Raw genomic sequence first — 57,671 nt, forward strand, 5'->3', positions numbered from 1 at the left:
CACGCAGAACATCTCTGGAGTCCTTCTTACTTTGCTTGCTCTGTGGGAGGAGCGCCGATTGAAGTCTTGAAATCGTATATTAAGAATCAAAATTCGCCCTAGAAGGGTGAGGCTTGTATCCCCTTCTTTTGGTCATACTTCCTCGGCCATGCTGTACCCCTATATTTCCCACTAGGTAAGGGTAAGGAGGTCATCGACAGGCTTTATTTTTAGCTGGCAAAACCGAGTTCAATTTTCAGCACGAAGTGTCTCAAAATTTTTGAACCTATTTTTGGGTGTGAAAACTTGGGGTGATACTGGGAAAATTTCACAGTATGACTGCGATCGCCTATTTGACCGTATACTTTGTATGTTTTTGGCCCGTAAATCACTTTTGAGAACCGTAGTTCTCGATTGTAATCGAGGTTACGCCGAGCTAGGGCAACTTAGGTCAGAGTTGTCAAACGCGCTATGCCGGGAACCGATACCAGAACGGGATCTAGATCCACTAATCCTTACATTCAAAAATTACAAAACCTGCAAACTCGCTCAAGTCAAAGCGAAACTCCAGAGAGATTTTTGCAAACCAGATACGATCCCTCGCAATTGCTACGGATATCTCAGCAAGCAGCTAGAGATGATTCTTTGTCGCAGCAGGCTTCGGTTAATCAAAACCGCAATTCAGAATTATCGAGACAGAAAGAACTAACTGCTTTTAACAACAGCTTGCAAGAGCAAAGTAAGACCAATGATTTGTATCGTCAAGTATCACTACAGAAAAATACAGATGGGAATAAAAGTTATACCACTAGTGTCAGTTACAACGAAGATGGTGTCATATTTACGCCTCGCCAAGATGGAGTTATTTCTCAACAGCTAATTCCCAGCCAGAAAGACGCGGATTTTAACCGACAAAAAGAGTTGATGCAATTGCAAAATCAGCAAGATTTAGCCAATGCTGACCGCGCACGCTACAACCAGCAACTCATAAATCAACAAAATCAGGCTCACGAAAGAACTCAGCAAGCAGCCCAACTCGCAGCACAGCAAAGATTGGCGCAGATGCAGCAGGATACGGCAATCTTGATTGGCAATCCTGGCGAATCGACTTGGAGGTGGTTCTAATGACTGCGATGAGTGCTATTGGTGGATTTTCCACGCCGATAACTGTTGGCGGATCTAGTTTTGCTAGTACCCAACAATTTAATGCCCAACAACAGGCACAAGACAGAATCAACCAGCTAAAGGATCTCTGGAAGGTAGGCTTTGACCAACGCCAGCAAGAAGCAGAGACTAACGCATCCAGAGCCTTCAAATACCGTGACCTAGAATCACAGCGTGATTTTGGGCAAAATCGCACTCTACAAAAAGACACCCTAGACTCGGCTGAACGCCGGGATGCAGCACAGATAGCGGCGCGGGAACGGATGCAGCAGGCTGGCTTTGGTCAAGAACGCGATATGGCTGGGCTGCGTAGCCAAATAAAACAACGTGAAAAGTCTGAGGATCGGTCTGCCGCGATCGCGTCCTTCCGTGGTAGGCGTTAACTCTTACTATCTCTAAACATTTGTGACTAGAAACACCCCACAACACAAGGTAGATGAAATTCGCTCTAGGTTGAGTGCTGAACGGCTGCGGGAATTTGACGAGTTTTGTAAACACAATCGCAACACTACAGCCATTCGCCAGTTGCTTGAGGAGTGGGGTTACAAGGTTTCTCAATCGGCAGTCCAAAACTGGTATCGGGCATTTTTCCCAGTGGGGGATGAGGCGAGAAAATTTAATGCGATCGCAACGGCCTTCTCAGGTGTAGAGGTTGAGGATGCCTTGCAAAAGCTACTGGTGGTTAATGCCAACCTGATTGATGACTTGACGAAGGCACTTAATGAGCGTGGCGGTATGGGTGAGATGCGGCTTGAGCAGTTGCTTGTGGCTGTACCGCAGTTATCTCGAGAGGTTCGGGCGTGCGCGGAAGCTGTAAATAGTTTGAAGTATGTGCGCGATCGCAAAGCTTTGGAAACGGCAGGGGCATATCGAGCAATTCAAGAACTCAAGCTGATATTTACTGATACGCCCTTTGAAACAGCATTAGCAGAAGCAGCCAAGGGTGTTCTTACCCGGCTTGAGGAAGAGTAGCCATGACCTCGGTTTTAAACTGCTTACCAGGACTAAAGGCGGGGACGGTGGTAGCCGGGATAATCATCTTTTCGTTTGTCTTGGGGTTGCGTCCTTCCCGTTCTTTTCTTGCTCTGGCTTCAAACGAACCGAATCCAACGAGTATCACTTTCCCACCGTTGGCGACTGTCTCAACGATGGTGTCTGTTGTGGCGTTCAAGATTGTCTCAGCTTGCTTTTGGCTGACGTTTGCTTTGGCGGCAACTGCTTGTATCAATTCTGCTTTGTTCATAAGTAAAAACAATGGCGACACGAATCTATAAGCAGTATAGGGACAAAGCTCGTGAAGCCGCCAGATCAGCGACTATTGCGGCGCGATCGCCGGAAGCTTTACGGGCTTGGAATGATGTTATTTGCTTTGGTGAATATGTAGCGGGGAAGGTAGCTGCGAAGCATCACCGGGAATGGTTGGAAGAACTAGTTACTCTTAAAAATTCACAGACACTTGGTCTAGTGGCTGGTGATGATCTCAGCATTCTTGCACCAAGAGGAAGTGCTAAGAGTACCTGGATTGCGATTTGGGTAGCGTGGGTAATTGGTCACAATCCCGGCATTCAAATTATTTATGTTTCTTACTCTGAGTCTGTCGCCTTGTCGCGTAGCCGCATCATCAAGCGGATTATCAAAAGTGCCAAGTACCGCGAAGTTTTTCCCAACGTATTGCCTGGAACACGCTGGAGTGATACTGACTGGGAAATTAGAAAAGACTTTGCGGGAGTTGATGACTTAGATTCTGACTATACCTTTTATGCTACAGGTATCACTGGTTCAATCACTAGCCGCCGGAGTGATTTGGTGGTGTTTGATGATATCATCAAGTCTTCTGAAAGTATTGAAAACCCAGAAGTCAGAGAGAAAATTACTACTAATTATTCAGAAGTCATCGACCCCACCCTGAAGCCTGGGGGACGAAAGGTTAATATTGGTACTCGCTTTCGTGCCGATGATATTCACTGCACTGATTTCACTCCGGCTCAGGGTTGGAAAGTGATTGAGCAACAGGCAATCATCGACGATAAAAACGGAGAAGAGGCAAGTTACTGGCCTGAACGTTTCACCCTGGAAAGTTTACAAAAACGCCGAGAGCGCAAACCAATTATCTTCTCATTCCAATACCAGAACCGGGTGATGCGAAGTTCAGAAACTTCCATTGATCCAACCTGGATTAAACATGGTGAGTTCCCCGACAGATTTGATTCGCTGTGCATTGGTGCGGATTTGTCAGCCTCGCTCAAGGAACGCTCAGATTACACAGTGTTTGTTCTTGGCGGTAGGCTGGGCAATCAGTTCTATGTTCTCGATATCCGGCGGGGTCGGTGGAGTGGCAACATTGAGAAGCTCGACCAGATTATTGAGATGTGGGAAGACTGGGGGGAACTTTCGGTAATGTTGTGCGCGGAAACTGTGGCTTATCAAAGTTCACTCAAGGGGGATTTCACTCACTACTTGGTGAATGAGAAGCAGATTTTCAATATTCAGTACCAGCAGCCAACGACCAAGGGGGATAAGTTACAACGGCTGCGAGGTGTGTCGGGGTTGTTTCAGAACGGGTTGGTGACGTTTAACCAATACCGGATGATGGGGCGGTTGGTTGATGAATTGATTAACTTTGGTGCGATTGATAAGCTTACTCGTTCAACTCACTTCTTGCACCTGGAAATAGAGATGTCAAAACCACAACTACGTGTAAGGGTAGCGAGGCGTTCAATCTTAAGTAAAAGAAGAGACACAACTATTTGGGGAAAAATAGATTCAAGTGCTGTTTGTGCAGCCTGACCCCAATCAGGTGGTGATGTTGAGTGAGTATTTAGATAAGTCCAATGAGCGATGAGATAAGCGGTCAGAGAAAGAATCAACCAGCGATACATTCCCTTGAGAGTACCCTGTCCAAAACGGTGCAAACCAAAACGATGCTTTGCGGTTTTAAACCAGCCTTCAATTTGCCAACGGCGCTTACCCCACCACTTTAGGGTAGAAGCTTTGATGGGACGGGTAGACAAAACAAAGCGTTTTTCTAGCTTGCCATTATCACGTTTTAAATAATACCAAGAAACAGTGACTGGAAAATTTAAACCAAACAGATAAACCTGTTGCCCTTGTTTATGTAAACGTCTTAAAAGTCTACCATCAGCTAATTTGCGACTAATAGCTACACCTGTAACGGCATGATATTTAAGCTGACGTATACCTTCCAGAAATTCGACACTACCAAAAGCTGTATCAGCTAAAATAATTGTTTCAAAGCGTTGAGTTAATTCTTGAGGTAAACGTTTAACAAGTTTCAATCCTAGCTGTGCTGGTGAAGGTGTTCCCTTACCTCTCCAAACCCGAAAATTCCAAGGAATACGACATCTTCCAATTACTAAGCTCAGATATTGCTTGTCTAATTACCGATTCTGGCAATAGTTCTTTAAAAGGTAGCCCCAAACTCTGACTAAATTTGTCCTTGAGAATTTGTACTCTTAATGTCACAGTAGTAGTAATTTTGGTTTTGGCTTGCTCGTTTCAATTAAAGTATCTAATGAACGAGTAAGCTTTTTCTACCTCCAAAAGTTTTTTGAAACATCTCTGCTTTCTGGCACTTTCCTTTCCGCTGCTTCTTTAAACACATAAACGCGCTTGTTTGTGCTAACTAATGCTATTACTGTGGACTTAGGCATCCCAAGCCGTAGCTTTTATTCTGTAACACTTTGAGCTTTTCTTAGTGCCATTCAGTCATAATACACAAGAGCAAAAATCTGGTAGAGTAACTCGGACACGTAAGCTGAAAACTAATTTCGGCAAAATTTTTAGGTGTATAGGCAACTACTAACTAGGGAAAAAACATGAAAGCTTTTCTCTTTGTCACTGATTTAGATCACACTCTTGTAGGTAATGACAAAGCTTTAGTAGAACTCAGTGAAATTCTCAGCCAACATCGCCAAGAGTACGGTACAAAAATTGTATATTCTACAGGGCGATCGCCTTTACTTTACCGAGAATTGCAAGTTGAACAAAATTTGCTCCAACCAGACGCGCTTGTCTGTTCTGTAGGTACAGAGATTTACCTCAATCACAGCGATACCCCAGACGCAGAGTGGTCAGATATTCTTGCGTCTGGATGGAATCGAGAATTAATATTTTCAGTTACTCAGTCTTTTCCTGAGTTAGAACCACAACCAGACTCAGAACAACGTCCTTTTAAGGTCAGTTTTTTCTTAAAAGAAGAATTTGCAGATAAAATTTTACCACAGATTGAGACAAAATTACAAAAATATGGTTTAAATATAAAGTTAATCTATAGCAGTGGTATCGACCTCGATATTGTGCCGCATAAAAGTGATAAAGGTCAGGCAATGCAGTTTCTCCGGCAAAAATGGAAATTTGCAGCAGAACAAACAGTTGTCTGCGGTGATTCAGGTAATGATATTGCTTTGTTCGCTGTGGGCAATGAACGGGGAATCATAGTTGGTAATGCCAGACCAGAGTTACTCAAATGGCATACTGAGTATCCTGCTGACTATCGATACTTAGCACAAGATGATTGTGCTGGGGGAATTCTAGAAGGTTTAAAATATTTTGGATTCTTATGATTAGCTATCTCAAAGGTATTATTGCTGGTGTTCAGACAGTTAGTGGTAATCGCGTCATTTTGACTATCGAAGTCAATGGCATAGGTTACGATTTGCAAGTACCTCAGCGTTTAGCACAACAGTTACCAGAATCGGGAGGAGTAGCCCAAATTTTCACTCATTATCAAATTCGGGAGGAAGTGCCTTTACTTTATGGTTTTGCCTCGCCTGCAGAGCGCGATTTGTTTCGCCACTTGCTAACGGTTAGCGGGATTGGTGCGGCGTTGGCCATCGCACTTTTAGATACTTTAGAATTACCAGATTTAGTGCAAGCGATTATCGCTGGCAATACCCAAATCTTAATTCAAGCTCCTGGTGTGGGCAAAAAAACCGCAGAACGCATCTGTTTGGAACTCAAAAGCAAATTGATTGAGTGGCGTAAATCAGCTGGGTTCTTCGTGGCTACAGGCGGCCCAGCACCAGGGATTTTGGAAGAAGTGCAAATGACTTTGTTCGCCTTAGGGTACACAGCGCACGAAGTTAGCCACGCCTTACACGTCGTGAGTGAAGACATTGGACTACCCAAAGATGCTTACGTGGAAGATTGGATTAAACAAGCCATCGCCCACCTCAGCAGCGAACAAGTTCAATAGTTAGTGCTAAGTGCTGTGTGCTGAGGAGCCACTGCGTTGGGCGGGTTCCCCCACTTGAAGCAAGTGGCGTTGCTGAGTGATGAGTTTAAAAACGTCCACAACTGCAAATCGGTAAAATCTGGAATCACCATAAATGCACCGATTTCTTGCAGAATTTGTGGATTGTGGGTAGAAGCAATCCCAATGGTAGGAATATTAGCAGCAACAGCAGCGCGAATACCCGAAGGAGAATCTTCTAGGGCGATGGCTTGATGTGCATTAATCCCCAAATTGTCTAAAGCAACTTGATAAGGCGTAGGGTCAGGTTTACCAGCGGTGCAATCCTCTGCCAAAATTACTGTATTAAAAGCTTCTTTAATACCCAACACCTCTAGCATGAATTCTGCATTTAATCTCGGGGCATTTGTGACTAATGCACGTTTAAGTTGATGCGCCTCTGTCCAAGCGATGAGTTCAGCAAATCCACCTAAAGGTTGCAAATTGGGTGCTAGTTCCCGAAAAAGTGCTTCTTTGTCGTCGGCAAACTTTTGACCTTCTGCTGCTGATAATTGTGGCAAGATATCTTTGACAATTTCTGGGTTTAACCTACCACTAATCCGAGATTTATAAAATTTTTCGTCAATGTCTATGTTGTAACTTGCCAACATTTGCTGCCAAGCTTGGTAGTGAATTGGGTCAGTGTTAACGATAGTGCCGTCTAAATCAAAAAGGATGGCAGCCAGCATATTTTTTAACTGTAAATAAATGTAAACTTTATTTACCTATATTACCTTGTTTGATTCTCTTGAGAGTCAATGAAATCAAGAAATACGTGTATTATGGTCTGTCAATATTTATCATGGTGAATTGATTTGCGCCCTTGGTGACTAAAACGTATTTCCTTGAAGATTTCCTACTTCACACTTCATCCTTGAGACTTCAAAAATGGTAGCTGCTAAGAAATTTTTTCGTGTTGATGATTTACAGGTACAGATTTACAATTCTGAAGCAGAAATGGCTGAAGATGTTGCACAAATCACCAGCAAGTATTTAGAAGCTATCCTGCAAAAACAGGGTAAAGCTGCTGTTTTATTAGCGACAGGGAATTCGCAAATTAAATTTTTGGATGTTTTAATAGCCTTGGGTAGTGTAGATTGGTCAAAAGTTACTTTATTTCATTTAGACGAATATTTAGGAATTACGGCAGAACATCCTGCAAGTTTTCGGCGTTATCTGCGAGAACGGGTAGAAAATAAACTTGCTCCACAGCAATTTCACTATATAGAAGGTGATACATTAGAACCGATTAAAGAGTGCGATCGCTATACTCAACTATTGCAAGCACAACCAATTGATTTATGCTGTTTGGGCATTGGGGAAAATGGACATTTGGCTTTTAACGATCCTTCTGTAGCTAATTTTCAAGATGCTGATGGTGTTAAGTTGGTCAAATTAGACGATGTAAATCGTCAGCAACAAGTCAACACTGGTCAATTTCCCAATCTTGATAGCGTGCCGCAGTATGCTTTTACTGTGACTCTTCCTTTAATTTGTTCGGCTAAAAAAATTATCTGTTTAGCACCAGCACAACGCAAAGCCCAGATAGTTAAAAAAATGTTACAAGAATCTATTACTACTAGTTGTCCTGCTTCTATTCTCCGCCATCAACCACAAGCAACATTATTTTTGGATGATAACTCTGCTAGTTTGTTATCGGGAAAATAGACCCACAAACAAATCTGGTTATTGCGTCCGTTTTATGGTGGAGCATTAAAACCGCAGTTTTATAGAAAGGCTCAAAAACTTAAAACCCAGTCACAGAAATAAATACAGCCTATATTTAGGTTTTATTTATTATTCTGTTCCATAAAATGAACTGAAGAACCACAAATCTTGAGAACTAAAATTTCATTAGGGAATTTTCTTGTTCAGCCGCTAAACATTGATAATTAACTCTCGTTTCTGTTTAAGAATGGCTAAATATTCGCTACGAGTTCCATCTACGCGGTAATGATCGCAAATACGACAAAGTTTAAGAATATCTAATCGACTGAATACTTTCTGACGTTCAATTCCATTATCGTTTCGCCACCGCCAAAAGGTTGTACGATCAATACGGCGATCGCTCTCCGGCCATCTTCTACGTGATAAAAAATCTACTAACTCTTCTTCGTAAAATACGTAGCCTTTAGGTAGCTTGAGGAGTTCTTCTCTTAAATCATTTAGCGGTATGAGTGGATCTAGCTCAGATAGTCTCATGCCAGCAAGCCCTTATAATTACGTATACGTCCAATGAGATAGAACGTTTTATTCAACACAGAATCAACCATCTAAATATTTAGATAGCCGAGTTTATGGCTAAGAATAGATGGATGAGATAGGAGAGTGATTGTATACATCACCCTACCATCTTAAATGTCCACTTTTCTCAACAAACGGTAAAAATTTAGGTGATTTAATCACACACAATAAACTGATCAATATTGAATTGCAACCCATATGCAACAAAATCAAGGCTAAAAAATTGGTAATTTTATTTGGATCAGTTATAGCGTCTTTTTGAATTTTGGATGATGAAAGCCTTGTATATTAAGCTTTTCAGCCTTCTATCTCTGGATGTATTTTTTGCATTGGAGTTTATACAAGTATTCATGTAAATCTAATTACTCTTATAAGCTCTTTGTTGCTTGATATTATGCTAAAGTTAGCCCTAGCTTTGATGAGTAACTAGATACTTGATGGTTAAAAATATGAATACTTGAAATTTTGAAGTTTCCGTAAACTATAGAGAAAATCTACTTTTAGATAGATGTAATCTCTTTGTATCAATATAGTAATCGCCACAATGATGGAAGTAAATCAAGTAGCGATCGCTAAGATTATCCTACATTCACCCAAAAATCTGCTGTGTTAATTTTTCCATTGCGATTAAACTGCATCCAAAGTTTATATGTTCCAGGTTGGGGAAAATGGGTCAAAAATTCTATCTGACCATCTGGACTATTTTTGATAGCATGAGCATGAATATAATCAGCGATCGTCAAAGGTGAGGAACTTTTAATAATTACTAAATGACCTCTTTCACCTAAATAAGGTTTTAAATCTTTAATTGACTGATTATTTTCTGCATCTTGAATTGCAAATTTTAAAGATACCTCTTGACCTGCCCGAATATTTTTATCTGGGAGATTAAAATTAACCTTAACATTAGATATAACTTTGTTTTTTTCAAACTTTTCTAAATTTTTGGGGAGGGGAATTGCACCAGGAATTTTCACTTGCATTAATGAAACTGTTTCTTTTTGTCCAGCAGGTTGATAATCACTAAACAGATAATAATTACCGGAACTGGAAAAGTTTGGATTAATTTTAAAACTGCCATTACCTTGATAATCTGGATGTATGTGATCAAAAGTTGCTAAATCCTCCCTAACAATAATTAAATGCATTAATTTCTCTTGAAAAGTGTCAAATTTATCTATGGTTTTTCCAGTAGAATCTTGAATATTAATTACTAAATCAATAGGCTGATTCACAACCAACTTTTTTGGTGTAATTACCAGAGCTTGAGATTGCTCTGCTGTGTGTTCGTGATGTTCTGTGTGATTTGTATCACTGCTAGAAACTCGTGTTTCGTTTGATGGCGTTACTGAAGAGCAACTAGAAGCTAGCAATAAGCTAGTTGATACAATTATCTCCGTAATAAAACGCTTCATATTGCTTTTAACCTCTGTATAAACTCAGTACTGAAATAAAAAATCCACTGTACTGCGCTCAGAGTAATTAAGCAATGGTAAACTACTTAGATAAAAATAGATACTAAATATCATTTTGTTGCTCGTAGCATAACTAAGCAGCCTAAATGTTATTAAGGAAAAATTCATTTCATTGATACTCAGCTATGTAAATGTTGCATAGATGATTAGTTTGTATATCAAATCACCAGCCAAATAATTTGACGATTATGTTATATTTGTGATGTAAATATACATCAAGATCAGAATATGTACGGTCACTAAAAAGCTCAAGTTTGAGATAACTTAATTACAATCAATATTTATTAAATTTTTTAATTTAAAAAAGATTAATTTTCCAGTGTGAAAGATATCGATAATCGGTAGGAGTAAATATACGGATGAGAGAAAAAACTTGGGCTGGCATTGAATGTTTTAGTAAAAAACTTCACCCTATAATAGGTTTTGAGAATGTCATTATTAGATAATTTTTTTTTAATAACCAATTTATTCCCCACGGACATTGTTATCTCTGGCAGCCTGAATTAGTCCGGTTGCATGTTATATCCGATTTACTAATTGCTATAGCTTATTTTTCTATTCCAGTCATTCTCATTTATTTTGTCCGCAAGCGAAGAGATGTTCCCTTTGATTGGATATTTTTGATGTTTGGTGCATTTATCATTGCGTGCGGTACAACTCATGTAATGGAAGTGATTACATTATGGCATCCTATCTATTGGTTATCAGGGTTACTTAAAGCTATTACTGCTTTTGTTTCAGTAACTACAGCTATTCAGCTTTTTCCTTTATTACCGCAATTACTTGCTTTACCTAGTCCTGCACAATTAGAAGCGGAAATTGCCGAGCGCAAACGTACAGAAGAGATATTAAGAGAAAACGAACAACGCTGGCAGTTAGCATTAAATGGTAATAATGATGGCATCTGGGATTGGAATGTCAAAACTAATGAAGTATTTTTCTCAACTCGTTGGAAAACAATGCTCGGTTATGAAGAGCATGAAGTTGCTAATCAACTACAAGAAATCTGGCTGAAAATTCATCCTGAGGATATTGATTTTGTGATTAAAACAGTCCAAAATCATTTTGCTAAAATCACGCCGTTTTATACAGCAGAATTTCGTGTGCTTTGTAAAGACGGAACATATAAATGGATTTTAGACCGTGGTCAAGCATTGTGGGATGAAGATGGTAAAGTAGTGCGGATGGTAGGTTCACATACGGATATTACTGAGCGCAAACAAGCAGAAGTTACTATTAGTAAATTACTGACACAGCTAGAAATTAAAGTTGAAGAACGAACAGCAGAGTTAAAAAGAATTAATACCTCTTTACAAACAGAAATACAAAAGCGTCAAGAGACAGAAACAGCATTACGCGAAAGTGAAGAGCGATTTCGGACTGCTTTCCATCAAGCCGCCGTTGGAATTGCTCATATTGGCCTAGATGGCAAGTGGTTATTAGTCAATCAAAGATTGTGCGATATTGTTGGTTATACACCACAAGAGTTGCAGTCACGCACTTTTCAAGAAATTACTCACCCAGATGATTTAGAAGCGGCTCTGAAATACGTTGAGCAAATGCTTATAGGTGAAATTCAAACCTATACAATGGAAAAACGCTATTTTTGCAAAGATGGTTCTCTAGTTTGGATTAATCTCACTGTCTCTTTAACCCACACAGATTTCGGTTCTCCAAAGTATTTTATTGCTGTTGTAGAAGATATTAGCGATCGCAAGCATTCCCAAAAACAAATTCAAGCATCACTTTTAGAAAAAGAAGTCCTACTTAAGGAAATTTACCATCGAGTTAAAAATAATTTACAGGTAATTTCTAGCTTGCTTAACTTGCAATCTGAATATATAAAAGATAAGCATGATATGGAAATTTTCCAACAAAGTCAACAGCGCATTGCTTCAATGGCTTTGATTCATGAAAAAATGTATCAATCCCCTGACTTAGCGCGAATTGATTTTGGTGAGTATATTCAAGACTTAGTTGCGAGTTTATTTAGCTCTTACGAAATCCAAGCAGGTAACATTTCGTTAAAGCTAAATCTTGATACTCATGTCCTCTTAGGCTTAGATTTGGCAATTCCCTGTGGCTTAATTATTCATGAATTAATTTCTAATTCTTTGAAATATGGTTTTCCACAAGGTGGAGAAGGTGAAATTCATATCGATATCAGAAAAAATCATCAACAACAATGTATTATCACTGTCCGCGATAATGGGGTAGGCTTACCAGCTAATTTTAATTTTAAAAATACCCCATCGTTAGGCTTGCAATTAGTTAATGCACTGACTTGTCAATTAGCAGGAGATATCCAAATAAAAAATAACAATGGTGTAGAATTCCAAATAATATTCCCTTTCATTTAAAAAAATATATACATGACAGAAGCGAATATTTTAGTTGTAGAAGACGAGGCGATTGTTGCAAAAGATTTACAAAATAGACTGAAAAAATTTGGTTATGCTGTTCCTGCAATTGCTTCTTCTGGTCAAGAAGCAATTAATAAGGCTGTGGAGATTAAACCTGATTTAGTACTAATGGATGTGAGACTCAAAGGACAAATGGATGGGATTGAAGCAGCCGAAGAAATCCATAAATATTTAGATATTCCTATAATTTATTTAACTGCATATGCTGATGAAAATACCTTAGAAAGGGCTAAAATAACTGACCCTTTTGGTTATTTATTAAAACCATTTAAAGAAAGAGAACTGCAAACAAATATTGCCATAGCCTTGACTAAACATAGACTAGAAAAGCAATTAAAAGCTAACGAAAAGTGGCTATCTACCTTGTTAAATAGTATCAGCGATGGGGTGATTGCCAGTGATATTCATCAATTAGTAACTTTTATGAATCCTGTCGCTGAAAAATTAACAGGATGGCAACAAGAAGAAGCTTTTGGCAGAAATATTTCTGAAATTTTTATAACTGTGGATGCTATAACTCGCCAACCTATAGAAAATTATCTGCAAAAAGTGATTAAATCAAATCATATAAAATCTCTATCAATCACAACTATTTTAATTGCTAAAGATGGTACAGAAACCCCAATTGATGATAGTGCTTCACCAATTAAAAACGATCAAGATGAAATTATCGGTGCAGTGTTAGTTTTCCGCAATGTTACAGAACGACAACAAGCGATTGAAGCTCGGCAAAAACAAAGAGAACAAGAGCAACTTGTTGCACAATTAGAACAAATTAATTCTCTCAAAAATGACTTTTTGAACTTAGTTTCTCATGAACTGCGATCGCCTTTGTGTAATATCAAAGGCATAATTCAAACTCTCCAGCTTTCGCCAACTTCGCAACAACAGCACTTATTATCGCTCTTAGAAGCCGAGTGCGATCGTGAAATGGAACTGATCAATGATTTACTAGACCTTCAAAGGCTAGAAAACTCATCCTATGTCTTACTCGCTCCTGATGTATTACTGTTACAACAGTGGCTACCTTGGCTAATTGAGCCATTTCAAATTCGTACTCAAGAACATCAGCAAAATTTATATTTAAATCTCGCGGCTAACCAACCTCCATTATTTTCAGATCGTACCAGTTTAGAGCGCATCTTAATCGAATTGCTCAATAATGCTTGTAAGTATACTCCTGCTAGCGGTGAAATTATTTTAGATGTTGGTTATATAGCTGTTGAAGTTCCTCAAAAAACTATAATTACAGTGAGTAACTCAGCCGAAATTCCCGCAACAGAGTTACCTAAAATCTTTGAAAAATTTTATCGTATCACTAACGCTGATATTTGGAACCAAGGTGGTACAGGCTTGGGTTTAGCAATTGTCCAGCGATTAACTGACCAATTACAAGGTAAAATTCAAGTTGAAAGTACCCAAGGATGGACGAGATTTACTTTAATTTTGAGCGATTTAGAACTCAACAGCTAGTACAAACAAGTACTAATTGACAGCAGAATTTAAGTATTATATTAGTTTCTCTAGCTAGCGAGGGATAACTAAATTTATACATCCATCAAAAGATAGGTTAAATAAGTATTAAATAAAATTAAAATCATATTTTGTTATGCCTAAAAAAGTGTATTAGCCTTGGGTTTATACCAAGGCTTTATTTTTACTACTCATATTCCTCAGGCAGAATATATTATCAATTATCGTGATTTATGCCCACAACCTTAAGGTAGATGAAGTGTAAAAATGGTATGTAATACACTAATAGACTAAGTTGTTAAGCCAAGTAAATATATAGCGTTGGTTGTAACCAACGCTTTTTTACAATTAATGATGGTTAAGAATTTTAAAATATAAAATATAAATAGATTTTTGAGAGATTAAAACGCTATTTTTAGCATAGCGATATCAGCTTTTAAATATTTTGTATACATCCTTTAGGAAGATGAACTAACTTAAATACCAAGGTAGATTAGGCTTGGTGTAGTAAATGCTTGGTATACATAGAGGCTTGGCGAGTCCAAGCCTTTTTTCATTTAGAAATGTGAATTAAAATTGAATATCTAAGCTATCACATATTAAAGATAGCTTTTTGCAAAAATTTCCTAGAAACTTAATACACTGACAGCATATTTCATATACATAAGATACATTTTTCTAGTTTCTAGCCTAAGAGGATGTTTTAAAAGTTTTGGGCGAATAGAATTCGCTACTACACAAACAAAGTCCACCTACGTGGACTAATGAAAAATCAATGGTTTTCAACCCACGCAGGTGGGTTTTGTCTGTGTAGCCAAGCCATTGCGTTGGGCGGGTTCCTCGACTCCCTCAGTGGCGCGCGATTTCTAATCGCTAAGAAAAGTAATAAATTAGACTTTTAAAACAACCTCTAAGCTTCTCTATCTCCCCTTAATGACAATGTTACAGAACAAAAAGAACTCATAACACAATAAGCTTGGGTTAAGACTAAAAACCAATTATGGTGTAGGTTGGGTGGAGGAACGAAACCCAACATCCGAGCATACTTTGTTGGGTTTCGCTATCGCTCCACCCAACCTACTTTTCTGCTTAACTGAACTGTATTGACTTATAACAAGCCGCTCGTGCTGTGTTGAAATACCTGGAAGACTTGAACAGAAAGTATTTAACTGCGGTAGAAAAAAAGCCATTGAGTGTGATAGAACAAAAAACTGGGATTAAAGATTGACGTAACCCACGAAAAAACTCGACAATAATAAATACTGATCTTATAATTGTGCAATCAGCTTGATGATTGTCAAATCGAAGCGGGGTCAAAAACCCTGGGGGATTTGCCAAAATCGCCAGAACCTTGACAATGTAATAAATACAGCGTTTTCATTATTGGGAAAGTTGAGAAAATCTCTCAATTAGAGTGGCTGAAATCGACCTATTTTTGAGATTCGTCAAATCGCTTCCCAGGAAGCTTGCTCTAGTTAAGTTTCAGCACCGAGCAGTTTCCAAACCCAATTTCCCCGCAAGGGGACTGAAACAAGACGAAGAAGAAACAATAGTTTTTAAAGCTGGTAGTTTCCAAACCCAATTTCCCCGCAAGGGGACTGAAACATCTTATGCTAGATACTTTACTAGCTTTACAGGCTGATCTTAGTTTCCAAACCCAATTTCCCCGCAAGGGGACTGAAACATCGCTAGACTTCCGAAGTCTGGCATCACGCGTTGAGCGATCGCCGGTTTCCAAACCCAATTTCCCCGCAAGGGGACTGAAACCAGAGACTAGAGGTTGACGAAAGGATAAGACCTCATTAGGTTTCCAAACCCAATTTCCCCGCAAGGGGACTGAAACCACTGCAACTTTAGGGTCGGAGTACATACAGCCATTGTTTCCAAACCCAATTTCCCCGCAAGGGGACTGAAACTCATTAGCGACACGGATGTCGTACCATGCTGGAAACCAGTGGTGAGGTTTCCAAACCCAATTTCCCCGCAAGGGGACTGAAACAAAAATCTGAAGCACCACAAGTAAACGCTTCTACGTTTCCAAACCCAATTTCCCCGCAAGGGGACTGAAACATGACAACATCCTTGTCCATCGTTACTGAGTCAAGTTTCCAAACCCAATTTCCCCGCAAGGGGACTGAAACTTGATAAATACCCGTGGTAAGCGCAACCCAATCTACAAGTTTCCAAACCCAATTTCCCCGCAAGGGGACTGAAACCGACATACGTGTCGCTAACGACACGAGCGGCGTGGGTTTCCAAACCCAATTTCCCCGCAAGGGGACTGAAACGATTGATTGTTCCTTGACGCGGACAATGCGGTTTTGGGTTTCCAAACCCAATTTCCCCGCAAGGGGACTGAAACTCCTCTGGATCTACTTTGAGGAACAGGGCGCGACTCCAAGTTTCCAAACCCAATTTCCCCGCAAGGGGACTGAAACTCACCTTTAGCTTCATCTCTAATTTCTATGCGATCGCTGGTTTCCAAACCCAATTTCCCCGCAAGGGGACTGAAACTAGCCGTGATGTCAGCCACTGGCAGAAAGGCTAAAGGTTTCCAAACCCAATTTCCCCGCAAGGGGACTGAAACGCCGTATGGGTCTTTGCGTACAACACCTGCATTTGCGTTTCCAAACCCAATTTCCCCGCAAGGGGACTGAAACTTCTATGGCAAGAAATAGGAATGAGGACAGCGAAGCGTGTTTCCAAACCCAATTTCCCCGCAAGGGGACTGAAACCGCTTCTCTGGAGTGCTTTTTACAGCTTTCCTCGTGCGGTTTCCAAACCCAATTTCCCCGCAAGGGGACTGAAACGTCAAGCAAGCCTTAGGCCACATGACCGCATATTGGGTTTCCAAACCCAATTTCCCCGCAAGGGGACTGAAACATCAAAAAATCCAGGGCTGCGTACTTGGTCAGCTTGAGGTTTCCAAACCCAATTTCCCCGCAAGGGGACTGAAACGTGAGACGATCAGGGAAGAACTTACTTGAGTAAGGTTTCCAAACCCAATTTCCCCGCAAGGGGACTGAAACACTGATAAAGCGTTGCTGGAATTCATCATCATCGGAAAGGTTTCCAAACCCAATTTCCCCGCAAGGGGACTGAAACTTCAGTGGACTGCCAGCGATATAACCGCTTTGAGTTTCCAAACCCAATTTCCCCGCAAGGGGACTGAAACACTGAGGACTGCGATCGCTGGAACCCCGCCCACTTTGGCGGTTTCCAAACCCAATTTCCCCGCAAGGGGACTGAAACGCGATATCCTAAGCCATCTAATACCGTATTCCATACACGTTTCCAAACCCAATTTCCCCGCAAGGGGACTGAAACATGTTGGGCAACACTATAACCAAACTCTGACTTACCACTGTTTCCAAACCCAATTTCCCCGCAAGGGGACTGAAACGCTTTAAATATCCACTCTTGATAAATAAAGCTATCTGTTTCCAAACCCAATTTCCCCGCAAGGGGACTGAAACAACCATTATAGCCAGTTGCTAATACTTGATTATCCTTGAGTTTCCAAACCCAATTTCCCCGCAAGGGGACTGAAACTCTGTTGGTGGGGGAGGCGCGGGTAGAACCACCAATTCAGTTTCCAAACCCAATTTCCCCGCAAGGGGACTGAAACCCAATCTTTAGATGTCGAAGTCTCCCGACTTCCGAGTTTCCAAACCCAATTTCCCCGCAAGGGGACTGAAACTATGTGTAGCGATCGCTCTGATCCTGCTTGGATTTGTCGGCGTTTCCAAACCCAATTTCCCCGCAAGGGGACTGAAACTTCTAGCTCGGCGTTAAGTTTGTCTTGAACTTGCTTGTTTCCAAACCCAATTTCCCCGCAAGGGGACTGAAACCGTTTTAGACATGCTTATGTTGAAGTCCCAGGTCTTGAGTTTCCAAACCCAATTTCCCCGCAAGGGGACTGAAACCTTGATGGACTAGGATACCGTCACAGAGTACCCGTTTCCAAACCCAATTTCCCCGCAAGGGGACTGAAACTTATTTGTTCCTGGTTACGCCGTAAATGTTGAAAGTTTCCAAACCCAATTTCCCCGCAAGGGGACTGAAACAATCAGCGTCAGTGAGGATTGGAACACCGAATAAGGTTTCCAAACCCAATTTCCCCGCAAGGGGACTGAAACGCGACAGTTGGCGATCGCCATTGCGTTGTCCTCAAGTTTCCAAACCCAATTTCCCCGCAAGGGGACTGAAACCACCCAAATACGCGAGGAATTCGATAACTGTCCATTCAGTTTCCAAACCCAATTTCCCCGCAAGGGGACTGAAACATAATCCTAACTATTTCTTTGCTTATGCGGGAATTGTTAAGTTTCCAAACCCAATTTCCCCGCAAGGGGACTGAAACTTATTTATCTGGCTCTCTTGAGCTTGTTAGGTTTCCAAACCCAATTTCCCCGCAAGGGGACTGAAACACGACGACCTGACACCTAGTGCAGCTTACGAGAACAACGTTTCCAAACCCAATTTCCCCGCAAGGGTACTGAAACCCTCAGCAGCAGTTTTGTCAAACGAACCCTTGCTACGTTTCCAAACCCAATTTCCCCGCAAGGGGACTGAAACGTCAAAAATGCTTCCAGGAATTTATACCTATAAAAAGTTTCCAAACCCAATTTCCCCGCAAGGGGACTGAAACTTCTTGACTAATGCAAACCCAGCTAAGACTTGACTTAAGTTTCCAAACCCAATTTCCCCGCAAGGGGGCTGAAATTCGACTGTTGAAATGTCGCTGGCGATCGCAGTCTTAGCAGTTTCGACAAACTATAATAGACGAAAAGCTATGCAGACTTTTCACGCCATTACGAATCGCACTTCCATCTAAAGTGAAAAGTCAAAAACTTAACTAAGGCTTAAACTTGAGTTCAGAACCTTTAAAGGTTGTTACCTGTGCATACATCAACCCCTGACTGGTTTCATAAGCATCAGAACCACGATAGGGTTCTTTAAGGAAAGGAGCTTCGGCGCGCCACTGAACGTTAATTGTTTGATCTATTTGACTGACATACTCAGCAGTAAAGGTAAGACCGCATAAACCGCCTTGCTCATAAGGTTTGACAAAATCGGTAAATAGGTTTCTGATTTGCGTTCGTCCTTTAACAACAACACCATCAGGTAAATGAATCTCAGCTTTGTTGGGATACTGCGCCATCAATCGTTCTAATTGACAGCTATTTAAGGCCTTAATGTGTTCCTCAACTACCTTAATCGGTGTGGGTTGACGTTTGAGAGTTGGTTCATGATCAAATGGAATCGTTAATTTGTTAATAGGAACACCAAAGAGAAATTCATTAATTCCAGAGAATGCCGAGACTTTCAAACTTGTCACACCAGCAAAACCAACAGCGAGTAATAATACTGCTAAATTCTTAGAGTTCTTCATTTTTACTTTTTAGTAAAAAATAGATAAATTAGACCAATTCTCCGTGAAGCTGCACATTATTTTCACACCGCTAACCTCCCCAACGCATCGGTGAGGAGCAGCAGGCGGTGGGGTTTTTTCTATGAGTATTCATAGAGAATTAGTATCAGATTTATTTAATTTATCAGCTTACTTACTGACATACTATAAAATCTTAAATGAAAAACCTAATTTTTCTTGAACTCTAGATAAAGAACATAGTAGAATCCTCAGCCTTAGTGCATTAAAGGTAGGTTGGGTTACGCTCTGCTTCACCCAACCTACAATTTTTTTGCCACATTTTAGTCTAGACACGCCAGTAGAATCCTCATCGCATTTCACGAAAATCCTGCTCCCTGCCCCTCATTTGTATCAAACTTAAAGTGAAACGGTATCAGCCCTAGTGATGCCTATTTTGATCAAAAGTTGAGTTTTGTAAATCAATGTATCCAATAGAACTAAAGAGGGAAAAATAATTACGTAATATAAAGTTTTTAATCAGTTTAATGAAATTAACTTTGGCTGGCGCGTTATTAATTAGCATTGTTTTTACATCTGTGATTGATTGTAGTGGTGTTCAAGCTCAAGTCACTTCTGATGGTACTCTCAACACTACTATTAGCGGTAATAATCATTACATCATTACTGATGGCACTCGCGTTGGCAATAATCTATTTCATAGCTTCAGCCAATTCTCATTGCCTAGTAACGCTTCTGCCTCATTTGACAATGCTACGGATATTCAAAATATTTTTAGTCGGGTGACTGGTGGTTATGTTTCCCAGATTGATGGTTCTATAAGTACTAATGGTAGTGCTAATTTATTCTTACTCAACCCTGCGGGGATGATCTTTGGGAAAAGTACCAGCTTAAATATCGGTGGTTCATTTGTTGCCACAACTGCAAATAGTATCAAATTTGCTGATGGGGCTGAATTTAGTGCAACTAGACTTGATACCTTGCCATTATTAACGATGAATGTGCCAATTGGCTTGCAGATGGGACAAAATCCCGGAGCGATCGCAGTTCAAGGTACAGGATATAGTTTAAATATTGTGAATATACTTTCTCCGATTGTTCTCACTCCTAGTCTGACACAACTGAAAGTACAACCAGGAAAAACTCTGGCATTGGTGGGTGGTAATCTCAATTTAAATGGAGCAACCCTCACATCTGAAACTGGTCACATTGAGTTGGGTAGTGTGGGTAGCTCAGAACTTGTTGACCTGATATCAACCACTCAAGGGTATACACTGGGATACGGAAAAGTAGACAGCTTTGGCGATATTCAAGTTGCCCAAAAATCCCTCATAGATGTGAGTGGAGCGAATGCAGGCTCCGTACAGATACAAGGTAAGCAGATTCAATTTACCGATGGTTCACTGTTACTGGCGCAAAATAATGGTAATCTCCCTGGTGGTAACTTGCATGTTCAAGCAAGCGAAAGTATCAATCTCATTGGTGCAGTGAGCGGGGTACGGAGTGAAACCTGGAAGCAAGGAACTGGTAGCAATATCAGTGTTATTACCCCCAAACTCAATCTCTATGCAGGAGGAATATTAAGTAGTAACACTTATGGAGTTTCTCACAGTGGAAATATCCAGGTTAATGCCAAAAACACAGAGATATCTGGTTTATCGCCCCTAAATGCCACTGGCAGTTTTATTAATACTAGTACCTTTGGTTCTGGGAATGCAGGTAATATTTTTGTCCAGGGTGATAGTTTACTTGTATCCTATGGTGGTGGAGTGTCTTCCGTCTCGCGGGGTGTGGGTTTTAGTGGTGAAATTGTGGTTCGCAACCAAGATACCACCGTGCAAAGTAGTAATAGCTCTCCCTTCGGCACTAGAATTGCCTCAGTCACCTTCAATGTTGGCAATGCTAAAACCTTAACTATAGATACTGCCAGGTTAAAAGTCATAGATGGTGCTTCAATCGGCACAAGTTCATATTTTATCGGTCATGCTGGAGATGTGAGGATCAAGGCGACAGAATTTGTAGAAGTTAACGGTTACAATCCCTTAACACCGAGTGCTATTAACTCCTCTGCGCTGATGCTCAACCCAGTTTTGCAAAAGTTATTTGGGCTATCAGAATATAAACTGACGGCTGATGCTGGCACTATCGACCTGACGACAGCAAACCTGATTTTGAGGAATCAAGGAACTGTGACTGTGACTAATCAAGGGACTGGTGTTGCTGGCAGTCTCAAAATTCATGCCCATAGTATCCAATCACAAAATCAAGGTTTCATTGAAGCCAGGACAGTATCTGGTAATGGTGGCAACATTGATTTACAGGTGGGTAAATTGTTGCTGTTACGCGATAAGAGCCAAATTACTGCTACTGCAGGCGGTAATGGCAACGGAGGCAATATTACTATCAATTCACCGATTATTTTCGGCTGGGAAAACAGTGATATCATTGCTAATGCCTTTCAAGGCAAGGGTGGCAATATTAACATTAATACTCAGGGTATTTTAGGATTAGAATATGGTTCGCAACTAACACCCAAAAATGATATTGCTGCTAGTTCGCAATTTGGGGTTAATGGTGTAGTCAACGTGAATACTATTGGTGTTGATCCCAATTCTGGTTTAGTTGAATTACCTGGAAATTTCACTGACAAATCACAGCAAATAGCCAGTGGTTGTTCTCATACCAATGGTAGTAGTTTTATCGCTACAGGAAGAGGTGGTGTACCAGAAAATCCGACACAAGAATTGAGGATCGATCGCATTTGGTCAGATATCCGCGATATCTCTGCATTCCAGAAAACCCTACAAGTACAAGCACAAATACCAAAATCTCCAGCAACTCTTGTCCAAGCTACTTCTTGGCGACGTAACGCCCAAGGCAAAATTGAATTAATTAGCGATAAATCTTCTACTCAAGTACAGCCAGCATTAACCTGTGCGGCAATTCCCAAAAATTAAATTTAGCCGTTAACAGCATTAAAACGTACTTCTGGGAACACTAAATTACCTGTAGAAAATTCGAGATGAGTTGATGAAAGTAAGTTTTGCTAGCTTGGGCTTAATTGGTGCAATTTTTCTATCTATGATTTGCAACAGTAGTGTTCAAGCGCAAGTCATACCTGATGGTACTCTCCATACCATTGTGACTGGCACAAACAGTTACACCATCACAGGAGGCACTGTTGTTGACAAGAATTTATTTCATAGCTTCAGCCAATTTTCTATTCCCAGCAACGGCTCTGCCACTTTCAACTATAGTGGCAATATCCAAAACATTTTTAGTCGCGTCACTGGTAATAGTGTTTCTGACATTGATGGTGCTATCAATGCTAATGCCAATCTATTTTTACTCAACCCAGCAGGAATTATTTTTGGCAAAAATGCCAGTTTAAATATTAATGGTTCCTTTGTAGCGACAACTGCAAATAGTATCAAGTTTGCTGATGGAACTGAATTTAGTGCAGTTAATCTGTCAACAAACACATTATTAACTGTGAGCGTCCCTGTTGGCTTGCAAATGGGTAATCATCCTGCACCAATACAAGTCCAAGGTACAGGACATACCTTAGAGCGGTTGAACACTTTTTCTCCTTTTATTCGCCATCCTAGCCCCACAAAATTACAAATACAGTCGGGAAAAACCCTGGCATTAGTGGGTGGAAATATCACTTTAAATGGCGCTACTCTGAGTGCCGAAACGGGTCAAATAGAACTAGGCAGCCTGGGGAGTGCCGGATTAGTTAATTTAGTGCCGACTACTCAAGGTTATAAATTGGAGTATGCGCCGGAACAAAGTTTTGCTGATATTCAATTGGTACAAAAATCATTATTAGATGTGAGTGGGTTTAATGCTGGTGGAGTTGAACTCCAAGGAAGAAATATAGATTTTACTGATGGTTCGTTGATTTTATCGCAGAATTATGGCAATTCTCCCGCCGGAGATATTAATTTACAAGCATCAGCCGCGATCGCACTTACTGGTACGACACCCGATGCTAAAATTCGCAGTTGGGTTCGTTCGGAAGCTTTGGGAACTGGAGCCAGTGCCAACATCAGCATTATTACTCCTCGTTTGACACTCAAAGAAGGTTCAGGAATTAATACTTTAACCTATGGAACTGCTAACAGTGGCAATCTTCAGATTAAAGCGGAAGATATAGAGTTATCAGGTTTTTCACCCCTGAATTCCACTGGAGTCACAGCTATTACCACTAGCACCAATGGACAAGGTGCAGCTGGTGATATCTTGATTGATGGGAAAAATTTACTAGTCTCTGGGGGAGCTTCATTATCATCGGTGACATTTAGCAAAGGCTCCAGTGGTCAGGTAATAGTCCGCAATCAAAATACAACGGTTATGGGCGAAAATCCTGCTGGGCTGTATAGCAACATTAGTATTACTAAATTTGCCGATGGAAATGCCAAAGATTTGAGATTAGATACTGGGAAATTGCAGATATTAAATGCTGGAAGCATAGGTTCATCTGCATTCTTTGTTGGTAATGGCGGCAATGTCCAAATCAATGCTAGTGAGGCGATCGCTATTAGTGGTAGCAGTAGTAACAATAACAGTAATATAAATTCTTCTACTGTGCGTTTAAGTCCGCAATTACGTCAATTCTTTGGTTTGCCAGATATACTGACGGCAAATTCTGGCAATGTAAGCATTACTACACCAAAACTCACACTCATAGATGGTGGAACAGTCACAGTTACTAATCAAGGTACTGGTAACGCTGGCAATCTGCAAATTATTGCCGAGCAAATTCAATTGAAAAATCAAGCTTTAATTCAAGCACAAACAGAATCAGGGAATGGTGGTGATATCAGCTTGCAAGTGGGAGATTTGTTGTTGATGCGCGATCGCAGTAAAATTACAACCACCGCAGGCAGTCAAGGTAATGGTGGTAACATTAACATCAATGCACCCATAATTTTCGGCTTAGAAAACAGCGATATCACAGCTAATGCTGTTCGGGGTAGAGGTGGCAATATCCAAATCACCACTCAGGGAATTATCGGTTTAGAATATCGTCCACAACTGACCCCAGAAAACGACATCACAGCTAGTTCAGAGTTTGGGGTGAATGGTACAGTGCAAGTCAATACTGTTGGTGTTGACCCAAATTCTGGCTTAGTCGCATTACCAGCAAATGTGACTGATCCATCTCAACAAATTGCTAAAGGTTGTGCAGACACTAATGGTAGTAGTTTTGTCGCCACAGGACGCGGTGGTGTACCAGAAAATCCCACTCAGGAAGTCAGAAGTGATCGACCTTGGTCTGATGTGCGAAACATATCTGCATTCCCGAAAAAACAACCAGTACAAGCGCAAATACTAAAAGACCCAGAAACTCTTGTGCAAGCAACTTCCTGGCATCGTAACGCCCAAGGCAAAATCGAATTAGTTGCATCTCCAACTTTAGGAACAACATCATTCACCTGTAATGGTTTGCCTCAAAGTTAAGCAGATATGACCAAGCCTCGTTGGGGCGGGGGGTATGGGGAATCAAGAAGATGTGGAATTCCTTGGGCAACTAAAGTTTAATTGTCTTAAACACTACACCCTACACCCCACAGCCCAGACCAGGTTTCAAGTTTTCTTCGTGACATTCGGTTTTAGATATATACTCTCTTACATCCTTCCTCAGATCACATAAATTAAATTCATCTCCGACGATAGATGTTTAACTAACTGTTAGCATATCTAACTAATTTTAGTTAATATTGAGTGTATGTTTTTCAAACATCTGTTAAACCTTAACTTCAGAGGCTCAGATCAATGCTGTCGCTAGTCAGTATGAGATATTTATGTCTTAATCTTCAGACTAGACCTTTAAATGCTCTTTTGCCTGTTATGCCCACAAAGTTGAGCAGAGGCATTATTTTGCTTAGTTTGATTGCTTTGTGTGGCTGTACGGCTACAGAAGCCCAATCCAATAACCGAAAAGGCAAAAATCAGCAACGTGCTGTACCTGTTGTAGTAGCGACAGCCACGCGTAAAACCATACCAATTGAGTTACGTCAGACAGGAACCGTAGTGGCGTATTCAACTGTAGGGGTAAAATCCCAAGTTGCCGGGCCACTGACAGGAGTTTATTTCCAAGAAGGGCAGAATGTTAAAAAAGGTCAACTACTCTTTAAAATAGACTCTAGACCGCAGCAAGCCGCTTTGATGCAAGCGCAAGCAAACCAACAAAAAGCACAAGCGCAAGTAAAACAAGCACAAGCTAACCTAGCTCAAACTCTAGCCCAAGTCAATCAAGCCAAAGCTAATCTCCTCAAAGACCAAACCCAAGCGAAAAACGCCCAAGCCCAAGCACAGCGATATGGTACGCTTTTCACTCAAGGAGCGATTAGCAAAGAGCAAGCAGAGCAGTACAGTACCGCATCTGAAGCCCAAAAAGCCACAGTTTTAGCAGATAACCAAAGTATAGCTAACACTATTGCCGCCGTTGATGCTGCCAAAGCAGACTTAAATAATGCCAAAGCCGAAGTTAGTGCCGCACAAGCCGCAGTTGACAGTGCGAACATTGCTCTATCTTATAATTCCATTTTTTCCCCAATTAACGGGCGTACAGGCAGCTTAAAGGTAAATCAGGGCAACTTGGTTAAAGATAATGATACCAATCCCCTAGTTACCATTAGCCAAATCAGCCCCATTTACGTGACAACTTCCTTACCTCAACGCCTACTGCCAGAACTTAACAAATATCACGCGCAGGGCAAAATAGAAGTAGATGCCTATATTCCCAGAGATGAACAGCGTCCCGAACATGGCGAACTTTTTTTCGTAGATAGTGGCGTAGATCCCACCACAGGAACTATTCAACTGAAAAGCACCTTTGCCAATGCCGATGGACGACTTTCTCCAGGTCAATTTGTCAATGTAGTTGTTCGGCTAACCCAAGAACCCAACGCCATAGTTGTACCCACCACAGCCATTCAAACAGGACAAAAAGGGCAATTTGTCTATGTAGTAAATCCCAGCGACCAAACTGTAGATATGCGTCCAGTTGTCGTAGGTAACGCAGTTGGCAATGAATCAGTCATTCAGCAAGGACTCAAAGAAGGCGAACAAGTCGTCACTGACGGACAATTTAACCTCAGACCAAAAGCCAAAGTGCAAATTAAACAGCCAGTAGGTAGTAGGCATAGATCAGGAGGCGTTAACCAAGAAAATCAAAACCCCTCACAGTAGCATTTGTCATTCGTCTTTGTACCTCTGCCCCCTGCCTCTCTCAAACTATGAATATCTCTGCATTATTCATCTGCCGACCAATCATGACCACACTCGTGATGCTTGCCATCATGTTGTTTGGTTTGATGAGCTATCAATTATTACCAGTAAGCGACTTACCGACCGTAGATTTCCCGACAATTCAAGTGTCGGCAAGTTTACCAGGAGCCAGCCCAGAAACAGTAGCATCATCGGTAGCTACGCCATTAGAACAGCAATTTTCGAGCATTGCTGGTTTGGATTCCATGAATTCTACAAGTTCTTTGGGTTCGGCACAGATTACACTGCAATTTAATTTGAGTCGAGATATAGATAGTGCGGCTCAAGATGTGCAATCTGCGATCGCCAAAGCACAACGGCAGTTACCGAGCAGTATGCCCAATCCACCATCATACCGCAAAGTTAACCCCGCCGATTCACCAATTTTATACATTGCTTTAAACTCTACAGCACTCCCATTGTCAGAAGTTGATAAGTATGGTGAAACAATCTTAGCCCAGCGTTTATCAATGGTTGATGGTGTGGCGCAGGTACAAGTATACGGTTCGCAAAAGTACGCTGTACGTATATATCTAGACCCGCAATCTTTGAGTGCTAAAGGTTTAGGCATCGATGAAGTCGCAAATGCAATTTCGCAAGGCAATTCTAATTTACCAACTGGCAACCTTTACGGACAAAACCAAAACTATACTATTGAATCAAATGGGCAATTAAATAATGCCGATGCTTACAGTTCTTTAGTAGTTGCTTATCGTAATGGTGCGCCAATTCAATTAAGAGAATTGGGTAAAGTATTTGACAGCGTAGAAAACGACAAAGTAGCAAGTTGGTTTAATGGTAAACGAGCCATTGTTTTAGCAATTCAACGCCAACCGGGAAGCAATACTGTAGCAGTTGTAGATGCTATTAAGAAAATATTGCCTAGCTTTAAAGAGCAAATTCCTGCGGCGGTAGATATGGAAATTCTCTATGACAGATCCCAATCTATCCGCGAGTCAGTTAATGATGTCAAATTTACCTTATTCCTCACCATTTGCTTGGTGATTTTAGTAATTTTTCTATTTTTACGGAACCTTTCAGCTACTATCATTCCCAGCTTGGCAGTACCTCTATCTTTAGTAGCAACCTTTGGCGTAATGCTATTACTGGGTTATTCTCTAGATAACCTTTCATTAATGGCACTTACCCTAGCCGTTGGCTTTGTGGTAGACGACGCAGTAGTGATGTTAGAAAACATTGTGCGTCACATGGAAATGGGCGAAAATCGGATGCAGGCTGCCCTCAACGGTTCCAAAGAAATTGGCTTCACCATTTTATCAATGACAATTTCCTTGGTAGCTGTATTCATTCCCATTATTTTTATGGGTGGGATTTTGGGCAGGCTATTTAGCGAGTTTGCTGTCACTATTAGTGTGGCAATTTTAGTATCTGGGTTTATTTCTCTGACATTAACGCCGATGCTTTGTAGTCGTTTTCTCCAGCATGAAGGAGAGCATCAGCATTCCCACAATGGACATTTTCATGAAGGCAATGGTTATGCCATATCTAACAATGGACATTTTCATCCAGATAATGGTCATGAAATAACCAATGATGGTAATGGACATCAAATAAATCAACCCAAAAAACAGAAAGCTAAAAATTGGCAACGTCGCCTTTACAACGCGTCAGAATGGGTATTTGATACCATGCTGCGGGGTTACGAAGCAACTCTCAAGCTATCAATGAAATATCACCGCACAACGATGATTCTTTCGGGAGTCATTTTAATTGCAACTATATATTTATTTGTTGTTGTTCCCAAAGGCTTCATTCCCAATGATGACACCGGACAGTTAAGCGTCAGCACAGAAGCCGCTCAAGATATTTCCTTTGATGAGATGGTCAAACATCAACAAGTAGTAGCCAATATTGTGCGTCGTAACCCCAATGTTGAATCAATTAACTCTAGTGTCGGTGCAGGGGGAGCCAATGCCACAGCTAACGCCGGCAGAATATTTGTTAAATTAAAACCCCATTCTCAACGCCACAAAAATGCAGATGAAGTAGCCGAAGAATTACGACCTAAATTAACTGGGATACCGGGAATTCGCGCATTTGTGCAGAACCCGCCATCTATCCGGCTTGGCGGACAACAAACAAAAGCATTGTATCAATTTGGACTTTCTAGCCCGAACTTACAAGAATTGTATCAATACGCGCCAGCCTTAGAAGCGAAAATGCGGCAAATGCCAGAATTGCAAGATGTTAATAGCGACTTGCAAATCAAAAATCCCCAAATCAACGTGCAAGTTGACCGCGAACAAGCTGCAACCTATGGATTAAGTGCCAATCAAATTGAAAGCACCTTAAATGATGCTTATGGTACTAGACAAGTTTCTACAATATATGCGTCTGATGGTCAGTATGAAGTGATTATGGGAGTAGATCCGCAATATCAACTCAGCCCGAATGACCTTGATTTGTTAACAGTTCGTTCTAATAGTGGTCAAGAAGTCCCATTAAATGCAGTTGCAACTTTAACCAAAGCCGTTGGGCCATTAACTGTTAACCATTCTGGACAACTTGCTGCTGTCACCATTTCTTTTAACCTCAAACCAGGAGTATCTCTTGGTAGCGTGACTGGCAATATTGAAAAACTAGCTCGTGAAACTTTACCTGCAACCATTAGCACCAGTTTCCAAGGTACAGCACAGGTGTTTCAATCTTCGCTTTCTAGTTTGGGAATTTTGCTAATAGTTGCAATTTTGGTCATTTACATTGTATTAGGGATTCTCTACGAAGATTTTATCCACCCCATTACCATTCTTTCTAGTTTACCTTCGGCAGGATTTGGGGCTTTGCTTACCTTAATGTTGTTTGGTGTTGATTTAAATATCTATGCGTTTGTCGGCATTATTATGCTAGTTGGGATCGTTAAGAAAAACGGCATTATGATGATTGACTTTGCAATGGAAGCTCAACAATATCATGGCAAAACGCCGTTTGCTGCCATTTATGAAGCTTGTGTCGTGCGGTTTCGCCCAATTATGATGACGACAATGGCGGCATTGATGGGTACTTTACCAATAGCATTAGGGTTAGGTGCAGGTGCAGAATCTCGCCGTCCTTTAGGTTTAGCTGTTGTAGGCGGATTATTATTTTCGCAACTGCTCACGCTTTATATTACTCCTGTTTTCTACACTTATATGGAATCGCTGCGTCAGGGGCTGAAGCGCAACAAGAGAAAGCCACAGAACAAGACCGAACAAAATCCAGAAAAGGTAGAAGTTTTGTAAGGTTTGCTAAATCAGAGCATTGGTTGATTGAGAAATGGGTGTAATACCAATTTCCTGTAAATACGAAATACATCCTTTGTAGAGACGTAGCATTGCTACGTCTGTAATTTATACCCCAATACGGTTGGGTTAAGACTAATACCGTTTCACTTTAAGTTTGATACAAATGGGTCGCAGGGGGCAGGGAGAAAGAATTAAAAACCAATGTATTTGTATCAGAATTTTCGTGAAATGGTATTAGGCGGGTTCCCCAACATAAAGCAACTGGCGTTTGAGGAACGAAACCCAACATCCTCAAAACTTTGTTGGGTTACGCTATCGCTCCACCCAACCTACTTTTATGCTGAATATCCCTTGCGAGTGTTTTTTGAGCGTTGTGGGGGTTTCTCACGGCGGCATAGATTTGGCAATTTTGCTCCCGCAGCAGGTGAATCACTGCTTGTCCGACATTTCCCGTTGCACCTGTAACTAAAATTTTCAGCATGATCAAATATGCAGCAAGGATGGCTATGGTTAAGATTACAGACTGCTCTTTGCTAGATACTTACGCATTTTATTGTGATATTTTGATATACTCTTCCGTGTTAACGCATTTTTGGAGTTTTGAAAGAGTCTAAACCAATATCATTTGTGTCTTGCTTGATCAAGCAAATAGTTGTACTTTAAAATGTGTCAACTAAAAAAGTCAGAGTAAAAAACTACAAACCACTTTTGAGCTTAATGTTTTACTCTTTGGAGTTTAAGCATTAGATGGTGTACTGAAGAATCTCGACTATTGGTTAGTAAATTGTAGAAGTTGTGAAAATTCTACTGGTAGAGGACGATTTACCAACGGCAACAGTACTGAGTGAGGTGCTTACTGCGGAGTACTATACAGTTGAATTGGCAAGGGATGGTCAAGATGGGTTAGCATTGGCAAGTTTATCTAGTTTTGACCTGATATTGTTAGATTTGCTGATTCCCAAACTAAATGGAATTGAACTTTGTCGGCAACTGCGCGCTCAGGGAATTCAAAAACCAATTCTCTTACTGACTGCCAAACATCAAAGTGCTGATGTGGTAAAAGGATTAGATGCAGGTGCAGATGACTATGTAACTAAACCTTACGATATTCCAGAGTTATTGGCACGGATACGTGCATTGCTACGCCGAGGGCAAACAAAATTAACACCTAGCTTATTGAGTTGGGAACATCTTTGTGTTGATACTATCTCCGCAGAAGTTACCTATCAAGGACAAGTTGTATCTTTAAGTCCTAAAGAGTATAGCTTGTTAGGCTTGTTTTTGCGCCATCCGCAGCGTGTTTTTAGTCGGAGTGAGATTATCGATCGCCTGTGGTCAATTGATGCTACACCTAGTGAAGGTGCAGTTACTAATTTAATTAAAGACTTGCGGCACAAGCTCAAGACGGTGGGAATGTCTACTGAGTTGCTAGAAACTGTGTATGGTTTAGGCTATCGGCTCAAGACACCCTCAAAAGCTCAAAATGTCCCACAATTTCCCCAACAAGAGCAACTCCAGCCCAGCAAACGCCAAAGAGCGATCGCAGCTATTCATAAAACTCTAGAACGCTACCAGCATACCTTTACACCCAGATTAACTATCCTAGAGCAAACTGCACAAGCTCTACACCAACAACAATTATCGTCAGAATTCAGGCGCAAAGCCGAGTTAGAAGCACATAAACTAGCAGGTACTTTAGGATCATTTGGCTACGTAGCCGGATCAAAATTAGCGCAAGCAATTGAACATTTACTCATCAAAAAGGAAGCCTTAACATCAAAAGATGCTTTGCAATTATCCCAGCTAGTCAAACAACTCAAACAATTACTGAGTCAATCGCCACAGCCTTTAAGTATTGAAAAATTTGAGTCAAGTCAGCTTCCTTTAGTCTTAGCTATCAATAATGAATCTTTTACTAATCAACTCAAAAATGAAGCTGCTAGTTGGAGTTTGCAAATAGAATTAGCGACTAACTGGGAAAGCGAATTAGAAAAGTTTTCTCAGCCGCCTCAAGCAATTTTATTCAATTTTAAAGAACAGAAATCGATTCAAAAGAGTTTAAATTTATTAAAAAAAATTAAACAACAGTTTCCCCATACGCCCATTGTGGTAGTAGCCGAGCAAGACAATTTCTCACAGCGAGTAGCTGTCGCGCGTTTGGGCGTGCAAGGATTTTTGACCCAGCCAACCACGATGGAAGTCTTTCAGGTAATTACTCACTTTTTACCTCCATCCCCAAAAAGTGCCGCCAAAGTTATGATTTTAGACGACGATCCGGTAATGTTGGATATGTTGAGCAATCTACTGCAACCTTGGGGATTGACCGTCAAAACCTTGCAAAACCCGCAAAAATTTTGGGAAGAGCTAATTTCTACTACCCCTGACTTATTAATGATTGATTTAGAAATGCCAACTTATAGCGGCATTGATTTATGTAGAGTAGTCAGGCAAGATCCGCATTGGGTAAATTTGCCGATTTTGGTAGTTACCGCTCATACAGATATTCAATCGATCCAGCAGGTATTTGCGGCCGGAGCGGATGATTTTATTAGTAAGCCTGTAGTGGGGACGGAGTTAATCACGCGTGTAATTAGCCGCCTCGATCGCGTGCGCGCACAACAAACACTGATAACCTAAAACTGGAGGATGCAACGTTGAAGCACTCCAAAATTTTTGGGAACCAGCAATTTAATCATCAGCATCTCAAAATTTCCTTAAGGCTCGTCCTCACCATTCCCTTTGTCTTGCTGACTGGAGGAACAACAAGTTTAGTCGGTTACATAACATTGCACAATTCTCAGCGTTCAGTCAATAGTTTGGCATATCAACTGATGAGTGAAATGAGCGATCGCATCTATTTATATCTCAGTAATTATTTAAAAACTCCAGACTTAATTAATCGTCTCAACGCCCAAGCTAGCGAACTCCAACAAATAGACATCAACAATCCTGAAAGTTTACAACGCTATTTTTTAGCGCAAATTCAAGAATTTGATTCCCAAAGAATACATTTTATTAATCCCCAAGGGGGGCTGGTGGGAGCAGGAAATGATGAACGGGGACTGAGCATTTCCATGACCAAGAATTTTGTCAAAGGAGAACTTTTTGTATATCACGTTGATAGCCAAGGAAAGCGGAAAAATATCTTAGTTCATCAGCCAAACTATGATGCTACACAACGACCTTTTTATCAACAAGCACTCTTAAAAGGTAAACCAACCTGGACACAAATTTATTTATATGTACCTGCTGCTAGAGGTTTAGGAATTGCCGCTAGCTATCCAATTTATAATCAAAAAAACCAACTTCAAGGAGTTTTTACTAGCGATATAGACTTATTAAGTATTAGCAATTTCCTCAAGCAATTACAAATCGGTCGTCACGGTCAAGTGTTTATTATGGAACGTTCGGGATTGATGGTTGCTTCTTCAACCCCAGAACCCCCTTTGCAGAAAAATACTGATGAAACGCAAAACCAACGGCTCCAGGTGATAGAAAGTAATGAACCTTTAATTCGCCAAGCAGGCCAGTATTTACTCTCGCACTTTGGTGACTTAAATAATATTAAAACCGCACAGCAACTTGACTTTGAGAATGAAGGTCACAAGCACTTCTTACTTGTTATCCCCTATCACGATCGCTTGGGGCTTGACTGGTTGATTGTCACAGTCGTGCCAGAATCTAATTTTATGGTAGAAATTGATGCCAATACTAGCCTGACCATAGTTTTTAGCCTAGGGGCTTTAGCTTGTGCGATCGCTTTAGGATTGTTGCTGACTAACTGTATTGTTCGACCCATACAACAATTAAGTCAAACTAGCTTGGCATTGGCAGATGGACAATGGCATCACACCCCAATCCAAAATAGTCTAATTGCTGAAATTCAAGTTTTGAAACACTCATTTGATTTGATGTCTCAGCAGTTAAAACAGTCTTATGAGTGCGTCAAAACTGCATTAGAACAATCGGAAGAACGTTTTACAAAAGTATTTCGGACTTGTCCCGAAGCGATGGGAATTTTTACCCTCGACGGGCAATGTCTAGATGTCAACGAGGCTTTTATCGATTTATATGGTTATTCTCGGGAAGAAATCATTGGTCAGACAGTGACCAAACTGAGATATTGGGTCAACCAAGAAGATAGACAACGTTATTTGCGAGATTTAGTCTCTGGTAAAAAAGTTCGCAACCAAGAATTTGCCGTGCTGCATAAAACAGGCAAAACTATGACTGTTCTTTGTTCTGCTGATATTATCGAGCTGCAAGGACAACCACATATTATTGCAGTCACCAAAAATATTAGCGATCGCAAACTAGCAGAATTAGAACTCCAACAGCAAAAAGACTTGCGAGAAAGCATTTATAACGAATCTGCGGATGCCCTGTTTTTAGTCAATCTGCAAACATTATTAATATTTGACTGTAATCATCGCGCCGTTGAACTATTTGAAGCAGACAGTAAAGCTGAATTAATTGGGATTTCTGGCCATACACTGCAACTACATCAATTTACTTCCGCCGAACTCCAACAAATCGGCTACCAAATGCAGCAAAATGGCTTTTGGATGCAGGAAATTCAATACTTAACTCGCAAAGGCAATGTATTTTGGGGTCATCTTGCTGCTAAAAATGTCGAAATTGCCAATCAAGTCATCCATTTAGTACGAGTAACAGATATCACAGAGCGTAAGCGCACCGAAGCCGCCTTACTACAAAGTGAAGCTCGCTTTCAAAAAATTGCCGCTGCTTCCCCCGCCCAAATTTACATTTTGGCCTATTATCCAGATACTAATGAAATGCGCTATGAATATATCAGTTCTGGCGTCAGAGAAATTCAAGAATTAGAACCCCAAGAGGTTTTAGCCAATCCGACACTGACTTATCAGCAAGTACATCCTAACGATTTAGCCCTCTACAATCAACTGACAAGTCGCAGCCTGAAAAACTTAGAACCCTTCGCCCACGAATGGCGAATTATGACTCCCTCGGGCAAGATTAAGTGGGTACGCGCCACCTCCCGCCCCGAACGTCGAGCTAATGGTGAAATTGCATGGTATGGAGTACTACTCGATATTACAGACCTAAAACAAGCAGAAGCCGCTTTGCGTGAAAGCGAAGAGCGATTTCGCCATGCTTTTTATGATGCTCCTATTGGTATGGCATTGTTGGGATTAGATCAACAATGGCTGCAAATCAATCCGATGCTCAGGGAAATTCTCGGTTATTCAGAATTAGAATTTTTCAATTTGAATGCTTTTGAGATTATTCAAAGAGAAGATGTTCAAGAGCTAAAAAATAGCATCACAGAAGTGGTGAGCGATGACAATCGACGCGTTCAAATTCAGCTGCGTTACTTGTGCAAAGGGGGACGCATTGTTTGGGGACTAACAAGTCTGTCGTTGGTGAAAGATTGCCAGCATCAACCTTTATATTATGTGCTGCAAATTCAAGATATCACCGAACAGCAAGCCATAGAGCAAATGAAAAACGAGTTCATTTCCATTGTCAGCCATGAACTGCGTACCCCACTCACCGCCATTCAAGGATTTTTAGGACTGCTAAATACTAATATTTACGACAACAGACCAGAAAAAGCCAAACGCATGATTCAACAAGCATTAACTAATAGCGATCGCCTCGTGCGTTTAGTCAATGATATTTTAGACTTAGAGCGATTGACTTCTGGAAGAATCGAACTAGTCAAAGAAGTTTGCCACGCTGCCGATTTAATGCAAAAAGCCGTAGAAGGTGTACAGTCCATTGCCATCACTGCGGCAATTAGTATTTCAATTACGCCAACCACCGCTTGTGTGTGGGCTTGTCCCGACTTAATCATCCAAACTTTAACCAATTTATTAAGTAACGCCATCAAGTTTTCACCGCGTTACTCAATGATTTCTCTGTCTGCGGCAATTCAAGGCGACTGGGTACTATTTCAAGTCCAAGACCAAGGTCGCGGTATTCCCGCCGATAAACTCGAAACCATCTTTGAAAGGTTTGGACAAGTAGATATTTCTGATGCTCGTGCCAAAGGAGGTACAGGCCTTGGGTTAGCCATTTGTCAAAATATCATTCAACAGCATGATGGTAGTATTTGGGCAGAAAGTACCCTTGGGGAAGGCAGCACCTTTTATTTCACTTTGCCCATGCCAGTAAAATAACTATGAGCAAATGTATCCTTGTCATTGATGACGAAGAATCGCTTCGAGACCTTGCTTGTACCTGCTTAGAGGATTTGGGCGGTTGGCAAGCAATATCAGCCCCATCAGGTCATGATGGACTTTTACAAGCTCAAACCGACGCTTGGGATTTAATTCTGCTGGATGTCTCAATGCCTGATATGGATGGCTTTCAATTTTATCAGCAAATCAAGGCTAACCCAAAGACAACAAATATTCCGATAATTTTGCTGACTGCCAAAGTCTTACCCGACGATCATAAGCGATTTGCTCAGTTGAATATAGCCGGAATTATCACTAAACCCTTTAATCCCCTAATGATTTGTGAGCAAATCGGCCAAATGCTTGACTGGGAATAGAAGGAGGTGGGAACTTTTGCGCATATGTTAAACTCAAAAGCCTGACCTTAATGGCCAGGCTTTTGAGAAGGCAGTGGGGATATATTCCCCGAAGTTTACATATATAGTTTCTGTATAAATCGCTGTACTGATAGGTAATACCACTACACTGAGTTGAATTCCGGAAAAGTAGAAAAGTTTTTTTGGGGAATTTTTTTATCCCCCGTTTGTGACGCTCACAAGCAAAAATTACTTAAAATCTCAAACCAACTCCTCCTTGCACAGCCACAGCTGCACCACCACCATCACGGTAGGCATCAAAGGCAATGATGGCGTTACCAAAAATTACAGTGTTGCTATTAGGAACAACGTAGTCAATTCCAGGTTGTAAAGCAAAACTAATTTTATTACCGACAGGAGAAGCATTATCAGCATTACCACCAGCTAAAACTAGGCCTGCGCCCAAATAAGCATCTGTTTGCCAGTTCAACGGCACATCGTAAGAAACAGTAGGCACAACAGCAGTATTACTACCAATCAATGCTTGGGCGCGAAAAGAAATTGGTGCTTCCAAAAGCTTATAGCGAAATGCTACAACACCACCCACTTGAATACCATCACTGAGTCCGACAGTTGGGCCGACACCAACATAGCTACCGTAGGCTACTTGAGCTTGTGCTGGTTGATAGCTCATAGTCAGGCTAATCACACTGGCTGCTATAACCGTTCCTAAATCAGGAAGATACCGCATTACCCGACTCCTCACACTGTAATTTTTGATGTTGTGATTTTTTATGCTGGGGAGTGATGTAATAATTTTATCTTTTCTCCCCATTTAAATTTTACGGGCAACGCGGGTGAATGCCACCTTGGGTACAAATGTAAGCTAGTTGTTTGGCATCTAAATTTTTTGCTTGGGAAAAATCAACGCCTTTGACTACCGCCGAAACTGTGCCAGTGTCGGGAGTTTGCACAAATTGATCTGCAGGATCTTGTTTGCTTGGTGCTAAAACTGCATCTTTAAAATCGGCTCCAGCGACGTTTGCGCCTCGTAAATCGGCAAAACTGAGATCAGAGTTGCGTAAGTCAGCGTTTTCTAACTGGGCTGAACGTAAAATAGCACCAGTTAAGCGTGTCGCGCTCAGATTAGCATTGCTGAGATTTGCTTGATCTAAATAGGCTCCAGATAAATCTGAAGCTTGCCAATCAGTTTTTGCTAGGTTAGCAAATGATAACTGTGTACCGATCGCAATTACTCGTCCTAGGCGCGCTGCATAGAGATTAGCTTCGTTTAATTTGGCATCACCTAAATCGGCTCCTGTTAAGCTGGCATTTTCTAAAACTGCTTCTCGTAAATCAGCCCCGACAAGTTGCGCGCTACTCAGGTTAGTCCCAATTAAACGAGCATTGTTTAAATTAGCCCGGTTGAGGGTAGCCCGGCTTAAATCCGCACCAGTCAGCGAGACGCGGCTTAAATTAGCATCGGTGAGATTAGCTTGTTGGAGTTGCGCTTGACTTAAATCAGCGATCGCATCATCATAAGTATCCCAGCGTTTATCTTCACCCACACTGCGAAAACGACTACCTTTGAAATTAGCTTGGTTCAAATTTGCTGACTTGAACTTAACTCCAGCCAAATCGATGTTGTCTAAAATCAAGTTAAAACTAGAAGACCCCGCAGTCTGGCTTTGGCTCAAATTAGTCCGATTCAAGTCAAGACCAACAACTTTGCCACTATAGACGCTCAAAATCTTATTGATAGTCTGCTGGTTGAGTTGTAACCGCTTTTGCCGTAATTCTCGGTCTTGAGGACTAGTTGCCGATTCTAATTCATTTGCCAGAAATTGATTTTTATTTTTCAATTCGGGAATGGCTGAAATCCCCACAGTTGTCAAAGCTTGTTGAATGGTATCTAAGAGGGCTGGATTAGTTTCATTCACCAGTAAATCCGACAAAAACTGAATAGACTGGGGATCATTCAAACCTCCCATTGCCAGAATTGTGCTTTGACGTTCTTCTACAGAAGCCCCAGAATTGGGACTTAATTGTTTTACCAGTTCCAAAAACTTTTGGCTGTTGATTTCTTTTGTTGTGCGTTGGCTTTGCTGGGTTTGAATATAGACTTGAGTACCAATTAAAGTAGCCAGCACCGCAGTCATACTGGCGAGGGTGACTATAAATAAAGTCAGATTTGAGTTTTGCCGCAGTCGTCGCCACAATGTGGGCAACTTAGTTTCGCTACCAGTTAGAGGTGCAGCAGTTTCGGATGCTGTTGTTTGGGCTTCAGGTTCATTGGTTTTGACTAATGCACCCCGCCCAATTGGGCGATTAGCATCAATCACATCTGTACCAGCTACCCAATCATGCAAAGCGCGGCGACCTTGACGCGATGGTAAAGCTAAACTTTCACCCAGCACCATCAACACTGCCAAGAAAGTAAACAAACTCAAGTTAGGATAGGCAAAGCTATACCGCCAGAGGATATAAGCAATAGATACTGGTACTGACCATCTGCCAATTCCCTCCCTAGCGATGACTGCGCCTAAACCAGGGGCTTTGCCTTGTTCGTTAACCACCCTGACACCAAACCAGCGTTTAGGTAAGGTAGTGCCAGTTTTAGCTAATAAATATAATTGCCACCATGACAAAGTTACAGGTGCAATTAAAGCTAACATCCATAAATAATTAGTTGGCCAAGCAACATTTGGAATGCCAAAGCTAACAGGTAAAGCCAAAGGTCTTGCGATCGCTCTTTCCGTAACCACTAGTATAGGATTGAGCGGTACGCGGTTGATATCACTTCTCGAATTGATATAAGTACCTAGTCCGTAGGGAAGCAAACTACTAGTAGCTAGCAGTGCTATTTCTGTCGCCCAAGCGGCAAAACGTCTAGTGACTAACGGTAGCGAGTTGGCTTTTGTCGGTGCTTTTGACTGACTTGGTTGACTATCATTACTCCTCACAATTGGGGTTGCCATTGAATAAAGTCCTTTAAGTTTATTTTTTTGCCATCACTGGCTTGGTTAATATAGAGCTACTGCTTATTGGAAAAGCTACCTGAGACAAAAAATTTGTATCCAAGATACACTAACCCTGCCAACACTGCCAGACTAATTGCAGAGGTAATCAGTTTTAGCACTGCTTGTAACACTGCCAAACCTAATAGCACTGTTACACCCACCGCTACTAGCTTGCCTGTCCCAGATAAATTTTTAAACCAGAGCTGCGATTTAGTAAAGTACACATTAAAGTCAAGTAAACTAAACTGAGATTGCTGATTTACTTGCTGTGTTCTGCCAGTTTCTTTTGTCTGAGAGTTAATTTCTGCTTCTAGCTTTTGCAGACGTTTCTGCAAGTCGTCTTCAGGGTGAGAATTCATAGGTTACTTTACCTCTGCTAAAACACTTGTTCAACAGCTGACCAATCACATCCGAATTTTTAGTGGTTGTGTTTGTGATTTTAACTAATGCTTTGTGGTGACGATAATTATCTTGGTAGGAAAATTCATCTTTTTTCCTGATTAACTCAGATGGTATCTATTTATCAGGTATTGCCGGAAGTTGTTGATATTTAAAACTGACCGCTAGTCAGCAAGAATTTTTGTTTTTTTTCAGGTGTGTTACTTCATCTATTTTTCATATTTAACAGATTTTCAGATAAAATTTTATACGATAATTTGAGGAACACTGAGGTATTACTATCGTCTGTATAATTCAGATTATTTATATCAAAAATCGCTCTCCAAATAACTGGGAGCATTATATTAGTATGAAACAGCTAAGGCTATTGAAAGTTGCGCTCACAACTTTTTTACTGAGTACGGTTTTTATCCAACCTAACTTGGCAGAAGTACCATCAGTTGCTATTTCAGCAAAACTGACCTCAGATCCACTAGTTTTAAATGGTAAATCTGGAGGGACTGTTCAGAGCAATTGTGGTAATGTCTCTAGTACGCCTAATCAAATTATTCAAGTTAAAGAGTCACTACCTTATTTACGTTTATCTGTTGATAGCCCTGGTCAACCAACGCTACTAATTGATGGCCCTGGGGGTCGTTTTTGTGTATTGGCAGATAATTACTCTGGTAGCAAACCTGAATTATCAGGTTATTGGCAAGTCGGCACTTATTCAATATATATTGGTGAGCTATCCCAACAACAATATAATTACACTCTCTCCATTTCCCAACAAAAAAAGCCTAGTACAACAAGGTAAAAGTAAAAAGTGAGCCAGTGCGGTGGACGGGTTCCTCGGCCTAAAGGCTACGGTGTACACACAAATATTCGTGTAGTGTATCTGTCCCGCCTCGGAATCAATTCCGAGTCTCATAGCACAAGTCATCTGAAGATGACTCAACTAAAAATGTATTCCAGTCCACAAAGCGTGGACTTTGGCTATGAGCCTGGAACTTCAGTTCTAGGCGGGATGCGTTTCATACTGCCTATTTTCGACTTGTGTGTACACCGTAGGGCATAAAGGAGACAGTGCCGTGGGCGGGTCTCCCGACTTGAGGCAACTGTCGTCAACTGGTGTTAGCGACGCAGGAGCGTCACTCGCAAGAGGCAAAAGTAAAAAGAAAAATATAGTGATACCACAAGCCTTTTAACAATTTCCGATGGTATGTTGATTTACGCCAACCTGTACTAGTAAAAATGGCTCTTGATGAAAGTTGGGCGATCGCATCTACTTTTGAATTCTATAGTACAAAGGCTCTATCTTGACGACAAACCTGAGACTATACTTTTTTTGTAAACTTACTGGTTGGTTAATTTTTACTGAAACATTTGAGTTGCTTTTAACATATGGTAGGTAATGATTAACTGCGTCAGAGCCAGTGGATAACTTTGTAAGGTTTCGCCGGTTGTGCCTGCAACTTTACCTAGTTCTGGATTACTTTCGCGATCGCATATACTCTTCAAATGCGGCATATCAGAACAGATAATATGCTCTAATTTATTCACTTGTTCTAAGGTGGCGTGACCGTCAACTTCCAATACATCCACTGGTTTACTCATATCACGGTCTAGCCCCAGGCGAATCGCTGACCCAGAATCACCATTAGTTAAGTTGATAATTGGGGTAAAATCAGGATGTGGAATTGTCGGCCGTAGCACCAAACGCACGTTTAGGTGTCCGTTGCTTTCTTCTTGATTTTCCTGCGGCGGATAAAAGCTAATAACTATATCAGACCATTGACGTTGGGGACGAATAAACTGTTCTGAGTCTGGTTCGCGCTTTTCTAATTCTGCCAATACTTGTTCGGGGGTGTAGCCGCGTTTTTGTGTGTCTCGTTTAACTTTCCACTGGGCGCGTAAATCTTCTGGTGGTGCTAGATAAACTTTGACATCATAACAGTCACGGGCGGCGCGGGTGGAATAGCCCAGCAAACCTTCGATAATCACAAATTTGTTGGGTTTGATGTACTGTGGTGGCTCAAATGTCCCAGTTTTGTGGCTGTAAATTGGCTTGAGAATTGGCTGTCCTGTGCGTAATAAGGACAGGTGTTGCTGCATGATATCTAAATAGTTGCAATCAGGGTGTAAGGCTGTAATGCCAATCTCTGCACGTTGCGTGCGATCGTAGCGGTGATAATCATCTGTACAAATTAGTGTGACATTTTCTGGCCCTAATACCTGAGCAATCCCTTTAGTTAGTGTTGTTTTTCCGGCTGCGCTATCACCAACAATACCAAGAATTATAGGACGGCTCATTTTACACCCCCAATATAACTATTTTAGTAATAAATTTTATATTTATTTTAGAGGGTAATTAGCAGAGAAACCCTAGTTAAAAACTTAACTGCAACATCTCTATACATTCAAGGTATCTGTGTAATCGTTTTTTGGCAATGACTAGTTAATAAATGCCGGAAAATAATCTTAAAAAAAATTTTATCTGTCAGAGATCGCTCATTAATTTATTTTTCTTTCTTTGGGAGTATAGGCAACAAATTACACAACTCTTTACTATGAAAAAAGTATGAAAGTTAATATTTGCAGTCAAGAAGTATTAAGCGTTAGCGATATCTAGCTAACTGTGCGATATACCGAAGAAGTATGGCAGTGTTGGGGATCATGATTGGGTAAGGCTTATGGTAACTTTAAATGTTTCGGAGTTGGATAGTGTAGATCAGTTTCGCCGTTTGCAATCAACTTTGTGCGATCGCTGGAAAACTATTGAACTATTTGATAATAGTGAAGCAGATATTTTGATTATTCCCTCTCTCAGCATCGATCAGCGCGAACTTCGCAAAATAGAAGGCTGCGAGCATTATGAAGAAAGATTATTGTTTTCTTTAATGCGGTTACGTAATCCGCGTACTAGGCTGATTTATGTGACATCAATGCCACTGCATCCAAGTATTATTGACTATTATTTACAATTATTACCAGGCATACCCTTTTCCCATGCGCGCAATCGTTTATTGCTGCTTTCAACCTACGATTCTTCGCTGAAACCACTGACACAAAAAATTTTAGAACGCCCCAGATTACTTGATAGAATTGCTCAAGCTTTAAGGCTAGAAAAAGCCTTTATGATATGTTATAACTCCACTGATTTAGAAGCAGAATTGTCTTTAAAATTAAATGTGCCATTATATGCAGCCGCAGCAAATTTACAAATTTGGGGGACGAAAAGTGGTAGCCGACAAATTTTTGCCGAAAGCGGTGTGCCGCATCCTGATGGTAGTGATTTAGTCTGGAAACCAGAAGCTTTAGCCGCAGCAGCCGCTAATTTGTGGGAACGCCAGCCAAAATTGCAACGGATGGTAGTAAAACTTAACGAAGGTATTTCGGGAGAAGGTAACGCCTTACTAGATTTACGCCCGATGATGAATTTAGCACCAGGACAAGCTTCTCATGAACAAAGAGTAACAGCAATTAGCGATCGCTTTTCGACATTACGCTTTCAAGCTAAACAAGAAACCTGGGCGAATTTTTCCGCGCGTATTCCTGAACTAGGTGCAATTGTCGAAGCTTTTGTCGAAGGAGAAATCAAGCGTTCTCCCAGCGTGCAAGGACGCATCACACCCACAGGCGAAGTCGAAATTCTTTCTACCCACGACCAAATTCTCGGCGGCCCAGACGGACAAATTTATCTAGGATGTCGCTTTCCTGCTGATGAACGCTATCGGTTAGCATTGCAACAATTAGGCTTAAAAGTTGGCAGAAAGTTAGCCGAAAAAGGCGCGCTAGAAAGATTCGGTGTTGATTTTATCACCGTTGACAAAGGCAATGGTGACTGGGATATTCAAGCCATAGAAATTAATCTGCGTAAAGGTGGCACAACCCATCCTTTCATGACGCTCAAATTATTAACTAATGGGCGTTATGATTTAGCCACTGGCTTGTTTTACTCTCAACAAGGTCGTCCTAAATATTATGTTGCCACTGATAACCTGCAAAAAGACCGCTATCGCGGATTATTACCCAACGATTTGATGGATATTATTGCTCATCATCGGCTGCATTTTGATAGCGGTACAGAAACAGGTACAGTCTTTCATTTGATGGGTTGCTTATCTCAATTTGGCAAGTTGGGGTTAACCAGCATTGGCGACTCTCCGCAACAAGCCGAAGATATATATAACAAAGTCGTTAATGTATTAGATGACCAAACCCGTAGCGACAATCAAAACTTTCCGTTATTTTCTGATTACACCTTTCCCGTAGCTTGGGATGGGTATAGTTAGGGGAGAGGACTTACGACCAAGATTGTCTGTTGAGACAGGGTGTAGGGGTGTAAGGGTGTGGGGTGTAAAGTTTTAGATACATACACCTCTGTACCCACTCGCAATTCCCTATTTCCTATTCCCCATTAATTGGTATAATCGCCAGTCAAGCTACTATATAGTTCTGAGGGGAAGTTAAAATGGCAGACTGGCAAGAAATTACTGGTGGTGTAACCGCGCCCAGGGGATATCAAGCCGCAGGCATCACCGCAGGATTAAAACCGTCGGGATTGCCAGATTTAGCTTTGATAGTATCTGATGTAGAAGCGATCGCAGCTGGTGTATTTACAACTTCCCAAGTCAAAGCCGCCTGTGTCGATTATTGTCGTCAACGCTTGCAAGCGAAACCTAGCTCTCGTGCCATTCTCTGCAACGCCGGACAAGCCAACGCCGCCACAGGTCATCAAGGTGTGCGTGATGCAGATGAAAGTGCTGAATTATTAGCCAAAGAATTAAATATCTCCCCAGAATTAATTTTGTTAGCTTCTACTGGTGTAATTGGTCAGCGCATCAAAATGGATGCTATGCGTAGTGGTATTCCCAAACTAGTAGCTGCACTATCTGATACAGGTTCCGACGCGGCATCTGGGGCAATTATTACTACAGATTTAGTGACAAAATCCATTGCATTAGAAACAACTATAAGCGATCGCCCAGTGCGAATTGGTGGTATTGCCAAGGGTTCGGGGATGATTCACCCCAACATGGCAACTATGCTGTCATTTGTCACCTGTGATGCGGCTGTTTCTCCCCATCTTTGGCAGCAAATGTTAAGTCGGGCAGCTGATAAAAGTTTTAATTCGATTACTGTAGATGGCGATACTAGCACCAACGATAGTTTAATAGCCTTGGCAAATGGTCAATCTCGCACCCCAGCAATTACCGAGATGGGTGCAGAAGCCGAAAAATTAGAGGCCATGTTAACAGCAGTATGCCAGCATTTAGCCAAAGCGATCGCCCGAGATGGCGAAGGAGCAACTTGCCTCATCGAAGTGCAAGTCACCGGAACCCATGATGACCTCGGCGCTCGTCAAATTGCCAAAACCATTGCAGGTTCATCCTTAGTTAAGTCTGCAATCTTTGGGCGTGACCCCAACTGGGGACGCATCGCTGCCGCCGCCGGACGCGCAGGTGTACCATTTGAGCAAGAAAACTTGCAAATTAAATTAGGCGATTTCTTACTGTTAGAAAATGGTCAACCTTTGCAATTTGACCGGGCAGCTGCCAGTGCCTATTTAAAACAAGCCGCCACTGATTATCCTAGCAATATCAAAACTCAACGATTAGACAATCCCGTAATTATTGCCGTTAGCGTTGGTAATGGTCATGGGGTAGGTAAAGCTTGGGGCTGTGATTTAAGTTATGACTACGTGAAAATCAACGCCGAGTACACAACTTAGTTAAATAGGACTTACGCTAGAAGTCGCCAAAAAATCGTAGAGTCTGCGTAAGTCCTACTAAATATACAAATACCAAGCCAGTTCAAAAATCAAAGGTTGTCCGCAGCACTCCTACATACTGAGTGTCATTATTGCGATTGTTTTCAGGATTCAAAATCACCCAAAAGCCAGGAGTCACAGAGATATTGTCATTCACTCGCCAACGATAAAAAGCTTCGACGTGATAAGAGTTGACACCTTCATTACGGACATCACTGCTAGTGACACGCGGTGGTAAACCAAACAGTACTCCAGGCAAGTTACCTTTACCGCCGACATCGGGAAATGACAAACCAACTGCACCAAACCAGGCATTAGCATTGTCACCATTATTGACGAAGAGTGCATCTGTGCTACCTCTGCCATTAGAAATATTACTTAAACCAGAGTTGGCGGCTGTTGCCCAGATATAACCACCCCAAGCATGAACCTGAAAATTCGGAGAAAAACGATAGTATCCTTGAACACCAACAATATCATTAGAAGTCGCAATGCGATCGCCAAAAGGAGAACTTGCTAGAATACTACCCGTCCCACCTGTGAGATCGACCCCTCCACCAGGGCTATAGCCATGAGAGTAAGCCACACCAATCGCACCATCATGACCATAATAGGCTAAATGTGCTAAAGCATTGTAGCCGCCATCAAATAACCCGTTTTTATCCGATGGAGAATTAGGACTGCTAGCTAAATAGCCTACTGTCAGAACCAAATCCTCTGTAATGTTCCAGTTAGCCCCGACCCCACCGCCACCTCGTCGGAACAAAGGACTGTACGACCCAAATAGTGAAGGAACACCATTCCCATCATCAGCAATTGTTGGAGGAGTGACTGTAGTGGAAATATCTGTATAGCCAATCCCTGTAGGGCCGACCACAAAAGAGAGAGAATCACTCACCGGGAAATAGTAACGAATGTGGGGTACAAACAAAGTATTGTTGCTGTCATTATCAAAATTCAAGCGTGTCATACCTGTGCCTGTGGCGGCGGCGATTTGACTTGTACCATCGGGATTAGCAAAATTGCCAAACTCTAATCTGACGCGCAACAAGTCTTTGCCAGTGAAACTGCTTTCTAAATTCAGACGGCCGCGAGTGGCAAAAAAGAGGTTAGATTCATCGCGTGTACCGCCGACTCTATTTCCCAATGTGTCACTAACCGCAGTAATAATTTGAGCATTCAATCTAGTAGTAGTGGAAAATTGTTGCTGTTCTAGTGTGGTTGTACGTGCTTCCATAGCATCGACTCGACCGCGCAGTGTGGCTAGTTCTGTGGCAAAGTCTGTCTGCAATTTTTGTAATATTGCTAAGTCTTCTTTACGGACTAAATCACTAGTCGATGTAGCAATTAATTCATTGATGCGATCTAAACAAGCATTTAAACCTGCGGCAAATTCATAGCGAGTTAAAGCACGATTACCCCGATAGGTGGAATCTGGATAACCGGCAACGCAACCATAGCGTTCAACTAGAGATTGTAATGCTTGAAATGCCCAATCTGTTGGTTGCACATCAGAAAACTGCGAAACTGATGTGACTTGTCCTTGCAAAGTGTTATTAACATCTGCGCCATCAGACTTATCTAGAGTTTCTGCCCAGACGGCTGGAGACGCTAATAATAAAAGCGAAAAACTAGATAAAAAATATTTCAGCATTGCCTGTACTACAGTATTTAGTTATGAATGGGGAAAATTTGTACTTGAATCTAGAAACCTCTTGATCTACGCTTCAGAGATTTCGACTCTTGTGTTTTTCAACGCAAAGTAATGCAGAAGTGAACGCAGAGATACGCAGAGTTTTTGTAGAGATAATTGGCGTTGCATATTTGCCAGATAAATTGTTGCCTGCTCCAGGCTCAGAAATGTAGAGAGAATCAGGAGTTTTGCATTTGAGTGCCTAAGATTTCATTTCCTAATTCAGCAACGCCGTATAAGTTAATAGGGAATAGAGAATTCAGGTGTTGCATAAATGCGGGATGAATTAAGCCTTTTTAGCAAATTGAACTATAGATTTTTCGCGCCTTTGCGCCTTTGCGCGAAACAAAAAACATTCCACTAATCAGCAACGCCAGAATTCAATAACTGTTGCCTATTCCCTGTTCTCTTATCCACTTACATATCTTCTAATTCAATTCCTTTGGTTTCTTTAATGAAAAAGAGGACGAAAAAGAGTGAGATAGCGGCGGAAATCGTATATAGACCGTAGGCAGAACCTAAACCAAAATATTGCAGGATGGGCGGAAATGTGGTGGAAACTGCAAAGTTTGCTACCCATTGCATTGCTGCTGCAACTGATAGGGCCGCTGCACGAATTTGGTTATTGAACATTTCTCCTAAAAGTACCCAAGTGACTGGCCCCCAGGAGAAGCCAAAACAAAATACATAGAGGTTGGCGGCTATTAAAGCTGTAATACCTGCATTGCCAGTTAAGGTAGGATTGCCAGCCGCATCTAAAGCAGCATTGCCAAACAGAGCAGCCATCGTTCCTAGGGTCACGGTCATACCGATGGAACCAAGAATCAGCAGAGGTTTGCGACCAAATTTATCAACAAAGGCGATCGCTACTAAAGTAGTGATAATATTTACCGCACCTGTGATGACTGTAATCGAGAGAGAATCTTTTTCAGAAAATCCCACGGCTCGCCACAAAACGCTGCTGTAATAAAAAATGACGTTAATACCGACAAATTGTTGAAGTAAAGATAAGCCAATCCCAACCCAAACTATCGGTAAGAGTCCACCACTTCTGCGTAAGAGGTCAGAAAATCTAGGTTCGCGTTCTCGGAGGACTGTTTGACGAATCTCTTCTATTTTGGCGAAGACGTTACCGCCGATAATTTTATTGAGAACGTTAGCCGCTTCTGGCTCTCTTCCTTGGGCCACTAAATAGCGAGGTGATTCGGGAATCATTAAAGCTGCCATCCCATACAAAACTGCGGGTGGAATTTCTGTCCAAAACATCCATCGCCATGCAGCTACGCCAAACAAAAATGGTGACTCTGCCGAACCTGCGGACACAGCTATAAAGTAGTCACATAACAAAGCGATAAAAATCCCAATGACGATCGCAAGTTGTTGCAAAGATCCCAATCTACCCCGTAATTGGGTGGGAGAACATTCGGCAATGTAAGCTGGAGCAATCACACTGGCAGCACCAACCGCTAACCCACCTAAAATCCGCCAAAAGATAAAATCCCAGATAGTAAAAGCCAGTCCCGAGCCAATGCCACTGATGGTAAAAAACACAGAAGCCACTATCATTGCTTTGACTCGACCATATCGGTCGGCAATTTTCCCGGCATAGAAGGCTCCGATTGCCGAGCCTAATAATGCTAAAGATACAGCAAGACCAGTTAGTACACTGTTGGCATTATAAGCCGTGGATAAAGCGGCAACTGCACCGTTAATAACTGCGGTATCAAAACCGAACAAGAAGCCACCAAGGGCGGCAGCACCAGCAATTAAAATGACATAGAAAGTGTTGGATTTACGCCGAGTTGTGGTAGATGTCATAGTTATTTATGTAGGATGAAACATTTAGTTATTCACGCAGAGGCGCAGAGGCGCAGAGAGAAGAGGAGCGTTCAACAAATTTATTCCTTCTGCCTCCTGCCTCCTGCCTTTCCTTACCGTCTAGAACGTCTGCGGAGTCTATCAATCATGACTGCGGCAATAATTACTAAGCCTTTAACGACTAGTTGCCAGAAGTAGGACATATTTAATAGGGTTAAACCATTGTTCAGAACCGCAATGATTAATGCACCTAATAATGTGCCGCCAATAGTGCCAATACCGCCTGTAAAGCTGGTTCCGCCTAAAATTACAGCAGCGATCGCATCTAATTCATAACCTTGTCCTAACATCCCTGTGGCACTGTACAAGCGGCTGGCACTCATAATTCCGGCTAAACCTGCCAGCAATCCACTTACGCCATAAACAAATAGCAATACACGGTTAACTTTAATACCTGTTAATCTGGCTGCCCTTTCGTTACCACCTACAGCGTAAATTTGTACGCCTAATACTGTTTGGCGCAGGACAAACCAACTCACCGCCACAGTTAATAAAGCAATTATGACTAACCAAGGAATCGGGCCGACATAGCTATTACCTATCCAAGCAAAATTGATGTTGCGGTTAATAACTGTTGTGCCATTGGCAACTAAATAAGCCGCACCCCGCAAGGCAGTTAATGAACCCAAGGTAACAATAAACGGCGGCACATCCATGTAGGTGATGATTGCACCGTTGAGTAATCCCAAAAGTAGCCCTGTGATTAAAGCAGCAGGTACAGCCAGCAAACCCAAAGCCGGAAGCAAAGAGACTAACACCGCAACTACGGCAGACACAGCCAAAATAGAGCCAACTGAAAGGTCAATCCCACCAGTGAGAATCACAAACGTCATCCCAGTTGCCAGCACAATATTGATTGATGCTTGACGTAAGATGTTGACGGCATTACCAGGGGTAAAAAAGTTGGGTGTCAGGAGCGAAAACAAGATGCAGATGATGATGAGAATCGGTAAAATACCTGCAACTTGGAGAAAATTGTTGATTGATTTACGCCGATTGGATTTGGAATGCTCATTTGGTCTATGGTTGACAGGTCTTAAAGTCTGACTCATGCTGCTACCTCCGATGCTCCAGTTGCATAGTGCATAATTTTTTCTTGGGTAATTTCTTTGCCAGGGCTGTTGTCAAGTTCACCCACTAACTCACCTTCGCGCATGACTAAAACGCGATCGCTCAGGCCGACAATTTCGGGCAATTCACTAGAAACCATGAGAATTGCCACACCTTGGGCGGCTAAATCACTAATAATCCGGTAAATTTCGCTTTTCGCACCGATATCTACGCCGCGTGTCGGTTCATCTAGCATCAAAACTCTAGGATTAATCGCTAACCAACGCGCCAGCAGAAGTTTTTGCTGATTTCCCCCAGAAAGATCCACGGCTCTGATTTCTAAATTAGCCAGGCGAATATGGAAGTTTTCTACGGCTTCTGCGGCAATTTTATTGACTGAAACCCAGTTGACTAAACCACCTCTGGCATCTTGTTTGAGTCTATTGAGTCCAATATTTTTGCGGGAACTCATTTCGAGAAATAAGCCTTGGTCTTTGCGGTCTTCTGGAACATAGCCAATACCTGCTGCGATCGCATCACTAGGCGAACTAATTTCGATTTTTTTGCCATTCAACAAGACTTCGCCACTAGCTTTGCGATCGGCTCCAAAAATCAACCGCGAAACTTCTGTGCGTCCAGCCCCAACTAACCCAGAGAGGCCGAGAATCTCGCCTGCACGTAGTTGAAAACTAGCGGGTTTAACTTTGCGTCCATCACTAATATTTCTCACTTCTAGTACTACTGGGCCAGGATTAGTCTGTCGCTGATGCTCGTAAAAGTCTTGCATAGAACGACCGACCATCATTTGTACCAATCGCTGCGGCGAAATTTCTTCACGGGTCAGACTGCCTATATATTGACCATCACGTAGCACACTAATGCGATCGGCCAAAGCGTAGATTTCTTCCATCCGATGACTGATATAGATAATGGCGATGCCATCGTTGCGGAGTTTGCGAATCACCTCAAACAAACGCTCAGTCTCGCGGTCGGATAGGGCGGCTGTTGGCTCATCCATCACCAAAATCCGGCTATTGTCTTTTAAAGCCCGGGCAATTTCTACTTGCTGTTGTTCAGCGATCGCTAATGTACCTACAATAGTTTGGGGTGAAAAACTAGCTCCCAAGCTATCTAATACTTGCTGGGCTTCGAGTTCCATACTTTTACGGTCTAAAAACTGACCTCGCTGTAACTCGCTACCCATAAACATATTTTCGGTAACGGTTAAATTGGGCGCAACATTCAGTTCTTGATAAATCAGGTTAATACCCGCTTGCCTTGCTGTACCCGGATCAGTAATTTTTACTGGTTGACCATTGATGTAAATTTCGCCTTCATCAGCAATGTAAGCCCCAGCTAAAATTTTCATTAATGTACTTTTACCTGCGCCATTTTCACCCATCAAGGCATGAACCTCTCCGGGATAAATTGTCAGATTCACACCTTGCAAAGCCGGGACACCATGAAATCGTTTAGCAATCCCGCGCATTTCTAATACAGGGGTGGCAGTTGCCGGTGGACTAAAATCAGTTTCTATATTTGTTGTCATGATTATATAAGTGCTGAGTGCTGAGTTAAAAGTGCTGAGTGCTGAGTTAAAAGTGCTGAGTAAGGAAGATTTATTTTTCCCCTGCTCCCTGCCCCCTGCCCCTCTGCCTCTTCTACCAACCTGTTGATGTACTCACGTTCTCTTTTGTAATCAACTTGGCCGGAATCAATATGTCGGGTGATTTGGGTTTTTTGCCATACAGGATGTCGTTGCCAACTTGAACAGCTTTTGCCGTCATTCCTCTAGGATTTTGTGTAGCAGTTGCCGCATACAAGCTATCGTTAGAAGCGATCGCTTGGATTGCTTCTGGCGCACCGTCAACTCCCACTATGAAAAAGTCTTTGCGTTTGGCTTGGTTGGCTGCTAAATCTACGCCTACGCCGCTAGGATCGTTAATCGCAAAGACAGCATCAATTTTGGGGAAAGTAACCAATAAGTCGCTCATCACCCTCAATCCGCCATCCCGGCTACCTTCGGCGTTCTGGTCTTTAGACAGGATTTTGATATTGGGATATTTAGCTAACACTTTCAAACAGCCATCTACTCGCTGAATTACCGAAGTGACTGGCGGCCCGTTAACTATCACCACATTGCCTTGACCTTTAAGGCGATCGGCTATATATTGACAGCTAATTTCTCCAGCTTGCACATTATTGGTGGTGACGGTAGCATCTACCTGTGCGTCTACGCCTGTGTCTACCGCAATCACAATCTTGCCTGCTTTCCTGGCTTGGTCAACAGCTGGTCTGATGCCTTTACTGTCAGCCGCATTGAGAATAATCACGTCAGTATCAGCCGCAACGAAGTTTTCAATTTGGTTAAATTGCTGGTTTAAGTCATAGCCACTAGAAACTACCGTTACTTTGACATCATTGCCCCCAATTTTTTTGGCTTCTTTCTCAGCACCCTGCGCCATGACAACGAAAAAAGGGTTACTTAAATCGCCAAGCGTAACACCAACAGAGCGTAATTTCGCATCACCATTGGTGGTTTGTGTATTGATATCTGTAACGTTTTTTGTATCAGTGTTAGTAGTGGCAGTATCGCCATCAGGAGAAATATTATTGCAGCTAACAAGAGTACCACTGATAATACTTAATAATGTTGCTGCGAACGCTTTTTTGTTCACATTCATTTACATTTTTAGGAAAAAACCGGAAAAAACCGAGATATGTGTAGAAAAATTAACTATATTAAAAGCCTCCCTATATATTGCCTTTAATATCTGTCTAATGCCTTCTCCCAACGATAGATTTCACATAAGTCTGCTTGGAAGAAGTTTTCTTAGTAAGTAAAAATTCCTAGTCTTTGATCCCTGTCCTTTTTTTAATATGTTCTGGTTGGATAAGGTGTAGATATTATTCCCAAACTCATTCGCCTGAAATTGCCTCACAGTTAAGAATGTCAACTTTTTTGGATGTCTTTATCACTAAAAAGCCATTTACACAACAAACTTGATTTTTCTTAAAATTTGCATAATATTCCATCTCTCAATTCCTCACAATTGGTAGGGTGAAATTGATTTTTCCAATTTCAGCAATGATGTTTTATGGTTGTTTAATTGGTTATGCACAGGTGTGCATAACTGATATTTTTTATATTTGCACACCTGTGCATAAAATATGTGTTAATTTTATTTAAGTTACTTACAGCCAAGCTGAAAATGAGTAAACGAAAGGTTTCGATTGAAGATATTGCGCGCAAAGCAGGCGTTTCTCACTCCACAGTTTCCCGTGCGTTACGAGATAGCCCACTGATTAGCTCGAAAGTGCGCGAGGAGATTAAAAAACTCGCGCAGGAGATGAACTATGTACCAAATGCGATCGCGCAGAGTTTACAAAATCAACGCACCTATACCGTTGGGGTAGTAGTCACTTCCATAGCAGATCCCTTTTTTGGTGAGCTTGTCGAGGGAATCGAACAAGTAGCGCGACAAGCTAGCTTAAATGTCTTACTAAGTGCTTCACATGGAGACTTTGAGCAAGAATTAGCAGCTATTGAGAATTTTAATTATCGGCGCGTAGATGGCATTTTAATAGCAGACTCACGCATTAATAAAGAGTATACAAAGCAGTTAACACAATTAACTGTGCCAACAGTTTTAATTAACATCGCCACGGAAGAACTAGACAAAACATTTCACTCAGTCGCCCTAGACGATCGCTTGGGTGGTACTTTAGCTGTAGAACATCTGATCAATTTAGGACACACTTCTATTGGCTATCTGGGTGTAGGCGATGGTAGCAAAGCCGACAAACAGCGTTTAGAAGGATATCGTATTGCCCTAAATCAAGCAGGTATACCGCAAAATCCTCAATGGGTGATCATTCCAAATCAACACCCTGAAGCCATCAAAGATATTGATATTGGCAAAAAAATGCTATCTCAACTAGTCACAGCTGGAGTAACTGCTATCTTTTGCTACAACGATATGGTAGCAGTCGGCGCACTCTTAGCCTGTAGAGAACTAGGTATTTCCGTACCGCAAGATTTAAGCCTCGTAGGATTTGATAATATCGCCCTCAGCAGTTATGTTACGCCACCACTGACAACAGTCAGCCAACGAATGTTAGAGATGGGTCAGTTTGCTATGAATATGTTACTTGACTTATTTCAAGATAAACCTGTAGAGAATCTCCTTTTATCTCCTTTTTTAGTCACTAGGAGTAGTACAACAAAAGTTAGTAGATTAAAAAATTTTGCGTTAGCAAAGCTCCCTGAAAGTATCGAACTGAGGTAAATCACCACTTAAGCTAAACCATTTTTTACATCATATAGGAATCTTATTTGATTATTGAAATTAATTCATAGGGAGAGAACAAACAACAGCAAAGAATATAGGGATACTGAGTTTTTTACCCAATCAAATATGAGTCCTATATTTTTAGGTTGATAGATTTTTGACTAACTAGCTTAACTGTCTAAAAATGATTGCTTAACTGTCTTAAATGTCATTGTATTTTTGTGTTATTGCTGAGATAGTTAACTTTAAATTCCCACATAAATAGACATACAAACAATTAGCGAATAAAAGGAAAATTCATGTCTGATATCAAAAAGCTTGGTACATCTTGGATAATGAATTGGTTTTTTGGTTTTAACCAAACTCCGACAAACGAAGATAGTCTCACTTATATGCAAGCTGTTTTATGTTGCGCCAAAGGAGATGGAGTGCTTTCACCAGAAGAAAAGAACTGGGCAATTGGATTTTGTGCATCTTGGGGAGTTGCAGACTGGGTAATCGAAGAACTACAAAAATATGAAGCAGATGAACCTATAGAAAAAGTCATTGCTCGTTCTCCGCAAGTGTCGATAGCACAAAGAGATATACTTCTATCGGCAATTTGGGTTTCTGCTGCTAATAAAGAATATAATCAAAAAGAAAAAACCAAGATTCGGAAAATGGCTGCTATTTTAGGAGTGAAAGAAGAGGTAGTAAAACAGTTAGAGCAGCTACAAAAAGAAGAATCATCTCTACGAAATAAACGCCTCAAGCTTTTATATCCTGAAAAAAGTCCTTACTAAGAATTCAATGTGAATGATTAGAGCTTGTTGTTAACAAATGATTTAGGATTGCTAGAGGAATCCAATTTGATTAATGAACATATTTGCTTAGGGAGGGAACAGTAAAAAAGGATTTATGGGTATACTGAGTTTTTTCAGAAATCAAATATGAGTCCTACATATCAATAAAGTTCAGTTAAGGCAACAACTTAGACTGGTGTAGGTTGGGTGGAGGAACGGAACCCAACATTTACCCTAGTCTCCGCACTTCAAAAAGTAGTATAAAAGTTACAAAATGCTGGCCAAAGAAGAGAGTAAAAATACTCACAAGCTCTGCACAGAAAAGATGAGACAATCAGAAAGTTAAAAAATATATGAAACTACAAAAAATTGTCAGCAACATCAGAGATAAAAATTAAAAATATCGACCATTTAGGAATAGTAGCTGGGTTGATTGATGAAATCGGAATAGTTGAAATAATCAACAATAAATTAGGAATAGATAAAAGAGAAAAAATCTCATCAGGAACAGTAGTAAAAGCGATACTACTCAATGGATTAGGATTCGTCTCCAAACCTTTATATTTGTTTAGCCAGTTTTTTGAAGACAAAGCCATAGAGAAATTATTGGGTTCAAGAGTAAGACATGAGTATATAAATGACGATAAATTGGGAAGAGTGATGGATGAGCTATATAAATATGGGCTAAATAATTTATTCATCGAAATAGGATTAGGCATTATTAAAAAATTTCAGATAAAGACAGAATATTCTCATCTAGATGCCACATCATTTCACCTACATGGAGAATACAAAAGTGAAATAAATCAAGAAAAATCAGCAGAAATAATCAAAGAAAGACCAATAATTATTACGAAAGGATATTCTCGTGACCCTTCGGGTTCGCCAGTCGCTCATGGGGGAAACCCCCAAGACCGCGCTGGCTCACCATAGACCAGATTTGAAACAATGTGTTTTAGATTTAATCACAACCAGTGATGGGGAGATACCATTACTGATGCGAGTTGGAGATGGAAATGAAGCAGATAAAGCTGTATTTGGCAGAATACTAGTAGAGTTTAAAAACCAAATAAATTTTGACAGTATCATGGTTTGTGATAGTGCATTATATAGTCAAGAGAATCTGAAGTTAATTGAGAATTTAAAATGGATAACTAGAGTACCAATGACGATAAAAAGAGCTAAAGAGTTAGTACAGTCGATAGAGATACAAGAGATAGATGCAGAAGAAAAAGAAAAAAGAGCAGCCCTAAATTTATCTGGATACAAGTGGAAATCAGAAATAGTTAATTATGGTGGAATCAAACAAACTTGGCTAATAGTAGAAAGTAAAAAAAGACAAGAAAGTGATTTAAAGAAGCTAGAGAAAAAGATAAAAACGGAAAAAAGTAAAGTTGAAAAGCTGCTCAAAGAACTAAAAAGAGAAGATTTTGAAAGTCCAGAACAAGCTCGATATAAACTAAAAGGCATAAACAAGAAACTAAATCTATTTGAAATCAAAGAAATTCAACTTTTTGAAAGCAAATCAAAAGATAATAAAACTATTTATAAAATGGAAGGATTAGAGTACCAAAAAACAGAGGAGATAGCAATAATCAGTCAAGAAGCAGGAAGATTTATCTTAGCAACTAACTTAGTTGATGATGAGAAGTTAAAACCAGAAGAAATTATTACAAATTATAAAAATCAACAGTCTTGTGAAAGAGGATTTAGATTTCTGAAAGACCCTTTATTTTTTACCGATAGTTTCTTCGTGGAAAATCCAGAAAGAATTGAAACGATGTTATTTTTAATGTCTTTGTGCCTGTTGGTTTATAATCTTGGTCAGAGGGAACTGAGAAATAGCTTAAAAAGAGCCAAAGTTGGAGTCAAAAATCAACTAGGTAAATTAACAAGCAGTCCCACACTTAGATGGATATTTCAATGTTTTCAAGGGATTCATCTTTTGACTTTAGATGGAGTTGAGCAAATTGTTAATTTAACAGAATCACGCCATTTTATTTTGAACTTTTTGCCATCCTCTTGTCAAAAATACTATCTAATCTCTTAAGAAAAAAAACAATAACAATACAATAATAATTTATCAATATCTGACGAGAAAATTAATCGTCCCTGTAATTTTTATGGCTGAGATAAATTATTTTGATTATAAAATAATTTATCTCAGATTATTTCTTTTCAAAATTAGATTTTTTGATTGTACTTATCTTAATTATCTTGATTTTTTGCGTTTTTATTAGCTGTAATCTCTTTGTGCTTCAATTTGAAGTGCGGAATGTGGGATTTACGCATACTTTGTTGGGTTACGCTATCGCTACACCCAACCTACTATTCTCTTAACTGAACCATATTGTCCTATATATAAAT

Annotated in this window: 37 protein-coding genes, 2 pseudogenes and 1 CRISPR repeat array; of the genes and pseudogenes, 23 read left to right on the top strand and 16 right to left on the bottom strand. The window is 41.0% G+C overall.

The window, feature by feature from the left end; translation table 11 throughout:
• The 4 genes from H6G69_RS18975 to H6G69_RS18990 form a co-directional block, all read left to right on the top strand.
• On the top strand, positions 1–102 hold a 102-nt coding region (locus H6G69_RS18975), incomplete at its 5' end, for a transposase (protein WP_190686431.1).
• 348 nt (positions 103–450) lie between these two features.
• Positions 451–1,104 (top strand): hypothetical protein, encoded by a 654-nt coding sequence (locus H6G69_RS18980; RefSeq protein ID WP_190690676.1) that lies wholly within the window; start codon positions 451–453, stop codon positions 1,102–1,104.
• The gene (locus tag H6G69_RS18985; RefSeq protein ID WP_190690678.1) at positions 1,104–1,526 is read left to right on the top strand and encodes a hypothetical protein; all 423 of its coding nucleotides are present in this window, start codon (positions 1,104–1,106) and stop codon (positions 1,524–1,526) included. The genes H6G69_RS18980 and H6G69_RS18985 overlap by 1 nt, the downstream gene beginning before the upstream one ends.
• Before the next feature lie 22 nt (positions 1,527–1,548).
• Positions 1,549–2,115, top strand: coding sequence for a hypothetical protein (locus tag H6G69_RS18990; protein WP_190690680.1), 567 nt, complete (start codon positions 1,549–1,551; stop codon positions 2,113–2,115).
• Here the strand turns inward: H6G69_RS18990 and H6G69_RS18995 are convergent.
• A complete protein-coding gene (locus H6G69_RS18995) occupies positions 2,093–2,386 on the bottom strand; it encodes an HU family DNA-binding protein (protein WP_190690682.1) in 294 nt (97 codons plus the stop codon). The genes H6G69_RS18990 and H6G69_RS18995 overlap by 23 nt on opposite strands.
• A gap of 11 nt (positions 2,387–2,397) precedes the next feature.
• Between H6G69_RS18995 and H6G69_RS33990 the strand changes: the two genes are divergently transcribed.
• Complete coding sequence (locus tag H6G69_RS33990) at positions 2,398–3,930, top strand: hypothetical protein (protein WP_242072111.1); 1,533 nt, start codon at positions 2,398–2,400, stop codon at positions 3,928–3,930.
• On the opposite strand, the pseudogene H6G69_RS19000 reads toward H6G69_RS33990, so the two are convergent.
• Positions 3,840–4,520: pseudogene (locus H6G69_RS19000) on the bottom strand (transposase); the annotation flags it as partial. The gene H6G69_RS33990 and the pseudogene H6G69_RS19000 overlap by 91 nt on opposite strands.
• 459 nt (positions 4,521–4,979) lie before the next feature.
• Between H6G69_RS19000 and H6G69_RS19005 the strand changes: the two are divergent.
• Positions 4,980–5,726, top strand: coding sequence for a sucrose-phosphate phosphatase (locus H6G69_RS19005; protein ID WP_190690686.1), 747 nt, complete (start codon positions 4,980–4,982; stop codon positions 5,724–5,726).
• A complete protein-coding gene (gene ruvA / locus H6G69_RS19010; RefSeq protein ID WP_190690688.1) occupies positions 5,723–6,358 on the top strand; it encodes a Holliday junction branch migration protein RuvA in 636 nt (211 codons plus the stop codon). Before H6G69_RS19005 ends, ruvA begins: the two co-directional genes overlap by 4 nt.
• On the opposite strand, the gene H6G69_RS19015 is transcribed toward ruvA, so the two are convergent.
• Positions 6,352–7,083: an HAD family phosphatase gene (locus H6G69_RS19015; RefSeq protein ID WP_190690689.1), complete on the bottom strand. Its 732-nt coding sequence runs from the start codon at positions 7,081–7,083 to the stop codon at positions 6,352–6,354. The genes ruvA and H6G69_RS19015 overlap by 7 nt on opposite strands.
• A gap of 199 nt (positions 7,084–7,282) precedes the next feature.
• Here H6G69_RS19015 and H6G69_RS19020 point away from each other — a divergent pair, with 199 nt between their 5' ends.
• Complete coding sequence (locus H6G69_RS19020; protein WP_190690691.1) at positions 7,283–8,062, top strand: glucosamine-6-phosphate deaminase; 780 nt, start codon at positions 7,283–7,285, stop codon at positions 8,060–8,062.
• 210 nt (positions 8,063–8,272) lie between these two features.
• On the opposite strand, the gene H6G69_RS19025 is transcribed toward H6G69_RS19020, so the two are convergent.
• Entirely contained in the window at positions 8,273–8,596 is a 324-nt protein-coding gene (locus H6G69_RS19025) for a hypothetical protein (RefSeq protein WP_190690693.1), read from the bottom strand.
• 620 nt (positions 8,597–9,216) lie between these two features.
• Positions 9,217–10,053, bottom strand: a complete 837-nt coding sequence (locus tag H6G69_RS19030) for a hypothetical protein (protein WP_190690695.1) — start codon at positions 10,051–10,053, stop codon at positions 9,217–9,219.
• A 572-nt stretch (positions 10,054–10,625) separates the two neighbouring features.
• Here H6G69_RS19030 and H6G69_RS19035 point away from each other — a divergent pair.
• A complete protein-coding gene (locus H6G69_RS19035; protein WP_190690697.1) occupies positions 10,626–12,473 on the top strand; it encodes a PAS domain S-box protein in 1,848 nt (615 codons plus the stop codon).
• A gap of 12 nt (positions 12,474–12,485) precedes the next feature.
• The gene (locus tag H6G69_RS19040) at positions 12,486–14,009 is read left to right on the top strand and encodes a response regulator (RefSeq protein ID WP_190690699.1); all 1,524 of its coding nucleotides are present in this window, start codon (positions 12,486–12,488) and stop codon (positions 14,007–14,009) included.
• Positions 14,010–15,504: 1,495 nt separating this feature from the next.
• Positions 15,505–18,735: direct repeats of the CRISPR family, unit length 37 nt; unit sequence GTTTCCAAACCCAATTTCCCCGCAAGGGGACTGAAAC.
• Between the two features lie 132 nt (positions 18,736–18,867).
• On the opposite strand, the gene H6G69_RS19045 is transcribed toward H6G69_RS19040, so the two are convergent.
• Positions 18,868–19,404 carry a hypothetical protein gene (locus tag H6G69_RS19045; protein ID WP_190690701.1) on the bottom strand — a complete coding sequence of 179 codons (537 nt, stop codon included), beginning with the start codon at positions 19,402–19,404 and terminating at the stop codon, positions 18,868–18,870.
• Between the two features lie 524 nt (positions 19,405–19,928).
• On the opposite strand from H6G69_RS19045, the gene H6G69_RS19050 reads away from it, so the two are divergent.
• From H6G69_RS19050 to H6G69_RS19065, 4 genes are all read left to right on the top strand, one after another.
• On the top strand, positions 19,929–22,358 hold the full coding sequence (locus H6G69_RS19050) for an S-layer family protein (RefSeq protein ID WP_190690703.1): 2,430 nt from the start codon (positions 19,929–19,931) through the stop codon (positions 22,356–22,358).
• A gap of 73 nt (positions 22,359–22,431) precedes the next feature.
• Positions 22,432–24,867: an S-layer family protein gene (locus tag H6G69_RS19055; RefSeq protein ID WP_190690705.1), complete on the top strand. Its 2,436-nt coding sequence runs from the start codon at positions 22,432–22,434 to the stop codon at positions 24,865–24,867.
• Positions 24,868–25,287: 420 nt separating this feature from the next.
• The gene (locus H6G69_RS19060) at positions 25,288–26,601 is read left to right on the top strand and encodes an efflux RND transporter periplasmic adaptor subunit (protein WP_242072112.1); all 1,314 of its coding nucleotides are present in this window, start codon (positions 25,288–25,290) and stop codon (positions 26,599–26,601) included.
• Between the two features lie 47 nt (positions 26,602–26,648).
• Positions 26,649–29,918, top strand: a complete 3,270-nt coding sequence (locus H6G69_RS19065) for an efflux RND transporter permease subunit (RefSeq protein WP_190690709.1) — start codon at positions 26,649–26,651, stop codon at positions 29,916–29,918.
• A 310-nt stretch (positions 29,919–30,228) separates the two neighbouring features.
• Here H6G69_RS19065 and H6G69_RS19070 read toward each other — a convergent pair whose 3' ends face one another.
• Entirely contained in the window at positions 30,229–30,402 is a 174-nt protein-coding gene (locus tag H6G69_RS19070) for an NmrA family NAD(P)-binding protein (RefSeq protein WP_190690711.1), read from the bottom strand.
• A 314-nt stretch (positions 30,403–30,716) separates the two neighbouring features.
• Between H6G69_RS19070 and H6G69_RS19075 the strand changes: the two genes are divergently transcribed.
• Genes H6G69_RS19075 through H6G69_RS19085 form a run of 3 tightly spaced genes read left to right on the top strand, consistent with a single transcriptional unit; the run spans position 30,717 to position 36,459 of the window.
• The gene (locus tag H6G69_RS19075) at positions 30,717–32,558 is read left to right on the top strand and encodes a response regulator (RefSeq protein ID WP_190690713.1); all 1,842 of its coding nucleotides are present in this window, start codon (positions 30,717–30,719) and stop codon (positions 32,556–32,558) included.
• A 17-nt stretch (positions 32,559–32,575) separates the two neighbouring features.
• Positions 32,576–36,082 carry a PAS domain S-box protein gene (locus H6G69_RS19080; RefSeq protein WP_190690715.1) on the top strand — a complete coding sequence of 1,169 codons (3,507 nt, stop codon included), beginning with the start codon at positions 32,576–32,578 and terminating at the stop codon, positions 36,080–36,082.
• Positions 36,083–36,084: 2 nt separating this feature from the next.
• Positions 36,085–36,459 (top strand): response regulator, encoded by a 375-nt coding sequence (locus H6G69_RS19085; protein WP_190690717.1) that lies wholly within the window; start codon positions 36,085–36,087, stop codon positions 36,457–36,459.
• A gap of 232 nt (positions 36,460–36,691) precedes the next feature.
• On the opposite strand, the gene H6G69_RS19090 is transcribed toward H6G69_RS19085, so the two are convergent.
• The 3 genes from H6G69_RS19090 to H6G69_RS19100 all read right to left on the bottom strand — a co-directional run bounded on the left by H6G69_RS19090 (position 36,692) and on the right by H6G69_RS19100 (position 39,817).
• A complete protein-coding gene (locus tag H6G69_RS19090) occupies positions 36,692–37,189 on the bottom strand; it encodes a hypothetical protein (RefSeq protein ID WP_190690718.1) in 498 nt (165 codons plus the stop codon).
• A gap of 91 nt (positions 37,190–37,280) precedes the next feature.
• On the bottom strand, positions 37,281–39,416 hold the full coding sequence (locus tag H6G69_RS19095) for a pentapeptide repeat-containing protein (protein WP_190690720.1): 2,136 nt from the start codon (positions 39,414–39,416) through the stop codon (positions 37,281–37,283).
• Positions 39,417–39,472: 56 nt separating this feature from the next.
• Entirely contained in the window at positions 39,473–39,817 is a 345-nt protein-coding gene (locus H6G69_RS19100; protein ID WP_190690722.1) for a hypothetical protein, read from the bottom strand.
• A 389-nt stretch (positions 39,818–40,206) separates the two neighbouring features.
• On the opposite strand from H6G69_RS19100, the gene H6G69_RS19105 reads away from it, so the two are divergent.
• Complete coding sequence (locus H6G69_RS19105) at positions 40,207–40,653, top strand: hypothetical protein (protein ID WP_190690724.1); 447 nt, start codon at positions 40,207–40,209, stop codon at positions 40,651–40,653.
• Between the two features lie 557 nt (positions 40,654–41,210).
• Here the strand turns inward: H6G69_RS19105 and H6G69_RS19110 are convergent.
• Positions 41,211–42,149 (bottom strand): phosphoribulokinase, encoded by a 939-nt coding sequence (locus H6G69_RS19110; RefSeq protein WP_190690726.1) that lies wholly within the window; start codon positions 42,147–42,149, stop codon positions 41,211–41,213.
• A 380-nt stretch (positions 42,150–42,529) separates the two neighbouring features.
• Between H6G69_RS19110 and H6G69_RS19115 the strand changes: the two genes are divergently transcribed.
• Together H6G69_RS19115 and argJ are read left to right on the top strand one after the other, a co-directional pair.
• Positions 42,530–44,131, top strand: coding sequence for a peptide ligase PGM1-related protein (locus tag H6G69_RS19115; RefSeq protein WP_190690728.1), 1,602 nt, complete (start codon positions 42,530–42,532; stop codon positions 44,129–44,131).
• 179 nt (positions 44,132–44,310) lie between these two features.
• Positions 44,311–45,570, top strand: coding sequence for a bifunctional ornithine acetyltransferase/N-acetylglutamate synthase (gene argJ, locus H6G69_RS19120; protein WP_190690729.1), 1,260 nt, complete (start codon positions 44,311–44,313; stop codon positions 45,568–45,570).
• Between the two features lie 82 nt (positions 45,571–45,652).
• Here the strand turns inward: argJ and H6G69_RS19125 are convergent, their stop codons facing one another.
• The 5 genes from H6G69_RS19125 to H6G69_RS19145 all read right to left on the bottom strand — a co-directional run bounded on the left by H6G69_RS19125 (position 45,653) and on the right by H6G69_RS19145 (position 52,914).
• Positions 45,653–47,263: an iron uptake porin gene (locus H6G69_RS19125; RefSeq protein WP_190690730.1), complete on the bottom strand. Its 1,611-nt coding sequence runs from the start codon at positions 47,261–47,263 to the stop codon at positions 45,653–45,655.
• A 456-nt stretch (positions 47,264–47,719) separates the two neighbouring features.
• Positions 47,720–49,120, bottom strand: a complete 1,401-nt coding sequence (locus tag H6G69_RS19130; protein WP_199336134.1) for a sugar porter family MFS transporter — start codon at positions 49,118–49,120, stop codon at positions 47,720–47,722.
• A 113-nt stretch (positions 49,121–49,233) separates the two neighbouring features.
• Positions 49,234–50,232 (bottom strand): ABC transporter permease subunit, encoded by a 999-nt coding sequence (locus tag H6G69_RS19135; RefSeq protein ID WP_190690731.1) that lies wholly within the window; start codon positions 50,230–50,232, stop codon positions 49,234–49,236.
• Positions 50,229–51,779 carry a sugar ABC transporter ATP-binding protein gene (locus tag H6G69_RS19140; RefSeq protein ID WP_190690732.1) on the bottom strand — a complete coding sequence of 517 codons (1,551 nt, stop codon included), beginning with the start codon at positions 51,777–51,779 and terminating at the stop codon, positions 50,229–50,231. Before H6G69_RS19140 ends, H6G69_RS19135 begins: the two co-directional genes overlap by 4 nt.
• 112 nt (positions 51,780–51,891) lie before the next feature.
• Positions 51,892–52,914 (bottom strand): ABC transporter substrate-binding protein, encoded by a 1,023-nt coding sequence (locus H6G69_RS19145; RefSeq protein WP_190690733.1) that lies wholly within the window; start codon positions 52,912–52,914, stop codon positions 51,892–51,894.
• Between the two features lie 528 nt (positions 52,915–53,442).
• Between H6G69_RS19145 and H6G69_RS19150 the strand changes: the two genes are divergently transcribed.
• The 3 genes and pseudogenes from H6G69_RS19150 to H6G69_RS19160 all read left to right on the top strand — a co-directional run bounded on the left by H6G69_RS19150 (position 53,443) and on the right by H6G69_RS19160 (position 57,354).
• The gene (locus tag H6G69_RS19150) at positions 53,443–54,519 is read left to right on the top strand and encodes a LacI family DNA-binding transcriptional regulator (protein ID WP_190690734.1); all 1,077 of its coding nucleotides are present in this window, start codon (positions 53,443–53,445) and stop codon (positions 54,517–54,519) included.
• A 302-nt stretch (positions 54,520–54,821) separates the two neighbouring features.
• Positions 54,822–55,304 (top strand): hypothetical protein, encoded by a 483-nt coding sequence (locus tag H6G69_RS19155; RefSeq protein ID WP_190690735.1) that lies wholly within the window; start codon positions 54,822–54,824, stop codon positions 55,302–55,304.
• 369 nt (positions 55,305–55,673) lie between these two features.
• A pseudogene (locus tag H6G69_RS19160) lies at positions 55,674–57,354 on the top strand (IS1634 family transposase).
• Positions 57,355–57,671: the final 317 nt, after the last annotated feature.

Source organism: Nostoc sp. FACHB-110, assembly GCF_014697425.1.
In the GTDB taxonomy this organism is placed as follows: Bacteria; Cyanobacteriota; Cyanobacteriia; order Cyanobacteriales; family Nostocaceae; genus Nostoc_B.

What these genes read in the sequence shown, in the direction of transcription:
- H6G69_RS18980 (WP_190690676.1), top strand. Translation starts at nt 451, where the DNA reads ATGCCGGGAACCGATACCAGAACGGGATCTAGATCCACTAATCCTTAC.
- H6G69_RS18985 (WP_190690678.1), top strand. Translation starts at nt 1,104, where the DNA reads ATGACTGCGATGAGTGCTATTGGTGGATTTTCCACGCCGATAACTGTT.
- H6G69_RS18995 (WP_190690682.1), bottom strand. Translation starts at nt 2,386, where the DNA reads ATGAACAAAGCAGAATTGATACAAGCAGTTGCCGCCAAAGCAAACGTC.
- H6G69_RS33990 (WP_242072111.1), top strand. Translation starts at nt 2,398, where the DNA reads ATGGCGACACGAATCTATAAGCAGTATAGGGACAAAGCTCGTGAAGCC.
- H6G69_RS19005 (WP_190690686.1), top strand. Translation starts at nt 4,980, where the DNA reads ATGAAAGCTTTTCTCTTTGTCACTGATTTAGATCACACTCTTGTAGGT.
- ruvA (WP_190690688.1), top strand. Translation starts at nt 5,723, where the DNA reads ATGATTAGCTATCTCAAAGGTATTATTGCTGGTGTTCAGACAGTTAGT.
- H6G69_RS19015 (WP_190690689.1), bottom strand. Translation starts at nt 7,083, where the DNA reads ATGCTGGCTGCCATCCTTTTTGATTTAGACGGCACTATCGTTAACACT.
- H6G69_RS19020 (WP_190690691.1), top strand. Translation starts at nt 7,283, where the DNA reads ATGGTAGCTGCTAAGAAATTTTTTCGTGTTGATGATTTACAGGTACAG.
- H6G69_RS19025 (WP_190690693.1), bottom strand. Translation starts at nt 8,596, where the DNA reads ATGAGACTATCTGAGCTAGATCCACTCATACCGCTAAATGATTTAAGA.
- H6G69_RS19030 (WP_190690695.1), bottom strand. Translation starts at nt 10,053, where the DNA reads ATGAAGCGTTTTATTACGGAGATAATTGTATCAACTAGCTTATTGCTA.
- H6G69_RS19040 (WP_190690699.1), top strand. Translation starts at nt 12,486, where the DNA reads ATGACAGAAGCGAATATTTTAGTTGTAGAAGACGAGGCGATTGTTGCA.
- H6G69_RS19045 (WP_190690701.1), bottom strand. Translation starts at nt 19,404, where the DNA reads ATGAAGAACTCTAAGAATTTAGCAGTATTATTACTCGCTGTTGGTTTT.
- H6G69_RS19050 (WP_190690703.1), top strand. Translation starts at nt 19,929, where the DNA reads ATGAAATTAACTTTGGCTGGCGCGTTATTAATTAGCATTGTTTTTACA.
- H6G69_RS19055 (WP_190690705.1), top strand. Translation starts at nt 22,432, where the DNA reads ATGAAAGTAAGTTTTGCTAGCTTGGGCTTAATTGGTGCAATTTTTCTA.
- H6G69_RS19065 (WP_190690709.1), top strand. Translation starts at nt 26,649, where the DNA reads ATGAATATCTCTGCATTATTCATCTGCCGACCAATCATGACCACACTC.
- H6G69_RS19070 (WP_190690711.1), bottom strand. Translation starts at nt 30,402, where the DNA reads ATGCTGAAAATTTTAGTTACAGGTGCAACGGGAAATGTCGGACAAGCA.
- H6G69_RS19085 (WP_190690717.1), top strand. Translation starts at nt 36,085, where the DNA reads ATGAGCAAATGTATCCTTGTCATTGATGACGAAGAATCGCTTCGAGAC.
- H6G69_RS19090 (WP_190690718.1), bottom strand. Translation starts at nt 37,189, where the DNA reads ATGCGGTATCTTCCTGATTTAGGAACGGTTATAGCAGCCAGTGTGATT.
- H6G69_RS19095 (WP_190690720.1), bottom strand. Translation starts at nt 39,416, where the DNA reads ATGGCAACCCCAATTGTGAGGAGTAATGATAGTCAACCAAGTCAGTCA.
- H6G69_RS19100 (WP_190690722.1), bottom strand. Translation starts at nt 39,817, where the DNA reads ATGAATTCTCACCCTGAAGACGACTTGCAGAAACGTCTGCAAAAGCTA.
- H6G69_RS19105 (WP_190690724.1), top strand. Translation starts at nt 40,207, where the DNA reads ATGAAACAGCTAAGGCTATTGAAAGTTGCGCTCACAACTTTTTTACTG.
- H6G69_RS19110 (WP_190690726.1), bottom strand. Translation starts at nt 42,149, where the DNA reads ATGAGCCGTCCTATAATTCTTGGTATTGTTGGTGATAGCGCAGCCGGA.
- H6G69_RS19115 (WP_190690728.1), top strand. Translation starts at nt 42,530, where the DNA reads ATGGTAACTTTAAATGTTTCGGAGTTGGATAGTGTAGATCAGTTTCGC.
- argJ (WP_190690729.1), top strand. Translation starts at nt 44,311, where the DNA reads ATGGCAGACTGGCAAGAAATTACTGGTGGTGTAACCGCGCCCAGGGGA.
- H6G69_RS19125 (WP_190690730.1), bottom strand. Translation starts at nt 47,263, where the DNA reads ATGCTGAAATATTTTTTATCTAGTTTTTCGCTTTTATTATTAGCGTCT.
- H6G69_RS19130 (WP_199336134.1), bottom strand. Translation starts at nt 49,120, where the DNA reads ATGACATCTACCACAACTCGGCGTAAATCCAACACTTTCTATGTCATT.
- H6G69_RS19135 (WP_190690731.1), bottom strand. Translation starts at nt 50,232, where the DNA reads ATGAGTCAGACTTTAAGACCTGTCAACCATAGACCAAATGAGCATTCC.
- H6G69_RS19140 (WP_190690732.1), bottom strand. Translation starts at nt 51,779, where the DNA reads ATGACAACAAATATAGAAACTGATTTTAGTCCACCGGCAACTGCCACC.
- H6G69_RS19145 (WP_190690733.1), bottom strand. Translation starts at nt 52,914, where the DNA reads ATGAATGTGAACAAAAAAGCGTTCGCAGCAACATTATTAAGTATTATC.
- H6G69_RS19150 (WP_190690734.1), top strand. Translation starts at nt 53,443, where the DNA reads ATGAGTAAACGAAAGGTTTCGATTGAAGATATTGCGCGCAAAGCAGGC.
- H6G69_RS19155 (WP_190690735.1), top strand. Translation starts at nt 54,822, where the DNA reads ATGTCTGATATCAAAAAGCTTGGTACATCTTGGATAATGAATTGGTTT.